This is a genomic window from Candidatus Pelagibacter sp. PS_44, assembly GCF_059417735.1.
In genome coordinates this window covers 456,888-513,389 of sequence record NZ_CM182063.1, presented here as the reverse complement: position 1 = coordinate 513,389, position 56,502 = coordinate 456,888, and the positions used below count along the sequence as shown (strand labels likewise).

64 protein-coding genes and 1 tRNA gene (2 of these 65 running past the window's edge) are annotated in these 56,502 nt (G+C 28.7%); 19 read left to right on the top strand and 46 right to left on the bottom strand.

Annotated features, from left to right (window positions below):
* Window positions 1-188: the 3' portion of a chorismate mutase gene (locus tag AC5SLO_RS02835; RefSeq protein ID WP_494573674.1), read on the top strand. 103 nt of this gene lie to the left of the window's left edge; the window shows 188 of its 291 coding nt (coding positions 104-291); its start codon lies beyond the left edge, outside the window; it ends in the stop codon at window positions 186-188.
* 1 nt (window position 189) lies between these two features.
* Here the strand turns inward: AC5SLO_RS02835 and AC5SLO_RS02830 are convergent, their stop codons facing one another.
* Genes AC5SLO_RS02830 through AC5SLO_RS02805 form a run of 6 tightly spaced genes read right to left on the bottom strand, consistent with a single transcriptional unit; the run spans window position 190 to window position 2,740 of the window.
* A complete protein-coding gene (locus AC5SLO_RS02830; RefSeq protein WP_006996892.1) occupies window positions 190-381 on the bottom strand; it encodes a 50S ribosomal protein L33 in 192 nt (63 codons plus the stop codon).
* Window position 382: 1 nt separating this feature from the next.
* Entirely contained in the window at window positions 383-760 is a 378-nt protein-coding gene (locus AC5SLO_RS02825) for a MerR family transcriptional regulator (RefSeq protein ID WP_494573673.1), read from the bottom strand.
* The gene (locus AC5SLO_RS02820; RefSeq protein WP_494573672.1) at window positions 750-1,052 is read right to left on the bottom strand and encodes an integration host factor subunit alpha; all 303 of its coding nucleotides are present in this window, start codon (window positions 1,050-1,052) and stop codon (window positions 750-752) included. Before AC5SLO_RS02820 ends, AC5SLO_RS02825 begins: the two co-directional genes overlap by 11 nt.
* A complete protein-coding gene (gene plsX / locus AC5SLO_RS02815; protein ID WP_494573671.1) occupies window positions 1,052-2,056 on the bottom strand; it encodes a phosphate acyltransferase PlsX in 1,005 nt (334 codons plus the stop codon). The genes AC5SLO_RS02820 and plsX overlap by 1 nt, the downstream gene beginning before the upstream one ends.
* A 26-nt stretch (window positions 2,057-2,082) precedes the next feature.
* Complete coding sequence (rpmF, locus tag AC5SLO_RS02810; protein WP_494573670.1) at window positions 2,083-2,265, bottom strand: 50S ribosomal protein L32; 183 nt, start codon at window positions 2,263-2,265, stop codon at window positions 2,083-2,085.
* 7 nt (window positions 2,266-2,272) lie between these two features.
* Entirely contained in the window at window positions 2,273-2,740 is a 468-nt protein-coding gene (locus AC5SLO_RS02805; protein WP_494573669.1) for a ubiquinol-cytochrome C chaperone family protein, read from the bottom strand.
* Between AC5SLO_RS02805 and AC5SLO_RS02800 the strand changes: the two genes are divergently transcribed.
* Entirely contained in the window at window positions 2,739-3,203 is a 465-nt protein-coding gene (locus AC5SLO_RS02800; protein ID WP_494573668.1) for a hypothetical protein, read from the top strand. The two genes, AC5SLO_RS02805 and AC5SLO_RS02800, sit on opposite strands and share 2 nt — an antisense overlap.
* Before the next feature lies 1 nt (window position 3,204).
* Here the strand turns inward: AC5SLO_RS02800 and AC5SLO_RS02795 are convergent, their stop codons facing one another.
* The 11 genes from AC5SLO_RS02795 to AC5SLO_RS02745 all read right to left on the bottom strand — a co-directional run bounded on the left by AC5SLO_RS02795 (window position 3,205) and on the right by AC5SLO_RS02745 (window position 12,696).
* Entirely contained in the window at window positions 3,205-5,310 is a 2,106-nt protein-coding gene (locus tag AC5SLO_RS02795; RefSeq protein ID WP_494573667.1) for a sodium-translocating pyrophosphatase, read from the bottom strand.
* A gap of 86 nt (window positions 5,311-5,396) precedes the next feature.
* Window positions 5,397-6,356, bottom strand: coding sequence for a thiamine-phosphate kinase (gene thiL / locus AC5SLO_RS02790; RefSeq protein WP_494573666.1), 960 nt, complete (start codon window positions 6,354-6,356; stop codon window positions 5,397-5,399).
* Window positions 6,349-6,753 (bottom strand): transcription antitermination factor NusB, encoded by a 405-nt coding sequence (locus AC5SLO_RS02785; protein ID WP_494573665.1) that lies wholly within the window; start codon window positions 6,751-6,753, stop codon window positions 6,349-6,351. Before AC5SLO_RS02785 ends, thiL begins: the two co-directional genes overlap by 8 nt.
* Window positions 6,754-6,755: 2 nt before the next feature.
* Complete coding sequence (gene ribH, locus AC5SLO_RS02780; RefSeq protein WP_494573664.1) at window positions 6,756-7,142, bottom strand: 6,7-dimethyl-8-ribityllumazine synthase; 387 nt, start codon at window positions 7,140-7,142, stop codon at window positions 6,756-6,758.
* Window positions 7,142-8,242 (bottom strand): 3,4-dihydroxy-2-butanone-4-phosphate synthase, encoded by a 1,101-nt coding sequence (ribB, locus tag AC5SLO_RS02775; protein ID WP_494573663.1) that lies wholly within the window; start codon window positions 8,240-8,242, stop codon window positions 7,142-7,144. Before ribB ends, ribH begins: the two co-directional genes overlap by 1 nt.
* Window positions 8,229-8,822 carry a riboflavin synthase gene (locus AC5SLO_RS02770; protein ID WP_494573662.1) on the bottom strand — a complete coding sequence of 198 codons (594 nt, stop codon included), beginning with the start codon at window positions 8,820-8,822 and terminating at the stop codon, window positions 8,229-8,231. The genes ribB and AC5SLO_RS02770 overlap by 14 nt, the downstream gene beginning before the upstream one ends.
* Before the next feature lie 4 nt (window positions 8,823-8,826).
* Window positions 8,827-9,927 (bottom strand): bifunctional diaminohydroxyphosphoribosylaminopyrimidine deaminase/5-amino-6-(5-phosphoribosylamino)uracil reductase RibD, encoded by a 1,101-nt coding sequence (gene ribD / locus AC5SLO_RS02765; protein WP_494573661.1) that lies wholly within the window; start codon window positions 9,925-9,927, stop codon window positions 8,827-8,829.
* A complete protein-coding gene (gene nrdR, locus AC5SLO_RS02760) occupies window positions 9,908-10,366 on the bottom strand; it encodes a transcriptional regulator NrdR (protein ID WP_494573660.1) in 459 nt (152 codons plus the stop codon). The genes ribD and nrdR overlap by 20 nt, the downstream gene beginning before the upstream one ends.
* The gene (gene glyA / locus AC5SLO_RS02755) at window positions 10,366-11,676 is read right to left on the bottom strand and encodes a serine hydroxymethyltransferase (RefSeq protein ID WP_494573659.1); all 1,311 of its coding nucleotides are present in this window, start codon (window positions 11,674-11,676) and stop codon (window positions 10,366-10,368) included. Before glyA ends, nrdR begins: the two co-directional genes overlap by 1 nt.
* A 2-nt stretch (window positions 11,677-11,678) precedes the next feature.
* The gene (gene rpiB / locus AC5SLO_RS02750) at window positions 11,679-12,104 is read right to left on the bottom strand and encodes a ribose 5-phosphate isomerase B (RefSeq protein WP_494573658.1); all 426 of its coding nucleotides are present in this window, start codon (window positions 12,102-12,104) and stop codon (window positions 11,679-11,681) included.
* Window position 12,105: 1 nt separating this feature from the next.
* A complete protein-coding gene (locus AC5SLO_RS02745; RefSeq protein WP_494573657.1) occupies window positions 12,106-12,696 on the bottom strand; it encodes an aspartyl/asparaginyl beta-hydroxylase domain-containing protein in 591 nt (196 codons plus the stop codon).
* Window positions 12,697-12,770: 74 nt separating this feature from the next.
* Between AC5SLO_RS02745 and hemB the strand changes: the two genes are divergently transcribed.
* The gene (gene hemB, locus AC5SLO_RS02740; protein WP_494573656.1) at window positions 12,771-13,760 is read left to right on the top strand and encodes a porphobilinogen synthase; all 990 of its coding nucleotides are present in this window, start codon (window positions 12,771-12,773) and stop codon (window positions 13,758-13,760) included.
* A 2-nt stretch (window positions 13,761-13,762) separates the two neighbouring features.
* On the opposite strand, the gene recO is transcribed toward hemB, so the two are convergent.
* From recO to dapA, 10 genes are read right to left on the bottom strand one after another with little or no spacing between them, the layout of a single operon-like run.
* Window positions 13,763-14,443 (bottom strand): DNA repair protein RecO, encoded by a 681-nt coding sequence (gene recO, locus AC5SLO_RS02735; RefSeq protein WP_494573655.1) that lies wholly within the window; start codon window positions 14,441-14,443, stop codon window positions 13,763-13,765.
* Window positions 14,440-15,108, bottom strand: a complete 669-nt coding sequence (gene rnc / locus AC5SLO_RS02730; protein ID WP_494573654.1) for a ribonuclease III — start codon at window positions 15,106-15,108, stop codon at window positions 14,440-14,442. The genes recO and rnc overlap by 4 nt, the downstream gene beginning before the upstream one ends.
* Window positions 15,108-15,842 (bottom strand): signal peptidase I, encoded by a 735-nt coding sequence (gene lepB / locus AC5SLO_RS02725; protein WP_494573653.1) that lies wholly within the window; start codon window positions 15,840-15,842, stop codon window positions 15,108-15,110. The genes rnc and lepB overlap by 1 nt, the downstream gene beginning before the upstream one ends.
* Entirely contained in the window at window positions 15,842-16,231 is a 390-nt protein-coding gene (gene acpS / locus AC5SLO_RS02720; RefSeq protein ID WP_494573652.1) for a holo-ACP synthase, read from the bottom strand. Before acpS ends, lepB begins: the two co-directional genes overlap by 1 nt.
* A 2-nt stretch (window positions 16,232-16,233) precedes the next feature.
* Window positions 16,234-16,953 (bottom strand): pyridoxine 5'-phosphate synthase, encoded by a 720-nt coding sequence (locus tag AC5SLO_RS02715; RefSeq protein ID WP_494573651.1) that lies wholly within the window; start codon window positions 16,951-16,953, stop codon window positions 16,234-16,236.
* Window positions 16,950-17,537 (bottom strand): orotate phosphoribosyltransferase, encoded by a 588-nt coding sequence (gene pyrE / locus AC5SLO_RS02710; RefSeq protein ID WP_494573650.1) that lies wholly within the window; start codon window positions 17,535-17,537, stop codon window positions 16,950-16,952. The genes AC5SLO_RS02715 and pyrE overlap by 4 nt, the downstream gene beginning before the upstream one ends.
* Window positions 17,494-19,239, bottom strand: coding sequence for a bifunctional (p)ppGpp synthetase/guanosine-3',5'-bis(diphosphate) 3'-pyrophosphohydrolase (locus tag AC5SLO_RS02705; RefSeq protein WP_494573649.1), 1,746 nt, complete (start codon window positions 19,237-19,239; stop codon window positions 17,494-17,496). The genes pyrE and AC5SLO_RS02705 overlap by 44 nt, the downstream gene beginning before the upstream one ends.
* Before the next feature lie 19 nt (window positions 19,240-19,258).
* Complete coding sequence (folK, locus tag AC5SLO_RS02700) at window positions 19,259-19,780, bottom strand: 2-amino-4-hydroxy-6-hydroxymethyldihydropteridine diphosphokinase (RefSeq protein ID WP_494573648.1); 522 nt, start codon at window positions 19,778-19,780, stop codon at window positions 19,259-19,261.
* Window positions 19,746-20,216 carry an SsrA-binding protein SmpB gene (smpB, locus tag AC5SLO_RS02695; protein ID WP_494573647.1) on the bottom strand — a complete coding sequence of 157 codons (471 nt, stop codon included), beginning with the start codon at window positions 20,214-20,216 and terminating at the stop codon, window positions 19,746-19,748. The genes folK and smpB overlap by 35 nt, the downstream gene beginning before the upstream one ends.
* Window positions 20,216-21,097, bottom strand: coding sequence for a 4-hydroxy-tetrahydrodipicolinate synthase (gene dapA / locus AC5SLO_RS02690; protein ID WP_494573646.1), 882 nt, complete (start codon window positions 21,095-21,097; stop codon window positions 20,216-20,218). Before dapA ends, smpB begins: the two co-directional genes overlap by 1 nt.
* Before the next feature lie 41 nt (window positions 21,098-21,138).
* Here dapA and AC5SLO_RS02685 point away from each other — a divergent pair, with 41 nt between their 5' ends.
* Together AC5SLO_RS02685 and AC5SLO_RS02680 are read left to right on the top strand one after the other, a co-directional pair.
* On the top strand, window positions 21,139-23,361 hold the full coding sequence (locus tag AC5SLO_RS02685) for a lytic transglycosylase domain-containing protein (RefSeq protein ID WP_494573645.1): 2,223 nt from the start codon (window positions 21,139-21,141) through the stop codon (window positions 23,359-23,361).
* A gap of 30 nt (window positions 23,362-23,391) precedes the next feature.
* Window positions 23,392-24,231, top strand: coding sequence for a DUF4422 domain-containing protein (locus tag AC5SLO_RS02680; protein ID WP_494573644.1), 840 nt, complete (start codon window positions 23,392-23,394; stop codon window positions 24,229-24,231).
* A gap of 362 nt (window positions 24,232-24,593) precedes the next feature.
* On the opposite strand, the gene AC5SLO_RS02675 is transcribed toward AC5SLO_RS02680, so the two are convergent.
* Window positions 24,594-24,685: transfer RNA gene (locus tag AC5SLO_RS02675), tRNA-Ser, on the bottom strand.
* 67 nt (window positions 24,686-24,752) lie between these two features.
* Between AC5SLO_RS02675 and AC5SLO_RS02670 the strand changes: the two genes are divergently transcribed.
* The 6 genes from AC5SLO_RS02670 to AC5SLO_RS02645 are packed head-to-tail and all read left to right on the top strand — an operon-like array spanning window position 24,753 to window position 31,434.
* A complete protein-coding gene (locus AC5SLO_RS02670; protein ID WP_494573643.1) occupies window positions 24,753-26,006 on the top strand; it encodes a sarcosine oxidase subunit beta family protein in 1,254 nt (417 codons plus the stop codon).
* Window positions 26,006-26,281 carry a sarcosine oxidase subunit delta gene (locus tag AC5SLO_RS02665; RefSeq protein ID WP_494573642.1) on the top strand — a complete coding sequence of 92 codons (276 nt, stop codon included), beginning with the start codon at window positions 26,006-26,008 and terminating at the stop codon, window positions 26,279-26,281. The genes AC5SLO_RS02670 and AC5SLO_RS02665 overlap by 1 nt, the downstream gene beginning before the upstream one ends.
* Window positions 26,282-26,287: 6 nt before the next feature.
* Window positions 26,288-29,296 (top strand): sarcosine oxidase subunit alpha family protein, encoded by a 3,009-nt coding sequence (locus AC5SLO_RS02660; RefSeq protein WP_494573641.1) that lies wholly within the window; start codon window positions 26,288-26,290, stop codon window positions 29,294-29,296.
* Window positions 29,289-29,852: a sarcosine oxidase subunit gamma gene (locus AC5SLO_RS02655; protein WP_494573640.1), complete on the top strand. Its 564-nt coding sequence runs from the start codon at window positions 29,289-29,291 to the stop codon at window positions 29,850-29,852. The genes AC5SLO_RS02660 and AC5SLO_RS02655 overlap by 8 nt, the downstream gene beginning before the upstream one ends.
* 35 nt (window positions 29,853-29,887) lie before the next feature.
* Entirely contained in the window at window positions 29,888-30,655 is a 768-nt protein-coding gene (locus AC5SLO_RS02650) for a transporter substrate-binding domain-containing protein (protein WP_494573639.1), read from the top strand.
* 38 nt (window positions 30,656-30,693) lie between these two features.
* Window positions 30,694-31,434, top strand: coding sequence for an amino acid ABC transporter permease (locus AC5SLO_RS02645; RefSeq protein ID WP_494573638.1), 741 nt, complete (start codon window positions 30,694-30,696; stop codon window positions 31,432-31,434).
* Window positions 31,435-31,468: 34 nt separating this feature from the next.
* Here the strand turns inward: AC5SLO_RS02645 and AC5SLO_RS02640 are convergent, their stop codons facing one another.
* The 8 genes from AC5SLO_RS02640 to gatC form a co-directional block, all read right to left on the bottom strand.
* Window positions 31,469-31,954 (bottom strand): thermonuclease family protein, encoded by a 486-nt coding sequence (locus tag AC5SLO_RS02640; RefSeq protein WP_494573637.1) that lies wholly within the window; start codon window positions 31,952-31,954, stop codon window positions 31,469-31,471.
* Window positions 31,917-33,287 carry an MATE family efflux transporter gene (locus AC5SLO_RS02635; RefSeq protein ID WP_494573636.1) on the bottom strand — a complete coding sequence of 457 codons (1,371 nt, stop codon included), beginning with the start codon at window positions 33,285-33,287 and terminating at the stop codon, window positions 31,917-31,919. The genes AC5SLO_RS02640 and AC5SLO_RS02635 overlap by 38 nt, the downstream gene beginning before the upstream one ends.
* A gap of 9 nt (window positions 33,288-33,296) precedes the next feature.
* The gene (gene trhO / locus AC5SLO_RS02630; protein WP_494573635.1) at window positions 33,297-34,202 is read right to left on the bottom strand and encodes an oxygen-dependent tRNA uridine(34) hydroxylase TrhO; all 906 of its coding nucleotides are present in this window, start codon (window positions 34,200-34,202) and stop codon (window positions 33,297-33,299) included.
* A complete protein-coding gene (locus AC5SLO_RS02625) occupies window positions 34,202-34,852 on the bottom strand; it encodes an O-methyltransferase (RefSeq protein ID WP_494573634.1) in 651 nt (216 codons plus the stop codon). Before AC5SLO_RS02625 ends, trhO begins: the two co-directional genes overlap by 1 nt.
* A 61-nt stretch (window positions 34,853-34,913) precedes the next feature.
* Entirely contained in the window at window positions 34,914-37,301 is a 2,388-nt protein-coding gene (locus tag AC5SLO_RS02620) for a spermine/spermidine synthase domain-containing protein (RefSeq protein WP_494573633.1), read from the bottom strand.
* Window positions 37,302-37,428: 127 nt separating this feature from the next.
* Window positions 37,429-38,904: an Asp-tRNA(Asn)/Glu-tRNA(Gln) amidotransferase subunit GatB gene (gene gatB, locus AC5SLO_RS02615; protein WP_494573632.1), complete on the bottom strand. Its 1,476-nt coding sequence runs from the start codon at window positions 38,902-38,904 to the stop codon at window positions 37,429-37,431.
* Entirely contained in the window at window positions 38,905-40,362 is a 1,458-nt protein-coding gene (gene gatA, locus AC5SLO_RS02610; RefSeq protein ID WP_494573631.1) for an Asp-tRNA(Asn)/Glu-tRNA(Gln) amidotransferase subunit GatA, read from the bottom strand.
* Window positions 40,362-40,649 carry an Asp-tRNA(Asn)/Glu-tRNA(Gln) amidotransferase subunit GatC gene (gatC, locus tag AC5SLO_RS02605; RefSeq protein WP_494573630.1) on the bottom strand — a complete coding sequence of 96 codons (288 nt, stop codon included), beginning with the start codon at window positions 40,647-40,649 and terminating at the stop codon, window positions 40,362-40,364. Before gatC ends, gatA begins: the two co-directional genes overlap by 1 nt.
* 51 nt (window positions 40,650-40,700) lie before the next feature.
* On the opposite strand from gatC, the gene ruvX reads away from it, so the two are divergent.
* Genes ruvX through AC5SLO_RS02575 form a run of 6 tightly spaced genes read left to right on the top strand, consistent with a single transcriptional unit; the run spans window position 40,701 to window position 47,101 of the window.
* On the top strand, window positions 40,701-41,156 hold the full coding sequence (gene ruvX / locus AC5SLO_RS02600; RefSeq protein ID WP_494573629.1) for a Holliday junction resolvase RuvX: 456 nt from the start codon (window positions 40,701-40,703) through the stop codon (window positions 41,154-41,156).
* 42 nt (window positions 41,157-41,198) lie between these two features.
* A complete protein-coding gene (locus AC5SLO_RS02595; RefSeq protein WP_494573628.1) occupies window positions 41,199-42,140 on the top strand; it encodes an aspartate carbamoyltransferase catalytic subunit in 942 nt (313 codons plus the stop codon).
* Complete coding sequence (pyrC, locus tag AC5SLO_RS02590) at window positions 42,141-43,427, top strand: dihydroorotase (protein ID WP_494573627.1); 1,287 nt, start codon at window positions 42,141-42,143, stop codon at window positions 43,425-43,427. It abuts the gene before it with no gap.
* Window positions 43,428-43,429: 2 nt separating this feature from the next.
* Window positions 43,430-44,005: a glycerol-3-phosphate 1-O-acyltransferase PlsY gene (gene plsY / locus AC5SLO_RS02585; RefSeq protein WP_494573626.1), complete on the top strand. Its 576-nt coding sequence runs from the start codon at window positions 43,430-43,432 to the stop codon at window positions 44,003-44,005.
* A 37-nt stretch (window positions 44,006-44,042) separates the two neighbouring features.
* Complete coding sequence (topA, locus tag AC5SLO_RS02580; RefSeq protein WP_494573625.1) at window positions 44,043-46,637, top strand: type I DNA topoisomerase; 2,595 nt, start codon at window positions 44,043-44,045, stop codon at window positions 46,635-46,637.
* Window positions 46,638-46,639: 2 nt separating this feature from the next.
* Complete coding sequence (locus AC5SLO_RS02575) at window positions 46,640-47,101, top strand: RidA family protein (RefSeq protein WP_494573624.1); 462 nt, start codon at window positions 46,640-46,642, stop codon at window positions 47,099-47,101.
* On the opposite strand, the gene AC5SLO_RS02570 is transcribed toward AC5SLO_RS02575, so the two are convergent.
* Window positions 47,098-48,396 (bottom strand): UDP-glucose dehydrogenase family protein, encoded by a 1,299-nt coding sequence (locus tag AC5SLO_RS02570; RefSeq protein ID WP_494573623.1) that lies wholly within the window; start codon window positions 48,394-48,396, stop codon window positions 47,098-47,100. The two genes, AC5SLO_RS02575 and AC5SLO_RS02570, sit on opposite strands and share 4 nt — an antisense overlap.
* Window positions 48,393-49,208 carry a sugar phosphate nucleotidyltransferase gene (locus AC5SLO_RS02565; RefSeq protein WP_494573622.1) on the bottom strand — a complete coding sequence of 272 codons (816 nt, stop codon included), beginning with the start codon at window positions 49,206-49,208 and terminating at the stop codon, window positions 48,393-48,395. The genes AC5SLO_RS02570 and AC5SLO_RS02565 overlap by 4 nt, the downstream gene beginning before the upstream one ends.
* A 4-nt stretch (window positions 49,209-49,212) precedes the next feature.
* Here AC5SLO_RS02565 and panC point away from each other — a divergent pair, with 4 nt between their 5' ends.
* Window positions 49,213-50,055 (top strand): pantoate--beta-alanine ligase, encoded by an 843-nt coding sequence (panC, locus tag AC5SLO_RS02560; RefSeq protein WP_494573621.1) that lies wholly within the window; start codon window positions 49,213-49,215, stop codon window positions 50,053-50,055.
* Here the strand turns inward: panC and mgtE are convergent.
* Window positions 50,052-51,425: a magnesium transporter gene (mgtE, locus tag AC5SLO_RS02555; RefSeq protein WP_494573620.1), complete on the bottom strand. Its 1,374-nt coding sequence runs from the start codon at window positions 51,423-51,425 to the stop codon at window positions 50,052-50,054. The two genes, panC and mgtE, sit on opposite strands and share 4 nt — an antisense overlap.
* A gap of 62 nt (window positions 51,426-51,487) precedes the next feature.
* Between mgtE and lipB the strand changes: the two genes are divergently transcribed.
* Entirely contained in the window at window positions 51,488-52,108 is a 621-nt protein-coding gene (lipB, locus tag AC5SLO_RS02550) for a lipoyl(octanoyl) transferase LipB (protein WP_494573619.1), read from the top strand.
* Here the strand turns inward: lipB and AC5SLO_RS02545 are convergent.
* The 7 genes in view from AC5SLO_RS02545 to secY are tightly spaced (at most 55 nt apart) and all read right to left on the bottom strand, a layout consistent with a single transcriptional unit that may run on beyond the window.
* A complete protein-coding gene (locus AC5SLO_RS02545; RefSeq protein ID WP_494573618.1) occupies window positions 52,089-53,003 on the bottom strand; it encodes an RluA family pseudouridine synthase in 915 nt (304 codons plus the stop codon). The genes lipB and AC5SLO_RS02545 overlap by 20 nt on opposite strands.
* Before the next feature lie 23 nt (window positions 53,004-53,026).
* Window positions 53,027-53,464, bottom strand: a complete 438-nt coding sequence (rplQ, locus tag AC5SLO_RS02540; RefSeq protein WP_494573617.1) for a 50S ribosomal protein L17 — start codon at window positions 53,462-53,464, stop codon at window positions 53,027-53,029.
* On the bottom strand, window positions 53,464-54,492 hold the full coding sequence (locus AC5SLO_RS02535) for a DNA-directed RNA polymerase subunit alpha (protein WP_494573616.1): 1,029 nt from the start codon (window positions 54,490-54,492) through the stop codon (window positions 53,464-53,466). Before AC5SLO_RS02535 ends, rplQ begins: the two co-directional genes overlap by 1 nt.
* A 3-nt stretch (window positions 54,493-54,495) precedes the next feature.
* Window positions 54,496-54,948, bottom strand: coding sequence for a 30S ribosomal protein S11 (gene rpsK / locus AC5SLO_RS02530; RefSeq protein WP_494573615.1), 453 nt, complete (start codon window positions 54,946-54,948; stop codon window positions 54,496-54,498).
* Between the two features lie 7 nt (window positions 54,949-54,955).
* A complete protein-coding gene (gene rpsM / locus AC5SLO_RS02525) occupies window positions 54,956-55,339 on the bottom strand; it encodes a 30S ribosomal protein S13 (protein WP_494573614.1) in 384 nt (127 codons plus the stop codon).
* Between the two features lie 55 nt (window positions 55,340-55,394).
* A complete protein-coding gene (locus tag AC5SLO_RS02520) occupies window positions 55,395-56,036 on the bottom strand; it encodes an adenylate kinase (RefSeq protein WP_494573613.1) in 642 nt (213 codons plus the stop codon).
* 5 nt (window positions 56,037-56,041) lie between these two features.
* A protein-coding gene (gene secY, locus AC5SLO_RS02515) for a preprotein translocase subunit SecY (protein WP_494573612.1) crosses the window boundary here: on the bottom strand, window positions 56,042-56,502 show its final stretch. 820 nt of this gene lie beyond the right edge of the window; only the last 461 of its 1,281 coding nucleotides appear in the window; its start codon lies beyond the right edge, outside the window — the gene reads right to left on this strand; its stop codon occupies window positions 56,042-56,044.

Genomic DNA, 56,502 nt, shown 5'->3' with positions numbered 1-56,502 from the left:
ATGAAGTTTTAAAAGTAAAAATTTATAAAAAAGAGATAATCGATAAAACAAGAATAAGCTATATACTTAAAAAAATTAAAAAAAAATCAATCAAGACAAAAATTGATCCAAAAATTACAAACAGAATTTGGAAAAATATGATTTGGTCTTTTATTGATTACGAGAAGAGAAACTTTAAAAAGAAATAAACTATTTACTGTGTGGTGGTAGTTTTTTCTCCACAAACATTTCATGTTTTCTAGTAGATGGATTGTATTTTTTAGCAGACAATTTTACTTTAGCTTTTTCTCCACCTGCTGGCTTTTTTACATAATAGAAAAAAGGACTATCAGGTTTAGCTTCAGGGACCAATCTTACTTTAACGTGTGTTTTTTTTGCCATACTATTTAAGCTTTTTAATTTGTTTTACTAAGTTAGAAATATTTTTTAATTTATTTCTGAAATTATAATTAGCACTTATAGAATTATTTGATAATTCGTCAAGGTTTAAAGATTTGTCAGAATTGAGAACTTTTTTAACTCCATTAATTGTCATTCCTTGTTCTTTAAGTAAAAATTTAACTTTTTTAAGAACTTCTATAGTCTGATTATTATAATATCTTCTATTACCATTGAGAATTTTTGGTTTGATCTGTTTAAATTCTTTTTCCCAAAACCTTATGGTATGAGTATTTAAAGTACCCTTTTTGGCATTTACTAAATCTAGAATTTTAGCAACCTCACCTATTGATTTGTAAGCATCTAAATTTTTATTGATCATTTTTAGAATTTACTAAATCTTTAAAGTCTTTAGAAGCTCTAAATAAAACAACATTTCTATCAGATATAGCCACTTCTTCTTTAGTTTTAGGATTTCTACCAACTCTACTTTTTTTTTGTCTTATAGAAAACGTGCCAAATTTCGAAAGTTTGAGTTTTTTTTCAATTTTTAAATTTTCTAAGATTGTAGAAAAAAAATCATCAATTAAATTTTCAGAAATATTTTTAGAAAAACCGATCTGCATATAAATTGAGTTGATTAGATCTTTTTTGATAAGGTTGGTTCTTGTCATTAATTAATATTATTATTTATTTTTTCAATCAAATTTCCAGTTACCGTTTTAGAACAAACACTTAAAGAATTTGAAAAACCTATATAATCTGTTCCACCATGACTTTTAATTACTGGGGAGTCTAAACCAATAAAAATTGCACCATTATATAATCTTGGATCAAGTCTTTTTTTAAATTTTTTTAAATTTGAAATATTAAGTAGTGAAGACATTTTTCCAATCAAATTACCAGTCATTGCTTTTTTTAATTCACTTGTGATAAAATTAGCAGTGCCTTCAGCAGTCTTTAATGCAACATTGCCAGTAAAACCATCTGCTACTATAACGTTAACATCACCGTTCATTAATTGATTCCCTTCAATATAACCTTTAAACTCAAAATCGTTATTAGTTCTTTTATTCAATTGTTGATAAGTTTCTTTTATAATTTCATTTCCTTTAAGTTCTTCAGAGCCAATATTTAATAGTGCGACTTTTGCTTCATCGTTCGGATATAATGAATTAAATAAAGAGGAACCCATTATCGAAAAATCAATTAAATTTTTTGGACTACATTCAATATTTGCACCTAAGTCTAAAACAACACTCATATTCTTTTTATTTGGCCATAAGGCTGAAAGTGCTGGTTTATCTATATTGTTTATCATTTTAAGATTTAACTTTGAAATAACTAATAATGCACCAGTATTCCCTGCTGAAATTACTACATCAGATTTTTTTTCTTTAACACTCTGTATCGCTAACCACATACTAGTTTTTTTTCCTCTTTTTGCACCTTCCAATGGACTATCGGTTCCTTTAACAACATCTTCTGTATGAACTATTTCAAAGTTTTCACTAGGCAATTCATCAGTAATAAACTTTTCAATTTGACCTTTATCACCAAAAATTTGATAAAAGGTATTTTTATTGTTTTTGAAATGATGATTAATACCTTCAATAATTTTTTTTGGTGAACCATCGCCACCCATTGCATCAATAGCAATTTTGATTTTTTTGCTCATTCTATTTCTTTAATTGAAAAAATAATTTACTCTTTAGGGTCCAAAACTTGTCTACCACGATACATACCAGTTTTAAGATCTAGATGATGAGGGAGTCTATACTCACCAGATTTCTTATCTTCAACTATATTTTTAGATGAGAATTTCATATTCTGAGCTCTTCTCATCCCAGTTCTTGACGGTGATTGTTTGCGTTTTGGTACAGCCATAATAAAATTAATGTTTAACTACACCTTTTATATGTGAATTTAAAGTGTTATTTATCAAAAATTCAATATATTTATCAAAATATTTTACCAAATAATCGCTATTTTGAGCATTATCTAAAAATATTGTTAATTGCTCTTTTTTTGACTCATTATTTAAATGATCCCAATTATGAATTTTATCAATCATTCCATAAAATAAATTGAGATAATCTTTCATTTTTTTATTTATCGATTGGTCTCCATAACCAATCTCTCGGACACTTAGCTCCAATTGCCTGAAGACATAATCATAAATTTCTTGGAGTATTTCTTTATTGTTATCTTTTTTGTAAATTTTTAAAAAAAAAGCAAAATGTAATAGAAAAAAGATCATTCTGTCTGAAAATGTGTCTTGATTTTTAAAGTCTTTATACAATTCTTTATTTCTAGTTAATTTAACTAAATTATTGTAAATATTAATATAGTTTTTATTCATGAAAAAAATTTTTAATCTAATTATTCTTTTTTTATTTATTTCAAGTTGTACATTAAATAAAGTTATAAAGCATCATGGTGTGCATTTTTTAGAAAAAAAAAGTGAAAAACTTGTAATTGGCAAAACTAATAAAAATGATATCTTTGAACTTTTGGGTCCTCCATCTACAAAGGGTTCTTTTGACGAGGAATTATGGATTTATATGGAAATTCAAACAAGCTCAACAAAAATATCAAGATTAGGGAAAAAAGAATTACTAAAAAATAACATCTTACTTCTAGATATCGACAACAAAGGTATTCTGTCAAAAAGTATTTTCTTTGATAAAGATAAAATGAATGAAATAAAATTCTCAGAAGATACAACTCAAATGAATTATTCTAAAAATAGTTTTATCTATGAATTCTTGTATTCTGTAAGACAAAAAATCAACGATCCACTCGGAAAAAGAAAAATAAAATAATCTAGCCCGCAATCACCGCTAACAATAATAAAGCAACAATATTTGTAATCTTTATCATCGGGTTTACAGCAGGACCAGCAGTATCTTTATATGGGTCACCAACAGTATCACCTGTAACAGCTGCTTTATGAGCTTCTGAACCTTTTCCACCATAATTACCATCTTCAATATATTTCTTAGCGTTATCCCAAGCACCACCACCAGCTGTCATTGAAACTGCAACAAATAATCCAGTGATTATGACACCTAATAACATTGCGCCGACAGCAGCTAAAGCAGCAACTTGCCCACCAATTTGAAATATCACAAAGTATAAAACAATCGGAGACAGAACTGGTAATAATGAAGGTAAAATCATTTCTCTAATTGCAGCTAATGTTAATAAATCAACAAGTTTAGCGTAATCAGGTTTTTGTTTACGTTTCATAATACCTGGGTATTTTTTAAATTGCCTTCTAACTTCTATAACAACAGCCCCACCTGCTCTTCCTACGGCTTGCATTCCCATTGATCCAAATAAATATGGAAGCATTCCACCTATTAATAATCCAACTACAACGTATGGATTAGATAAATCAAATGTTACAACTATTCCTTCTAACTTTGATCCAGCGACACCAGAAAAGTGTTTGATATCTTCAACATAAGCGGCAAATAAAACAAGTGCACCTAACCCTGCTGATCCAATAGCATAACCTTTAGTAACAGCTTTTGTAGTGTTACCAACTGCATCCAACGCATCAGTAGTTTTTCTTACACTTTTTGGTAAATTTGACATTTCTGCAATACCACCCGCATTATCTGTAACTGGACCATACGCATCAAGTGCGACGACCATTCCAGCCAAAGCTAGCATAGTTGTTACAGAAATAGCAATTCCATAAAGACCAGCAATAGAGTTGGTAGCAAGAATACCCGCAACAATTATTAGAGCAGGAATTGCAGTTGCCTCCATAGAAACAGCTAATCCTTGAATAACGTTTGTGCCATGTCCTGTTGTTGATGATTTTGCGATACTTCTTACAGGTCTATAATCTGTTCCAGTATAATATTCAGTAATCCAAATTAATAAACCGGTAATAACTAAGCCAATTACACCACAGTAATAAAGACTCATACCAGTAAAAGTTTTTCCATTTACAGAATACTCATTAGCAAAGCCAATAACATAATCAGTTACTGGATATAGAATTAATAATGATGAAACTGCAGAAACAACAAATCCCTTGTATAATGCATTCATTACATTTTTACTTTTTCCAAGTTTTACAAAAAAAGTTCCTAATATTGATGTTAAAATACAAGCACCACCAATGGTTAATGGGTATATCATCATATTAATATCACCATAAAAAAATATAGAAGAAAGAACCATTGTTGCAACAATTGTTACAGCATAAGTTTCGAATAAATCTGCAGCCATTCCAGCACAATCACCAACATTGTCTCCAACGTTGTCTGCAATTACAGCTGGGTTTCTAGGGTCATCTTCAGGAATACCTGCCTCAACTTTTCCAACTAAATCAGCACCAACATCAGCACCTTTGGTAAAAATTCCGCCACCTAATCTTGCAAAAATTGAAATTAAAGAAGCACCAAAACCTAGGGCAACAAGAGCGTTAACAATTTCCCTTTCATCAACTCCCGCTTTTAATAAAAAATAATAATAAACAGCTATTGCTAACAAAGCCAAACCAGCAACCAACATACCTGTTACAGCACCTGATTTAAATGCTACAGCTAAACCACTTGCTAAACCTTTTCTAGATGCTTCAGCAGTTCTAACGTTAGCCTGAACTGAAACTAACATTCCAACATAACCAGCTATACCAGATAAAGCAGCTCCTATAAAATAACCTAAACCAACAAGAGGACTAAATACAATGCATATAACAACCAAAACAACAACTCCAACCACAGCAATTGTTTTGTATTGTCTTGCTAAATAAGCTTTTGCACCAATTTGAATAGCAGATGCAATTTCTTGCATTTTAGCATTTCCAGTACTTGAGCTTAATATGTTTTTTCCAGTAAAGTATCCATATACAATTGAAAGAAATCCTGCAGCTATAGTATAAAGTAATATTGTTTCGACGATTGAGTTCATTTTGCCTTTTGGTTGTTTGGTTGTTAAATTAAACGTTTAAAGTCCGGACAATACAAAAAAAACCATAAAAGGCAATATTTAACTTTTTAAAAATGATGAAAATAACCCTTATTTTTAAGGCTAATTATTCCTCTTTTTTTATCAATTAATATGGGTTTATTATTTGAATTTTGAATTATTCCTATTTTTGAAATTTTAACTCTTAATTCATTTGAAATTTTTTTTATGATTCTTCTTTTATCTTTCGAGGCAGTAAATAGAACCTGATAATCATCACCTTTTGAAATAAAATGCTCTTTCAAGAAATTTTTTTTTGATATGAGTTTATTCAAGGAATTAGAAACCGGTATATCATCTAAACTTACTTTATAAGATAGTTTTTGACTATTAATCAATTTTTCAAGGTCTGTTAATAAACCGTCCGAAATATCAATTGAAGTATTTGCAAATTTATTTAAGTGTTTAGATAAATCAATTTGAATATTAGGTTTATAATATTGGTTAATAAAATAATCTTTATGAATTTTATTTATTTTAAATTTATTTTTTAAAACTAATAAACCTAAATAACTATCGCCTAAATTTCCTGTAACATAAATATCATCATTAATTTTAGCTTTATTTCTTTCAATAATTTTTTTTGAAAAACCAATGGAGGTTATTGTAAAACTTAATTTGTTAGAAAAAACTGTATCTCCACCACAAAGATAGATTTTATACTTTTTTTGTTCATCGTTAAGTGATTTAGATATTTTTTTTAAGTTATTTTTTGAAAAAGTTTTTTTATTACCTGAGCCTGAAACAAAATAGTATTTTGGACTTACGCCTTTACAAATTAAATCAGATATTGATGACCTTATGATCTTTTTTATTACTAAATCTGGTTTTTTAAAATCTATAAAATGATTTCCTTGAATATATGTGTCTATTGATACTACTAACTCATGTTTTTTATCAAAAAAAACATCATCATTAAGGTTCAAAGAACCAATTGTCTTTTTAGAAAGTTTTTGAAAATAATTTTTAATTAAATCAAATTCATGCATTAGTATTTCTTATTTTTTTAGCAATTTTATCTAATATTGCATTCAAATATTTAGTTTGGGAGTCCTCTAAAAAAAAATTTGAAGCATCTAAATATTCCTTGATTATAATTTTTTTAGAGATTTTAGGCTTATAAAGAAATTCAAATATAGCTGCCTTAACAATGACCTGAAAAACTTTATCCATATTTGACAATTCAAGATCTTCACTTAAATAATTTCTGACCTCTTCTTTAATTACATCATCTCTTTCAATTGTACCAAGCACCACATCTTTAATAGATTTTTTAAATCTGTGTTTTGAAAAAGTTATATCTTCATCATCATTAAAAAATTTACCATAGAGTTTTTGAATAATTATAACTCTAGGATTTTGATTTGGGTTATATGGAGTTCTCATCCTTATTGGGAAAGGACAGATGTTACAGCTAGAGCTGCTTCTCTTCCCTTTTTTTTCCTAGCTATAGCTTGACGCATATTGAGACAAGTAATAATTCCATTGCCAATGGGTTTTTTGTTTTCTACAGATAGTTTCATTATTGCATCAGTTGAAGAATGAGAAATAAAGTCAAAATGAGGAGTTTGTCCTTTAATCACACACCCAAGAGCTAAAAAAGCATCATACTTCTTAATATTCTTTGAAATGGTAACTGGTATTTCAAAGACACCTGGGACATTGATAACTTTTATTAAACTAGATTTGGGCAGTGCGTTCTTCGCACTACTTAATAAACCTTTTGATATATCTTTATAATAATCTGCATTAACTATTAAATATTTTTTTTTCATTAAATGATTTCCTGTTTAATAATTTTTATATCATAACCCTCTAAACCAATAACTTTTTTAAGAGATTTAGTTATTAATATCATATTTTTAATCTTTAAATCCTTAATTATTTGAGCTCCAATACCATAATTCCTTATAAGTTTATCATTTCCCTTTTTATAAAAATCTTTGTTCTTATAATCCTTGAGTGTTTGTGTAACAGATTTTAAATTTGTATCTTTTATAAAAACTAAAACACAGTTATTGAATTTCTTAAAATAATTTAACGTTTTATCAAATGAATTTGGCAATTGTTGATTGATTAAATAATTTTGAATTACGTTAGATGAAATTACTCTAACTCTTGGTATTATCCCTTTTTTAATATTACCTTTAATTAGAGCAAAGTGTTCAGATCCATCTAAAAGATTTTCATAAATTCTAATTTTATATTTTTGATTTTTAATTTTAATATCAGATTGTTTTTTAAGTTTAATTAGTTTTTCTTTTTTAAGACGATAAGCAATAAGGTCTTCAATTTTACCTATCTTTAAATTATGTTTTTTTGCAAAATCAAATAAATCTTGGCCTTTAGCCATTGTGCCATCTTCATTCATTATTTCACAAATAACTGCGGAGTTATTTTTTTTAGCAAGTTTTGATATATCAACAGAGGCTTCTGTATGACCAGCTCTTACTAGAACGCCCCCATCTTTAGCAATGATTGGAAAAATATGTCCTGGTGAAACAATGTCTTTCTTATTTGCATTTTTCTTTGAAGCAATTTTAATTGTCTTTGCTCTATCTTTTGCTGAGATTCCAGTTGTTATTCCATTTTTTGCTTCAATAGAAATTGTAAAGGCAGTTTTGTTCCTTGATTGATTTATTGGGGACATCAAAGATAAATTTAACCGTTTTGCTTGTATACTATCTAGTGCTAGACAAATTAATCCACGACCATATTTGGCCATAAAATTTATATTTTTAGCACTTGAGTCACTGGTTGATATTATTAAGTCTCCTTCATTTTCTCTTTTCTCATCATCAACTAAGATGAACATACCTCCCTTCTTAGCAATATTAATTATACTTTCAATGGATGCATAATTATTTTTTTTCATTAAAATAATTTCTAACGTATTTAGATAGGATATCTATCTCTATATTAACTAAGCTGCTCTTTTTTAATGAAGATAAATTGGTTAGTTTAAAGGTGTGTGGAATAACCCAAACTTGAAAACCTTTTTTGGTTACCTTGGAAATTGTTAAAGAAATTCCATTTATACATATAGAGGCTTTATCAATTAGATTTGCTCTTTCTTTTTTAACAATTTCAAAATCAAATAAATACGATTTATCAATTTTTTTAATACTCTGTATTTTACCTACTGCATCAATGTGGCCTTGGCAAATATGTCCTGATATTTTTTGACCAAATCTTAAAGGAATTTCAAGATTAATTTTATCGTTTATTTTTAAGAATTTAAATTTTGATCTTTGTATGGTTTCATCAGAAAGATAAAATTCCATTATTTTATTTTTAATATTAATTAATGTTAAGCAAACACCATCACAAGCAACTGATACACCTAGATCTTTACGTGTTAGCTTTAAATCAGCTTTTACAAAAATATTAATACCTTTTGATCTTTTTTCAAATCTAGTAATTATACCTTGATTAAAAATTATTCCATTAAACATAATATTATTTGTAAAGTGTAATTACATCTTTGCCTAATTTTTTTTTAATTTTCAATTTATTTTTATAATTTTTCTTTAATTCATTAAGAAAACTAAGCTCTTTATGGTTAACTAACTTTGATAAAGTTTTAGCACATTTGTATAAATAAAATTCATTAAATAATTTTTTTTTAATAATGTGCTTAGAAAGATCATTTCCCCCTTCAACTAATAAATTTCTGCAGCCAAGGACATAGAGTTTCATTAAAATTGATTTAATATCAAAGTTATCTTTATCCAATTTACTTTTGATTAAAGTTATGCCTCTTTTTTTTAACATTAATTTCATCTCAGATTTCGCGTTATGATAAAAAATTATAGTATTTTTTTTATTAGCTGTTTTAAAAATGTATGAATTTTTTTTAATTTCTAAATTTTTATCTAAAATTATTCTTTTAGGTGAAAATTTATTCAAACCTTCTAGTCTGCAATTAAGTTTTGGGTTATCTTTATTTAAAGTTTTGGACGAAATCATTAACGAATCATTTTTATATCTAAGATAATGTGTAAATTTATCAGTATGAATATCTGAAATTCTTTTTGTATCTTTGCTATATATCAAATTATTTCTAGAAATTGCAATTTTACCAGTAACATAAGGAAGGTTTTTTTTTCTATTAAAGAAATAAGGTATATAAAATTTATTAATTTCTTTTTTGAGTAAATTTTTTTTTACTAAAACATTTTTTGACTTAAGAATTTTTAAAGTTTTACCTTTAACTTTTTTATCAATATCTTCAACTCCATACACAACTTCTTTAATTTTATTTTTAATTATAATATTTGTGCACGGAGGAGTTTTTCCATAATGACTACAAGGTTCAAGGGTCACATACATTTTTGAGCCTTCCAAATTTTCATGTGAATTTTTAATGGCATTAAATTCGGCGTGAGGTGTACCTTTAAAACCTGTTTGACCAATTGAAAGTATTTCATTATTTTTAACGATTACACAACCTACAGAAGGATTGATTCCACTTAGTCCATGACGAGCTTTTGCCAATCTCAAGGCCAACTCCATAAAAATTTTATCTTTGATTGAAAATTTATCTTTTTTTGTAGACATCTAATTTGTCCACGAATTGCACAAAGTCTTTTTCTTCTCTAAAATTTCTATAAACAGAAGCAAATCTTACGTAAGCAACAGGGTCGAGCTCTTTTAAACCTTCCATAACCATAGTTCCAATAGTAGTAGATGAAATTTCACTTTGACCAAGCTCCTCTAGTGATCGAGAAATTTTACTTATAAATTTTTCTGCTGTTTCAGTATCAATAGGTCTTTTTTTAAGAGCAATAAAAATAGATTTTGATAATTTATCTCTATCAAATGAAGATTTTCTTCCATTTTTTTTAACAACCATAATTTCTCTAAATTGCACTCTTTCAAAAGTTGTAAATCTAGCTCCACACACACAAAGCCTTCTTCTTCTTATGGCTGTGCCATCTTCAGTTGGTCTTGAGTCTACTACTGAGGTTTCACCTTTTTTACAAATTGAACAAATCATTATTTTAAATTTTTATATATTGGAAAGTTAGATGTAAGTTCTATTACTTCATTTCTAACTTCTTCTTCAATTTTGCTATTATCGTCTGGGTTTTCAGATAAACCTTTTACAACTTTAGTTATTAGTTCACCTACTTTTTCAAACTCTTTTAATCCAAAACCTCTAGTTGTTGCGGCTTGAGTACCTAGTCTTATTCCAGAGGTAATCATTGGCTTTTCTGAATCGAAAGGTATTCCATTTTTGTTACAGGTAATATTAGCATTTGAAAGGCTTTCAGCAGCAGCATTACCTTTTACATTGAAAGGTCTTAGATCAACTAACATTAAGTGTGTATCTGTTCCGCCAGAATAAATCTTAAAACCATTATTCTTAAGTGTCTCTGATAAAATTTTGGCATTAGCTAAAACTGATTTGATATAATCTTTGAAATCTGGTCTTAATGCTTCTAAAAAACCAGCAGCCTTTGCAGCAATGACATGCATCAATGGTCCGCCTTGATAACCAGGGAATACTGCTGTGTTAAATTTTTTTGCTAGGTCTTCATGATTAGTTAAAATAATTCCACCTCTAGCACTTCTGAAAACTTTATGAGTTGTTGAAGTTACTACATGCGCGTGTTCACATGGGTTAGGGTATCCTTTGCCGGCAACTAAACCTGAAAAATGAGCCATATCCACCATCAAATATGCTCCTACTTTGTCAGCAATCGCTCTAAATCTTTTAAAATCGATTACTCTAGAGTAAGCGCTACCACCACAAATTATAAGTTTTGGTTTATGTTCTAATGCAAGTTTTTCAACATTATCATAATCAATAAGTTCAGACTCTTTATCAACATCATACCCTATTGGATTAAACCATTTACCTGACATTGAAATTTTTAACCCATGAGTAATGTGTCCACCAGAATTTAAACTCATTCCCATAAACGTATCACCAGGATTTAATAAAGCTAAAAATACAGCTCCATTTGCTTGAGCCCCAGAATGTGGTTGGGCATTTGCAAATTTACAATCAAAAAGTTTCTTTAATCTTTCTATGGCTAAATTTTCTGCAACATCAACATGCTCACATCCATTGTAGTATCTTTTTCCAGGATACCCTTCTGCATATTTGTTTGTTAATACAGAGCCTTGCGCCTCTAAAACAGCTTGAGAAACTATATTTTCAGAAGCAATTAGTTCTATATGTTGTTGTTGTCTTTTTAACTCATCACTTATGGCTTTATGTAATTCTGGATCAGTTTCAGATAAACTGTCTTCAAAAAAGCTTTTATAATTTTTATTTAAATAGTTTTTTTCACTAGACATAATTAAATCTTTTTAATTCTTTTTGCGTGTCTTCCACCTTCAAACTTTGTATTTAAAAAAATGCTAACGCAATTTAAAGCATTTTTTTTAGTAAGAAGTCTTGATCCTAATGTAATGATATTTGCATTATTATGCAATCTTGATAATTTTGTAGATTTTGAATTATAGCACTGTGCAGCACGAATATTTTTATGTCTATTAGCAGCAATATTCATTCCCATACCAGACCCACAAACTAAAATACCTACATGTTTGTTACTAATTTTAACTTTTTTAGCGACCTTATGAGCAAAATCAGGATAATCTACCCTACCACCGGTAAATGGACCTAAATCAACTATCTTTATATTTTTTTTATCTAAGTAATTTTTGATTAATTCTTTTAATTTAAACCCAGCATGATCAGATGATATGAATATTTTTTTCAAACTAATTAAATTTATGATCTAAAACACAAGCAACTAAATGGATACGATCTTCTTCACCACCATTAAATGCATTATGATATTTTGTATTATTTGTAATCCAAACAGAACCATCAGCTGGTAAATGCATGGCAACATTATCAATAACCATTATTGATCCTGGGTTAGTAATAATTGGTATATGCAATCTAGGCTCAGGGTCTCTATGCCAACTTAATGTTGATCTTGGTTGTTTTAACAATACTCTTACTCTTCCAAGCTTATACTTAGATGAAAGCACATCAAAAACTTCCTTAAAATAAGTATCTTTAAATTCATCGATAAATTCTGAATATGCAGACTCGTCGATAGTTACATCTCTAACAACTTCCTTGCCTGTTGCATCCGGTTTAGTCCAAAAAACACCTCTGGCTTTATGACCTTTAATAGAGTCTGGATCACCAGGAATTTGAGTTAGAGATATTGCTCCAAAGTTACTAATCTCTTCAGGACCATCAAATTTTTTTATTTTTAAAATTTCACTATATGCCTTTTGAAGTTCAGTAATATCAAATTTAATTTCCTGTTTTTGAAAATCATTAAAATTTAATGTCATAATATTTATTAGTTACTCTTTTTAAAATATATTTGTATAATACATTTGTCGCATTTTATAAATATAATAAAAACATGATAACAGGAAGCTATCCAAACCTAAGGCTTAGACGTAGTAGAAAGAATGATTGGTCTAGAAGACTTATTCAGGAAAACAGCCTATCTTCAAGTGACTTTATTTTACCAATATTTCTTATTGATGGAAAAAATAAGAAACAATCCATAAAAACTATGCCTGGAGTTTTTAGGTATTCTATAGATAAAATTGGTCATATTGTTGATAAAGCCATTAAGAATAAAATACCTATGGTTGCGTTATTTCCATACACAAATTCAAAGTTAAAAAATGAAATTGGTACCGAAGCGTTAAATGAGGACAATTTAGTTTGTAGAGCTATCCAATATATTAAAAAAAGATACAGAAATGAAATTGGTATTATGTGTGATGTAGCTTTAGATCCCTACACTTCCCATGGTCATGATGGTCTTATAAAATCTGGCTATATATTAAATGATGAAACAAATGAAATTTTAATTAATCAATCCTTATTACAATCCGAAATGGGATGTGATGTGCTAGCACCTTCAGACATGATGGATGGTAGGATTGGAAAAATAAGAAAAGCATTGGATAAAAATGGTTATCAGTTAGTTCAAATTCTCTCATATGCAGTAAAATATGCATCAAGTTTTTATGGACCTTTCAGAGATGCGGTTGGATCAAGAGGACTTCTAAAAGGAGATAAAAAGACCTATCAAATGGATTTTCGAAACAGTAATGAAGCCTTAAGAGAGGTTGCCCTAGATATAAAGGAAGGAGCAGATATGGTAATGGTGAAACCAGGAATGCCCTACCTTGATATTATAAAATCAGTAAAAGACAATTTCAAAATTCCAGTTTTAGCTTATCAAGTTTCAGGAGAATATAGCTTACTCACAAATAGTATTAATAAACGTTTAATAGATAAAAACTCAATATTAGAAAGCTTGATATCATTTAAGAGAGCTGGCGCAAATGCAATAGTCAGTTATTATGCTGATAGAATAAATGAAATAATACTTTAAGGCTATTTTAATAAATTTATAAAATGACTTCTTGAAACGGGTAAATTTAAATTATTTGGTTTCAATATACTTTTTTCAAGATAATCACTAAGAAGCTTAAAACCTTTTAATAAATTTTTTAAATCAATATTTTTTGTATTTTGATCTATCAAAAAGTTTGGAATAAATTTTTTTTCTGAAGATGATTTTACAAAATAATTAATTTCTCCTTCTATAACTTCTTTTTCGACCATTTTTTTAAGTTCAAGATCATAACCAAGTAATTTTAATAACTTTAATTCCCAAAAAATATATTCTTCAATCCAATTATCATGAGTTAATAAATCAAAAAATTCATCTATTAAAATGTAAATGTCATTATTTGATTGAGCTTCAGCTGTTAAAAGTTTTACAAGATGCATAGCAGAAGTTATGCAGCAAAGTTTTATACTATTATCAAAATAAATTGGTGTAGTAGCTTTAACAATTTCTATTTTAAAATAACCAATTCTATTTAAACTTTTGGAATTATAATTAACATGAATCTTATTGCCAATCTGTAAATAATTTTTAATTCTTTTTGAAGTACCACCAAAAATAATACCAGAAATTTTTCCATAATTTTCAGTAAATACCTCTGCTATAATGGAATTTTCATTGTATCGATTTTTAGATAACAAATATCCTTTATCATCCCAATTCATTTTTTAAAAATACTCTCAAAACATATGGTTGCAGCATTCTGTTCAGCATCTTTTTTAGATGAACCATCTGCTGTAAAAATTCTAGTATTCTTTAATTTCACAGAGACTTTAAATAGTGGCTTATGACGAGGCCCTGTATTTGATATTAATCTATAAATAGGTAAAGTTTTAAACATCTTTAAAGAATATTCTTGAAGTTTAGTTTTGGCATCAATTTCAGTTATCACACTTGCATTAATATGCTCATTCCACAAATTTAGAATAAATTTTTCAACTAAATTAATACCTTTGTCTAAATAAATCGCACCTATTAAAGCTTCTAAGCAATCAGCTATAACTTTGTCTTCAATTACAATTTTTTTATTTTTTGGATTAAATACCAAAATATATTTTTGTAATTCAATTTTTTTTGCAATTTCTAAGCATTTTCTTTTATTAACTAGAGATGCAAATTTTTTATCCAATATTCCCTCACGTTCATCTGGATAAATTTCTAATAATTTTTTTGCAATAACCAACCCTAAAACTCTATCACCTAAAAATTCAATTTTTTCATTATTATTCAAAGAGTCATAGCTTTTATGAGTAAGACTTTTTATTAAAATTTTAGGATCAGAAAATTTTAACTTTAATTTCTTTTCTAAGATTGATGAAGATATTTTCATTAATTAATAGTTTTAAAAAAACGATCGAACCTAATAGTTTTGTGCCATTTCCAAAAAGAAAAGATACTTGCAATTCTAAAATCTGATGAAAAAAAGATAAATTGTGCCTTACCAACTAGATTATCTTCATGGACATATCCAACGCTTGTTAAATATCTACTATCTTTAGAACAATCTCGATTGTCTCCAAGGAAAAAGTAATGTTTTGGTGGAACTATAAATACATCAGAATTTTGAAAACTATAATTTTTTAAATAAACGGTATTATGTATTGCACCATTTGGTAATTTTTCTTCAAACTTAATAACATCTATAGTTTGATTGCCACAATAAATTATATCATTCTTTGGAATCCTTGATTTAAAAATTTGATTATTATTAAGAAATAAATCACCATTTATGAATTGAATATTATCTCCAGGTAATCCTATTAATCTTTTGATATAATCTGTTCTATTGTCAGCAGGTGTTTTAAAAACAATAACATCTCCTACTTCAGGTTTTTGTGAAAATATTCTGCTATTGAGTATCGGTGGACTAAATGGAAAAGAATGTTTGCTATAACCATAAGAATATTTGGTAACAAATAATCTATCCCCAACCAATAATGTAGGTTCCATAGAAGATGAGGGTATATAAAAAGGTTGTATGAAAAAAGATCTAATAATAATCGCAATGATTAAGGCATAAAAAATTGTTTTAACATTTTCAATTATAAAGTTTTTACTTATCATTATTTATTTTTTTGTAAAATTACGTAAGCTATAGAATATTTTTTTTCATCTGAAATTGATAGAAAGAAATTAAATGAAGAGATTTTAAATTGATCTTTAACAATATTTTTTATTTTATTTGTAATTACAAAAGAAGGTTTACCTAATTTATCATTAATAATTGATATATCTTTAAAGTTAAGATTGTCTCTAAAGCCAGTGCCAATTGATTTGGCTAAAGCTTCTTTAGCAGCAAATCTTTTTGCATAATAGGCTTTTTTATTTTTAATTTTTTTAGCAATAAGTATTTCTGAGTTAGAAAATATTCTTTTAATAAAATCTTTATTTTTTATTAATTTATTAAATCTTGTGATATCAACTATATCAACACCTATACCAAGTATTTTCATGGTTATTTACTTATTATTTTTCTAAAAGATTTAATCGTTTTTTTTAAACCATGAGTGACAGATTCACCAATTATAAAATGTCCAATATTAAATTCTGTAATTTCTTTAATTTTTGTTAATATTGCAGTTGTTTTATAGTCAAGACCGTGACCCGCATGGATTTCAAGACCAAAATTCTTACCAAGTTTAGAACATTTTTGAATTTTTATTAGTTCTTTTTTATAGTCTTTATTTTTTTTAATTAAATCTGAAATTTTTCCAGTATGTATTTCAACACAATCAGTATTTAATTCTTTTGCACTTTGAATATCTTTTAAATTTGGATCTATAAATAGACTAGTTCTAATATTTGCTTTATTAAATAATGAAATTATTTTTTTAATCTTAGTTCTATTTTTATTTAAATTTAAACCACCTTCTGTAGTTATCTCTTTTCTTTTCTCTGGAACAATGCAAATATAATTGGGTTTATTTTTTAATGCTATTTTTACTATTTCATCATTTAAAGAAATTTCCAGGTTGGTAATTATTTTTTTATCTTTACAAATTTGTAAGACATCTTGATCATTTATGTGCCTTCTATCTTCTCTTAAATGTATTGTAACAGAATCTGCACCACATTTGCTAACATGTTTTGCTATTAATAATGGATTTGGATGATTTGAGCCCCTTGCATTTCTAATTGTTGCAACATGATCAATGTTTACACCCAATTTTTTCATTTTATAAATCTACTTCCTGGCATTGTTATGGGTGTATTTTTAAGAAAATCAGGAAGTTTATTTTTTTTAAAAGTTGGAACATCGATTTTCATATGGGAAATAATTTCTTTTTTTATCTTTAAAGATTTTTTTGTTGATCTATCAATAATGGTAGCAAAGCCAACAAGTTTTGCTCCTGGTCTGGTAATTAGATTTACACACTCTAAACTGGATTTTCCTGTTGTTATAACGTCTTCAATAATTAATACTTTAGAACCTTTTTTAATATTAAAACCTCTTCTCAAAGTAAATTTACCGTTAACTCTCTCACAAAATATAGTTTCTTTTTTTAAAATTTTACCTATTTCATAACCAATAATTACCCCACCCATCGCTGGAGCTAAAATTAAATCTATATATTTAAATTTTTTTTTGATCTTTTGGGCCAATGATTTACAAATAGAATTAGCTAAATTTGGAAAACTTAACAGTTTCGCACATTGAATATATTTAGATGAATGCAGTCCAGAAGAAAGTACGAAATGTCCTTCAAGTAAAGCGTTAGTTTTTTTTAAAATATTTAAAGATTTTTTGTGTGAAAGCATTTCTTTTTTCCTCATGTCTTATGATTTTAAACTTAATATTCTTTTGTTTTAGTTCGCTAATAAAATTTGTAAAGTTTTTCAGGTCTCTAATTATCAAATGGAACTTAAAGTTAATATAATATTGTGTTTTTTCATGCATCTCAACATTAGATATGTTTAATCTGTGATAACCTAGTAATGTTGTAATTTCACCTAGTTTGCCTGGTTGATCTGGTAAAGATATCCATAATGTAGTGTTATATTTCTTTATTCTTTCTTCTTTTTGTTCACCTTTCGAATGCCAATATCTTCTTATTGCTGCCCTAGCCTTTCCTGTTTTGGTAACTGGTATCCAGTGAAGTGAAGGTGATTTATTTTTTGAAGTTATTATATTAACTACATCTCCATTATGAAGAATGCTTTGTAGTTCACTATCATTTCCATTTATTTGACAGCTAATAGCATTATCACCAATTTTTGTGTGAACCGCATAAGCAAAATCAATTGGAGTTGCACCCTTTGGCAATTTTATTACTGAACCTTTGGGTGTGAAGCAAAAAACATTTTCCTGAAACATTTGAAGTTTAGTATACTCATAGAAATGTTCAGGATTTTCATTTTTATCAATAATTTCTACTAAATCTGCTAACCAATCATATTCTTTCCAAGTAAGTGAGTTAAATTTTTCAGAAGATTTATATTTCCAGTGAGATGCAATACCTCTTTCAGCAAATTCATGCATTTCCATAGTTCTAATTTGAATTTCTATAGGTCTTTTATTTGGTCCAATTACAGCTGTGTGTAATGATTTATAGTGATTAATTTTTGGTGAAGAAATATAATCTTTAAATTTTCCAGGTATACAGTTCCAATGTTGGTGAAATATTCCAAGTGCTTGATAACAATCATGCTCACTAGGCAATATAACCCTAAAACCTATTATATCTGTAATTTGCTCAAGGGATATTCTTTTTTTTTGTACTTTTCTCCAAATTGAAAAAGGAGTTTTTTCTCTTCCAAAAATCTTAGCTTTAATGTCATGGTCATTTAAAAGTTCTGTAATTTGTATAGAAATTGATTTAAAGTTATTTACTTTATCTTCACGAATTTCATCTAATCTTTTTTTGATAAGTTCTCTTGCTTTATTATTTAAAACTTTAAAAGATAAATCTTCCAATTCATCTCTTATTCTGTGCATTCCCATTCTATCAGCTAATGGTCCATAGATCTCCATAGTTTCCTTAGCAATTCTTTCTTTTTTTTCAATTTTGCTAATAGCATCAATCGTTCTCATATTATGTAAACGATCTGCAAGTTTTACTAATAAAACTCTAATGTCTTTAGAGGTAGCTAAAATTAATTTTCTAAAATTCTCAGCTTTTGAACTAGAGTTTGCTTGATTTTCAAAAACAGAAATTTTGGTTACACCCTCAACTAAATCCGCAATTTCTTGTCCAAACTCTTTCTTGATATTTTCATATGTAGCATGTGTGTCTTCAATTGTGTCATGAAGTAATCCAGTAACAATTGTAGCGCTATCTAATTCTAAATCGCTAAGTATAGAAGCAACAGCTATTGGATGGTTTGAATAGGGATCGCCTGATGCACGTTTTTGATTTTCATGCGCTTTAACAGCGTATTGGTATGCTTTATTTAATTTTTCAGGATTTAAAAACTTATTATAATTTTTGACTTTATTTATAAGTTCTTCAGAATTAAGCATGGGTTATTATAACACTAATTTATATTTGTTTAATAGATCTAAGGTTTTTTACTGACAAACTATAGACTAAATTAACAATATTTTTACCAGATTTTGGATCTTTCCACTTTTTATCTATTTCAAATAAAGGCAATAAAACAAAACTTCTCATTTTCATTCTAGGGTGTGGAATAAAAAGGTTTTCTTCAATAAAATTTAATACTTTTTTGTCATAATCAATAATGTCAATATCACATGTTCTCGGAGCATTCTTTTTGGTTTTTGATCTACCTAATTTTTTTTCTATTAATTTACAATATTTCAATAATTCAAGAGGGTTTAGTGTAGTTTTAACCTTAATGACTACATTTATATATTTTGGCAACAGTGGATCTGGCCATGAGTTAGATAGATAATATGATGAGGTTTTAACTATTTTTATTCTATTTTTTTCTAATTCAAATTTAGCTAAATTAATATTGTTAATTTTGTTACCTAGATTTGATCCGATTGCCAAATATGAATGTTTAACTCGATTTTCTAATATGTCTGGCTTTTTCACGATTCCAATCTCTGTTTTTTTTAGTAGCTCTTTTGTCAAATTGCTTTTTACCTTTTGCAACAGCTATCTCAATTTTAGCTCTGCCCTTTTTAAAATACATTTTTGTTGGAACAAGAGTTAGTCCATCTCTTTGCATTTTACCAATTAGTTTATTAATTTCTTTTCTATTTAATAATAATTTTCTTTCATCTGTGGGATTATGATTAGAATAACTTGCTTGCTTAAATGCTGAGATGTGTGAATTAATCAAAACAATTTCTCCACTTTTTTCAACAGCATAAGAGTCTGCTATATTTATTTTACCTTCTCTAATTGATTTTATTTCAGAGCCTTTGAGAACAATTCCAGCTTCAATTAATTCCTCGAAAAAATAATTAAAACTTGCTTTTCTATTTAAGCAAATAATTTTTAAACCAGAATTGGTTTTCTTATTCATTAGAGTAATTTTGCAGATACTAGAGCTTTTTTTACAATATTTTTGGTTGTGTCAGTAACTTTAACCAATGGCAATCTTACATCGTCCTCACATAAGCCTAAAAGTTTAGCTGCATGCTTAACTGGACTTGGATTGCTTTCAACAAACATTGAGCTATGAACAGGTTGTAAAATTTTATCTAATTTAACAGCTTCAAGTTTACTTTCTGCATTATCTAACTTTGATGCCTTCTGAAAATCTGAGCATAACTTAGGTGCAATATTTGCAGTTACACTTATTGAACCAATACCACCTCTGTTATTAAACTCTAAAGCATTATCATCATTACCTGTAAGTTGAATAAAATCATTTCCCATCTTATCTTTTTGTTGGTTAACTCTTTCTAAATCACCTGTAGCATCTTTAACGCCAACAATATTTTTCAATTCAAACAATCTAGCCATTGTATCAACAGACATATCGATTACAGATCTTCCGGGAATATTATAAATTATAATTGGTATTCCACATTTATCATTTATCGCTTTATAGTGTTGAAATAGTCCCTCTTGCGTAGGTTTATTGTAATAAGGTGTAACCACCAATGCCGCATCAGCACCTGCTTTTTCTGCATGCGTTGTAAGTGAAATTGCTTCTTCTGTAGAATTAGAACCGGTTCCAGCTATTACTATAGTTTTACCATTGCTCTCTTTAACGCATAAATCGATTACTTTTTGATGCTCATTATGACTTAAAGTTGGAGATTCACCCGTTGTACCTGCTGGTACCAATCCATTTGTGCCATTAGAAATTTGAAAATGTATAAGCTTAATATAAGCATCTATATCTAGCTCATTATTTTTAAACGGGGTGATTAAAGCAACATTTGATCCTTTGAACATAAATACTTATAACATAGTTTAAAGATTCATTTACTAAATTTATGGTTAAAAATACTTTATTTTTTATAAAATTATTTTTATTATTATTGTCAATAATAAGCAATTCTTATGCTGCAGAAGTTACAATATTACCCTTAAAAAAACCTATATTAGATGAAAAAACAAAAAATGAAAAAATTTCCCAGAGTATAATAAAGCCAAAATCTAAACCTACAAAAATTCAATTAAATAAAGATAAAGATAAAGATAAAGTTGCAAAAGTTGTTGATAAAAAGATTAATTATTTAATTCCAAAGAGCAAACCTTTAATAGTAAAAAAGATAAAACCCTCTGTTAAAAATACTTCTAAATATTATAGTCAAAAAGATTTCGCCATAGCAAAAAAATCTATTCAGGCAATGGAAAAAAGTCAGTGGTCATCAGCTTTGTCAATTTCTAAAAAAGCAAGAGACAAATCTATATATAATTTTGTTCAATGGAGACATTTATTAACTTCAGGAAATCAAGCAACTTTTTATGATTATTTAGTTTTTTTAAAGAATAATGATGACTATCCTCGAATAAACAGAATTAGATATTTAGCAGAAAAAAAACTTACTACAGAAAAAATTTCACCAAAGAAAATCATTGATTGGTTTAATTCGAAGGAACCATTAAGCGGTTATGGTGAACTAATATTAGGAGAAAGTTATATTCAAACTGGAAATATTGAAAAAGGAGTTTCATTGATAAAAAAAGGTTGGATAACAGCTGAACTTTCAAGATCTCAAATGAAAAAATTGAACAAAAAATATAAAAAATATCTTAATTCAACAGACTATGTAAAAAGGGCTGATTATTTAGCCTGGGAAAATAAATATTGGGATTTAAAAAGAATGCTTCCTTATCTGCCAAAAGATTATCAATTACTTTATACAGCTAGACAAATTTTAATGAGCAAATCTTACGGTGTAGACAATGCAATTAAAAATGTTCCACAAAAATTTAAAAATGATGCTGGTTTAAATCATGATCGACTTAAATGGAGAAGAAAAAGAGGAAGAATTGATAGCTCTCTAGAGATTATATTTTCAATTAAAAATGATAAAGATTATCTTGTGAGACCTGACAAATGGTGGGTTGAAAGAGCTATAATGACAAGAGCTCTAATTTATAAAGATAAATATGAAACGGCATACAAAGTTGCAAGTCAACATTCTCTTGATCCAGGTCCTGAATTTGCTGAAGCTGAATGGATAAGTGGATGGATTGCATTAAGTTTTTTAGATGATCCAATTTTAGCAATTGATCACTTCAATAATTTTTACCAAAATGTAAGTTATCCTATAAGTCTATCTAGAGGTGCATATTGGCTTGGTAGAGCTTATGAGAAAATTGCTGATAAAAAACAATCAGAAGATTGGTATAAGGAGGCAACTAAATATCTAACCACATACTACGGTCAATTAGCTTTTTTAAAAATTAGTCCCAATAAGAAATTTGAACTTGAAGAACAACAGATTGTTGAGGATGAATATAGAAAATATTTTAAAAAAAAAGAACTTGTTAAAATTAGTTATCTTTTAGATGAATTAGATAAAGATAAATATACTAAGAATATCTTAAGACATCTAGCAAATGATAATATTAAGAATGGAAGTGAGGTTTTGGCTGCAGAACTTGCAACAAATATTTCAAGATATGATTTTGCTATACAAATTTCAAAGATAGCCTCATATGAGAAGAGATTTCATAATACTTACAACTATCCAATAATAAGTGTGCCTCAATACGTGAATGGAAGAAAAATTCCTGAACCTGCTTTTATACTATCACTTATAAGACAAGAAAGTGAATTTGATATGAGGGCTAATAGTCATGTTGGTGCTCAAGGGTTGATGCAGCTAATGCCTTATACTGCAAAACTAGTTGCAAAACAAGCAAAGCTCCCCTACTCAAAGTCTTGGTTAACCTCTGACCCAGAATATAATATCAATCTAGGATCTCATTATATCGCAGGGTTAATACTTGATTATGATGGAGCTTACCCGTTTGCAACAGCAGCTTACAATGCTGGACCTAAAAGAGTTAAACACTGGAAAAAAATTAATAAAAATCCACAAAAGAAACAGATTGATTTTGTTGATTGGGTTGAATTAATTCCATTCAAGGAAACTAGGAATTATGTTCAGCGTGTAATGGAAAACTATAATGTTTACAGATACATTTTAGAAAAAAAATCAATAGAAATGAAGGATTTTTTTAAAGATCAGCCTTTATTTTAATAGTTTCTAATATATTCTAAAAAAAAAATAATGAAAATCTATTGCATAACTCATAAACCTATAAATGGAATTCAGTCTCTCAATCTAATACCATTTGGTGTTGGTAAGGCAAAATTTCCCAACGATTACATAATTGAAAATAGTGGTGATAATATAGCTCATAAAAACTATAATTATTCAGAAACATCTTTTCATTATTGGTATTGGAAAAATATTTTGAACCAAAAAAAAAATAACGATTGGTTTGGAATGTGTCAATACAGAAGGTATTTTGTCAAAATTGAATATAAGGATTTAATTAAAAATGTAGACGGAAGACAAGGTTACTACCCTAATATTAATAATTTTGAAGATTTAGAAAAAATGCTACAGAAAGAGCCTTCACCAGAATGGAAAGGCTATGATGTAATTCTTTGTGAGCCATGGAGTGTAGCTGTGGGAAGTAAGATGAAGTTAATTAAAAGAGGATTTAAATCTATAGTTAATGACCCTTTGATACTTTTAGACAAGAAGAAGCAAAATATTAAATTACATTTTGAAATGTTTCACGGGTTTGACAACCTACACAAGGCTATTAATGTGATGCCACTAAAAGATAAAGAGGATTTTGTAAATTATATTTCCAAAAATAATATGTTAAGTGGACATTGTATTTTTTTATCCAACAATAATAAGTTAATTGATAATTTTTATACAGACCTATTCGAATGGCTTTTTAAATGTGAAGCGATTTTTGGATTTGATTTAAAAGGCTATGATAATCAGAGAATATATTCTTTTTTAACAGAGAGATACACACCTTTTTGGTTTAATAAATATGCAAAAGTTAAATATTGGCCTTGGGTTTATTGTGATATTGCTAAATTTTAATTTATTGATGAGAATTAATTAATTCTTTAATTATTCTCTTTGTATTAAATTTTTGTTTCCATTTAGGATGGTCTTTTTTAAATTTGCTATTTTGAATATATACCAAATATGATCTCCTATTCTATTTTTCTTTATTATCTTTTTTTGAATTTTTATATTAGAATTTTTTTATTATTCATTAAAAGATTTTTTCTTATATTTAATATTGATCCAGCTTTTCCAAAAATAAATTCTTAAGTTCTTGTCAATTCCCACAAAATCAAATCCTTTTTTACAAAAAAACTTACTGCTTCTGATCCTACAAGTCCTGAAGATCCTGTTATTATTACAACCAACATAAATTTATTCCAATTAATTTTTTTTGGCGGAAGAGGAGGGATTCGAACCCTCGGTACAAGTTTCCCCGCACGGTCATTTAGCAAACGACTGGTTTCAGCCTCTCACCCACTCTTCCACAGATTAAGGATATAACTGATTGTATTGAATATTCAATATTTATAAAGTAATTATTATTTATTATTATGAAAAAAAACTATTCAATATTTTCTTTAGTTAAAAATGCTTTTTCCTACCATGAAAATTGGCAAAAGGCATGGAAAGATCCTACACCAAAAAAAGAGTATGATGTAATAATTATTGGAGGTGGTGGTCATGGTCTTGCAACAGCATATTATTTAGCAAAAAAACATAATATGAAAAATATTGCAGTTGTTGAAAAAGGATGGATTGGTGGTGGAAACACAGGAAGAAACACAACTATTATAAGATCAAATTATTTATGGGATGCAAGTGCTGGCCTTTATGATCATGCTTTAAAACTATGGGAAGGTCTTTCACAAGAAATAAATTATAACGTAATGTTTAGTCAAAGAGGTGTGATGAATCTGGCTCACAATCTTCAAGATATTAGAGATTTAAAAAGAAGAACTCATGCAAATAGATTAAATGGAATTGATGCTGTTTATTTAAGTACTGAAGAAGTTAAAAAATTTTGTCCAATCATAAACACTTCTCCTGACATACGTTATCCTGTATTAGGTGGAACGTTACAAAGAAGAGCTGGGACAGCTAGACACGATGCTGTTGCGTGGGGTTATGCGCGTGGTGCAGATGAAATGGGTGTCGATATAATTCAAAATTGTGAAGTAAAAGGTATTAAAAGAAATGGTGATGAAGTTGAAGGTATAGAAACTTCAAAAGGATTTATTAAAGCTAAAAAAATTGGTGTAGTTGCTGCAGGTCACTCGAGCGTACTTGCAAATATGGCTGGTTTACGTTTGCCCTTAGAGAGCAAACCTCTTCAAGCTTTAGTGTCTGAGCCTGTTAAACCAATCATTGATACAGTTGTGATGTCAAATGCTGTACATGCTTATGTTAGCCAATCTGACAAGGGTGAACTTGTAATTGGTGCAGGTACAGACGATTATGTTTCGTATTCACAAAAAGGAAGTCATGATATTGTTGAAGGAACTTTAAACGCTATTTTAGAACTTTATCCCATTTTTAGTAGAATGCGTATGCTTAGACAATGGGGTGGTATTGTTGATATTTGTCCAGATGCAAGTCCTATAATAAGTAAGACTACTATAAAAGGTCTTTATTTTAACTGTGGTTGGGGCACTGGTGGATTTAAAGCAACACCTGGGTCAGGTGATCTATTTGCTCATACGATAGCTAATGATGAGCCTCATAAATTAAATGCTGCATTTAATCTAAACAGATTTGTTAGTGGGGATCTTGTAGATGAGCATGGTGCAGCGGCGGTAGCTCATTAATGTTTTTAATTACTTGTCCCTTTTGTGGAGAAAGAGAGCAAAGCGAGTTTAAAGCTGGTGGAGAAGCTCATATTGAAAGACCAAAACAACCTACAGAATTAAGTGATGATGAGTGGGCAGAATATCTCTTCATGAGAAAAAATATTAAAGGTGTGCAATTTGAAAGATGGAACCATGCCCACGGATGTCGAAAATGGTTTAACATGGTACGTGACACTTCCAATGATGAAATAAAAGCTGTTTATAAAATGGGTGAAAAACCACCGTCAATTTAATTTTATATGCAAAAAAAGTTAAGAGTAAAAACTAGTAATTTTATTGATGAAACAACAAAGATTGCTTTTAAGTTCAATAATAAAACTTACTATGGATTTAAAGGAGACACATTAGCTTCAGCCCTCCTTTCAAATGATGTTCACTTAGTTGGAAGAAGTTTTAAATACCACAGACCAAGAGGAATAATGACGGCAGGCTCTGAAGAGCCTAGCGCAATTGTTCAGGTTAATAATAATACAGCAATTACAGAACCAAATGTTAGAGCTACTGAAATTGAAATCTATGATGGTTTAGAGGCTACAAGTCAAAATTGTTGGCCGAGTGTCAACTTTGATATAGGAGGTATAAATAATTTTATATCTCCCCTTTTGCCTGCAGGATTTTATTATAAGACGTTTATGTGGCCAGCTAATTTTTGGGAAAAATATGAATTTTTAATAAGACATTCAGCAGGATTGGGGAAGTCACCAACTGAACCTGATCCAGATATATATGAGCATAAATATGTTCATTGTGATGTTCTTGTAATAGGCGCTGGTGTTGCAGGAATTTTAGCTGCAAAAACTGCTGCAAAAAATGAGTTAAAAACATTATTGATTGATGAAAAAAATGAACTTGGTGGTACTACAATCTACCAAGATACAGATCATATTAAGATAAATAATCAAAATTCATCAATCTGGTTAGAAAATGAAATTAATGATTTAAAAAAAATTGATAATTTAGAAATTAAAACAAGAACTAGTGTGGCAGCTTATCATGGATATAATTATTTATTAGCAAGAGAAAATTTAACAGATCATCTTCCTCTTTCAGATAAAAGAAATAAAGTAAGACAAAGATTATTAAAGATAAGAGCTAAAAAAGTTATTGTTGCAACAGGAGCATTAGAAAGACCATTAATATTTAATAACAATGATAGACCTGGCATTATGCTTGCTTCGGCTGTTAAAAAATATGCTGATTATTATGGTGTAGCAACTGGTCAAAAAAATATCTTCTTTACTAATAATGACACAGCCTATGAGGCTGCAATTTCTTTGATAAAAAAAGGAATTAATGTAGATGCAATAATCGATATTAGAGAAAAATTTAATACAGAATTTACAAAAGAAGCTCAAAATCTAGGAGTTAAAATATATAACTCTTATGCAGTAGTGGATACAGGGGGTTACAAAAGAATAAATAAAATTACAATTATGAAACTATCTAAAGATGGACAATCATTTAGTGGTTCTGACAAAATTATATTGAATTGTGATTGTTTATCTATTGCGGGAGGATGGACACCAGCGGTACATCTTTTTACTCAATCAGGTGGTAAATTAAAATTTAGAGATGAAGATCAGGTTTTTATACCAAATAAATACTCTTCCGATCAAATAAGTATCGGATCTTGTAATGGTGATTTTGAAATTGATGATGTAATAACCAGCTCTGTAAAATCTATAAAAGAATTTTTAAATATAAACGAAACTGAATATGACAATTTAGAAATAAAATGTCCTAAAGATAAGGATTTTAGAAATATTTGGTTGCTTCCTTCTGATAAGATTTTAGGAAAGACCAAACCCTTTGTTGATTATCAAAATGATGCAACAGCAAAAGATATTAAACTTGCTCTAAGAGAGGGTTTCAGATCAATTGAGCATGTAAAAAGATATACAACAACAGGGATGGGTACCGATCAAGGCAAACTTGGTAATATGCATGCACTTGGTATTATTGCAGAAACTGCAGGTGTAAAAATGGGTGAACTTGGAACTACAACTTTTAGGCCTCCCTACACCCCTTTAACATTTGGAACAATTGTTGGACGAAATGTTGGTGAATTTTTTGATACATTTAGAAGAACGCCTATGAACGATTGGCATATAGAAAATAAGGCTGAATTTGAAAACGTAGGTCAGTGGAAAAGAGCTTGGTACTATCCAAAAAATAATGAAACCATGCATGAAGCCGTACAAAGAGAAAGTAAAGCAGCAAGAGAGAGTGCAGGCATATTAGACGCTTCAACGCTTGGTAAAATTGATATTCAAGGAACAGACGCTTCTGAATTTTTAAATAGAGTTTACACAAATGCATGGTCAAAACTTACTATTGGAAAATGTCGTTATGGTTTAATGCTCAATGAAGATGGTATGGTTTATGATGATGGTGTTACAACTAGACTAGATGAAAATCATTATATAATGACAACCACAACCGGGGGCGCAGCGAATGTACTTGGAAAATTAGAAGATTATCTTCAAACCGAATGGCCTGAACTAGATGTTTACCTATCATCGGTAACTGATCATTATGCAACAGCTAGTATTTGTGGACCAAATAGTAAAAAGATTTTAAAAAAATTAGCACCAGACATTGATCTTTCTGATGAAAATTTTCCTCATATGTCGTTCAAAAATGTCAAAATAGATAATATTAAATGTAGAATTATGCGTATTAGTTTTACGGGTGAACATAGTTATGAAATCAATATTCAGGCAAATTATGGTGAAGCTTTATGGAAAAAATGTATGGAGGCCGGTGAAGAGTTCAACATTACACCTTATGGCACTGAGACGATGCACTTATTAAGAGCAGAAAAAGGATTTATTATTGTTGGTCAAGATACTGATGCAACGATGACGCCTATAGACCTGCAAATGGACTGGATTGTTAGTAAGAAAAAATATGACTTTATTGGAAAAAGGTCTTTGTATAGATCAGACACTATGAGAGAGGACCGTAAACAACTGGTTGGTCTATTAACAGATAATCCATCAGAGGTATTGGAAGAAGGTGCTCAAATAATAGCTAATATAAATCAAAAACCAGTTGAAATGTTAGGTCATGTTACTTCGAGTTATTATAGTCCCAATCTAAATAAATCAATTGCACTAGCTGTAGTTAGGGGTGGAAAAAATATGCTTGGTCAAAAATTATTTATTCCAATGGAAAACAAAAATATTAACGTCACAATTGTTAACCCTGTTTTTTTTGACAAAGAAAATGAAAGGTTAAATGCTTAACTATAAAACATCTATTAAAGGTGATATCGCTTATTCTGATTTAGAAATAAAAGAAATTAAACCTATAATGAAACTAATCATAAGAGGCAAAACAAAAGAATTTATGACGGCAATTGGAAAAAATCTCAATATGCTTTTACCGACAGAAGCTAATACTTCTACTTCAACTGAAAAGTTAACTGCTTTTTGGTTAAGCCCTGATGAATGGATGTTAATATCAAATGAAACTGTAAGTGAAGACAATAATACATATGAAGTTGAAGATGAGTTAATTAGAAATATATCAAAAGTTAAATTGGGTGCAGTGACTGATGTAAGTGATCAGTTTGTAATGCTAAATATTAAGGGTAGTAAGGTTTTTGATTTACTAGCAACAGGCTCGCCTTTTAACTTTAATAATTTTAAAACGAAAAAAGGTTTGGTTGTTCAAACGATTCTAGCTCATATTGATGTTGTTATTCACCATAAAGAGATAAATAATGTGGATTTGTTTATTAGGCGCTCTTTTTCCCAACATTTACACTCCTGGATGAGTGATAGTGCGTCAAGGTTATAACCTTACACACATTAATTTTTATGTATATTTAGATTATGAAAAAAATACTCTTTGTGGTGCTATTAGCACTTTTACCCTTCTCACTTAACGCAGAATCTAAACTTGATCAGATTTTATCTTCTGGTGAATTAAAAGTTGGAACTACAGGTGACTGGGATCCAATGACTCTGAAAGATCCTGCTACAAATAAGTATAAAGGCTTTGATATTGATGTAATGAGCGAACTAGCTAAAGATATGGGTGTTAAAATTAAATTTGTACCTACAGAATGGAAAACTATAGTTTCTGGAATTACTGCAGGAAGATATGATATTTCTACAAGTGTTACGAAAACACCAAAAAGAGCAGAAGTAGCTGGATTTACTGACACATATTATAAATATGGAACTGTACCATTGGTGCTTAAAAAGAATTTAAAAAAATATTCGACATGGGATTCATTGAACAACAGTAATGTTACTATTGCAACAACACTAGGAACTTCACAAGAAGAAAAAGCAAAGGAGTTTTTTCCAAAATCAAACCTAAGATCTGTTGAAGCGCCAGCAAGAGATTTTCAAGAAGTTTTAGCTGGAAGAGCAGATGGAAATATTACAAGCTCTACTGAGGCAAATAAATTAGTTATTACATATCCTGAGCTAGCTATTGTTCCTGATGGAGAAAAAAATCCTGCTTTTTTAGCTATGATGGTTAATAAAAATGATAAAGTTTGGAATGATTATGTAAATAAGTGGATTAAAGATAAAAAATCCTCTGGTTTCTTTGATAAACTTTTAGCAAAATATAATTTAAAAAGCTTATAAAGATTAGATAATATTCTTTAATCAATTATAATTTAAAAGTGAAAAATTTAATTTTTTTACTTTTATTTATAACCCTTACTTCTTGTAGTGGCCAAGAATTAGGCTGGTTTATTCTTTCACCCAATAATGTTGAAGGGTTAACAAATCTTAAATTTTTATTAAGTGGTTTAACTACAACAATTTATATTTCAGTAGTATCTATAATCATATCAGCAATATTAGGGTTTATTGTTGCAATTCCATCTTTAGCTAAAAATAGATTTTTAACATACATAAATGTTTGCTATGTAGAAATTGTAAGAGCTATACCCCTGCTTGTTTTAATTTTATGGATTTATTATGGACTTCCAATAATGACTGGAATAAGTTTTAGTCCCTTTGTATCTGGAATAATTGCACTTGCGATAAGTGAGAGTGCTTTTCAAGCAGAAATATTTAGAGCTGGTATAAACTCAATAAAAAAATCTCAGTGGGAAGCAGGGTCAACACTTGGATTAACTTTTTATCAAAGGTTAAGATTAGTCATCCTTCCTCAGGCAATTAAAAATATCTTACCTGCATTAGGCAATCAATTTGTATATGTATTAAAGATGTCCTCACTAGTTTCAATTATTGGTATTGGTGATTTAACAAGAAAGGCTAATGAATTAGTTGTGTCTACTTATAGACCATTAGAAATTTATACCTTCTTAATTTTAGAATATTTAGTTTTGATCTTAATTGTCTCATTTTTTGTAAGAAAGTTTGAAAATCGCCTCAAAAGAGATGGTAATAATTAAGAATTAAGACTGTTAAAAAAAGTAATCTTTAGGTTTAATTTTTTTTAGATTTTCTATAATCCCAAGGATAATCAAACTCCATCGACCACATGCCAATTTTATTCATTCTTGCATAGTCTTCATCTGCTATAAATTTTTTTGAATACTTTATATAAGCAAAAGCATAACCTTTTCTTACAAGATAACTAGATAGACTTTCTTTGTTTACAAAGCATTCAGCCAAGCTTCTTTTGTATTGATCTTGTCCCTCTACAATACACTCAACAGTATTATTTCCTATTTTATCAATAAGTATCTGCCTTGCGGTAATTCCACAGGGGTCACTAACACCAGCTTTCACACATGTTTGTTTTAATTCTGGAGTATCAATACCAGTAAATCTGATCTTTTCTCCATTAAGATGAATTGTATCTCCATCAACTATTCTAATAATTTGAGACTTAACTTGATTGTATGTTAAAAAAAATATTATTAAACTTATGCTAATAAGTAAAATGGCTTTTCTTTTGTTTAAAAACATTATTTAAAAAATATCCAATAAATATAATTACTGCAATACCCATAAACCAGTTTGTTGCCATGATTGTATAAAAAATGTCTGCATAGTCACCACCTCTAATATTAATTACATACCATAAAGATAAAAACGGAAAAGCTGTTAATCTCAAAATACTAAGATAGAGACTAAAAATTGGTTTTTTAAGAGCCTGAAATACTGCTGTGGTAATAAAAAATACAGGATAAATTGGTGCAATTAAAGCAGCAATTTTTAGATAAATGGCTCCATGATAAATGGCTTCTTGGTTTTCTGTGAATAAAGAAACAAAGAATTCTGCTCCAAAAAACAAAATTACACCTGCAGCAGCCATAAAAGAACATCCAAAGGTTAAAGCTTTGGTATAAAGTTCACGAATACGATTGTACTTTTTTGCACCAAAGTTTTGTCCACCAATTGAAAGGACGGCTGTATTTAATCCAATTACAGGAAGTAAAAAAACTTGTTCTACTCTTAAAGCCGCACCATAACCAGCAGTTGCAAGATCTCCAAACTGTCCAATAAAATACAATATATTAAAGATACCCACACCAATAAAAAGCATACTAATCATAATTGGAGTAGCTTGCATGAACAATTCTCTTAGGAGAATAAACTTAGGTATAAAACAATTTATTGATAAATATTTTTTTAATTTACAAGAATTGATTTTGTAAGCTAAATAAATAGTTCCAATTGTTTGAGATATGACAGTTGCAATAGCAAGTCCCCCTATTCCAAATGCAGGGATAATTCCATATCCCCAAATAAACAAAGGGTTTAAAAAAATGTTTAAAAAGAAACTAAAAATAAGTACATTTCTGTAACTCTTGGTATCACCCTGCGCATTCAAAGCTCCATTTAAAGAGATTTGAATCATCACAATAAACGTTCCATAAAAAATGATATCTAAATACTCTCTAGTTAAAGCAATACCTGTTACATCAGATCCCATAACGCTCAAAAGAAAATCAGCAGCGTTTAGTCCAAATAAAGTTACAACGATTGAAGTAACTAATGCAAAAATTATTGATTGAGCAATAAATAATGAAGCTTTATTTATTTTTTTTTGACCTAAAAGATTACCAATACATGAATTTGTTGCAGCCCCAATACCAACACCAACGGCAATAATTACAAAATATATTGGAAATGATTTAGCTATAGCACTTATAGCTTCAGCAGAAATTCTTCCTGCAAACCATGTATCAACTAAATTATAGAAAGTTTGAAATAAAGAACCTACACTAGCAGGTATCGTTACTTTTTGAAGTAGTGACCAAATTGGATCTTTTGTTAAGTTAATAGCTTTAGACAAATGATTTTCCTATTTAAATTCTTTTTGGAATTTATGCTTTGAACCAGCCTTTTTAGCAAGGTTTATTTGACTTTGTCTCATTCTAAATCTTTCTTTCTGAACAATTGTCAAACTATCATGACAATTTGGGCAAGAAACACCTTCTTCATACTTTTTAGACTTTTTATCTTTTGGAGAGACAGGTTTTCTACATCCACTACACATTGAATAACTGCCAACCTTTAATCCATGTTTAACACTAATTCGGTTATCAAAAACAAAGCATTCACCATTCCATAGACTTTCTTTTTTTTTAATATTTTTTAAATAATTTAAAATTCCACCTTTCAATTGATAAACATTTTTAAAACCTTTTTTTTCTAAAAATACTGAAGCTTTCTCACATCTAATTCCACCAGTACAAAACATCGCTATTGGCTTTGTTTTTTTTAACTTATTTAGGTATTTTGGAAATTCTCTAAAATTAGCAACATCAGGATTAACTGATCTTTTAAAGGTACCTACATTATATTCAAATGGTTTTCTTGAATCTAAAACTAATGTGTTTTTATCATAAATTAACTTATTCCATTTTTTAGGATCTACATGATTATCTTTCTTATTTTTAGATGACAAAGAAAGACCCATGGGAACTACTTCTTTTTTAATTTTCACTTTTGGCTTATGAAAAGGTTGAAATTTACTTTTTGAAATATTTTCACTGTCAAACTTTTTAAAATTTAAAATCTTTTTAATCTTGGTTATAGTTGACTTTAGATCGTTAGCTTTTCCTGAGATTGTTGCATTTACACCTTCACTCGCTATAATTATTGTTCCTCTGATATTTTTTTTTATTAAATAATTCTGAAGTAAGACCTTATTTTTTTTTAATGAGGTAAGTTTTTTAAATTTGTAAAATCCAAATACATCAAACATTACAACACTCTGCAAACAGTCATTCCGTCACCTAAAGGTACAATAATTTGTTCCACTCTATTATCGTTTGTAACATAATCATTAAAGTTTCTTATATTTACAGTGAATTTATCTAAATTATTCTCATCTGCAACTTCACCGTGCCACAAAACATTATCTACAATAACCAATCCACCTTTATTCACTAGTTTTAAAGATCTTTCGTAATATTCTTTATAATTCATTTTATCAGCATCAATAAAAACCATGTCGAATTTATTATTCTTTAATTCTTCCAAACTATCTAATGCAGGCTTAACAATTGTTTGAATTTTATTATTAAGATTAGCTTTTTTAAAAAAACTTACTGCAATCTTGTTGGTCTCTTTATTTTTATCAAGAGCTATTAGTTTACCATTCTCTGGTAATGCTAAAGCAATTGAAAGCGCACTTAACCCCGTAAAAGTACCAATCTCAAGAACATTTCTAATGTTAGAGGTTTTTATAATTAAATGAAGAAAATGACATTGAGATGTTGCTACTTGCATTCTCTTAACGTCTCCAAGTGTATTATTATAATCGATGATTTCTTGCTGGATGGGATTTAACTTTAAACTAAAATTATTTATATATTCTTCAAGTTTTTCAGTAATTTTTAAGTTCTTGTTCATGATTTTTCATATCAAGTACGCATAAAATTTTATAACAAAAAAAATATTATATGCACTTTTTTCAAGATCTTTTTGAAGCAAAAAATGCAAACAAATAAAAAATAATAGCCAATAAATACAAAAATTTAAAACCAAAGTACATTGAATTGTATTCTAATAAACCTCCAACTATAGCACCAAGTACATTACAAGATAAGGCGTTTGCTGTAGATCCATAAGCTAATAGTTCTTTAGAAAAAGCTAAGCCAGAAAAAAACACAGGAAATGTTAATAGAATTGGAACAACAAACTTTAGTAATAAAGTTGGATAATTATAAAAATCAATAAAAGTAGCTAAATAACTTATAAAAAGAGATGCTATTAATAAAAAATAGATCTTATTAACGCTTATTTTGATCTTTTTAATAATTAATAAATTAGCTAAATATGCCATCAGCAATATTGTGGTTATTACAACGCTAACAACTATCCAGGTACTGCCATAAATTTTTGCGAGTTCTGTTATTCCCTTTGTTTCCATCAGCATAAACCCAACACCTAAAAAAAAGCTTGTAAATGAAAATTTTTTGTAACTCATTTTAGTGTGTTTCTTTAAAAAAACTAAAGAAATAATGAATATCACTGTAATTAAAATTGTGTAAGAAAGTGGATAGATTCTATAAGACATGTAAAAAAATGGCCAATCATCTGTTGAAATATCCACATCATCATAAAATTTTTTATCCTTAAATAAATTGGTTGTAAAATAAGAAGTGTTAGACAAATCTAAATTTACTTTTTTATTTGAAACTAAAAATGCATAAATGCCTTCTTTAAAAACATCTTTTTTAGCAGAATTACTATTTGTCAAAATAATAGGATCTAAGTCAAAATTCAATTTTAACATCTTATAAATTTTATTTCCCATTTCTTCCGTTGATATAGCAAAGCTTAAAAACAACATTCCATCTTCATTAATTTTCTTTTTTGCTTCAAAAAAAGACTCAACAGTATAAACATAACTATCTAAACGAACACCACCTTTTGAAGATAAACTAGCATGAGAATCAAGAAGACTATAGACTATTAAATCATATTGCTTGTTTGTTTCCTTAATAAAATTTCTAGCATCATTGATTGTTAAAGTTACTCTTTTGTTGGAGTATGGTTGCTCAGGATGAAATTTAATTCCTAAATCAGCTACTAATGGATCTATCTCTACAGCATCAATTATTGCATTTGTGTCTCTTAAAGCTGTAGCAACATCGTTTCCCGTACCACTCCCTACTATTAAAATTTTTTTAAAATTCTTTCCTGTTGTATTGTAAGGGATAGTATAAAGATTGTGCCACGTTATATTTTTATCTTGATAAAATTTATTTGATAAATTTATTGGTGTTTGTAACCAAAGATTATTAGATTGTACTATGACTGGTGTGGCTTCATTTTGAGTAAATGAAACTGAAACGTTTTGGTACGGTGAATGAAGATCCATTTTACTGGGATTGCTAAATATATTAAAACACAAAACCAATAATATTAGAAATAAAGAATTAAATTTTATGTTAAAATTTAGATTGTGCTGGAAATAAATCAAAAATGTAAAAGCTATTATTAACCACACAATTGGTCCAGTCCATGTGAAAGAAAGTGCTGTAAATAAAACTATACCAAAAATTGCCCCTAACAAATCATAACTATAGGCTTTTAAAGTGTCACAATTATACATTAATTTAGCTACTAGATGTCCCAATGGTACAAAAGCTACAGCATTTAATAAAAATATTACTGAAATAAAAAAATAAATTAAAATTATATGAAGAAAACCGATAGCAGGAGCCTGCCCCATATTCCAAATTTCAGAAATAGGATTTTGAAAAAATTGGGTTACTGGAGTGTCTTTAAGTAAGTACATGAAAGATATTTGAAGAATTATGATTGGAAAAGTCCAATTTAACGAATAAAATTTTATTTTAGAAAACGAATATCCAATACCTAAGCCAAGAAAACATGATAATAGACTTAGATTTTTAAAATAAGCAAATAATTGAAAATATGATGAATGAATTCTAATAATTGAAAGCTCTATAAATAAGCCAAGTCCAGCAGCAACAGCAATTAAATAATAAATATTAGTTTTTATTTTTTTAGAATCAAACTCTTGAGTTTTAAAAGTGTTATAAAAATTATTGGAAAAAATGATTTTTTTTGAATTCAATAAAAGAAAACACATGATAACAAAAAGTAAAAAACCAGTCATCACTTTAAAGAAATTTTCATCTAATTGTACGATTAAATCTTGAATACGATCTGGTGTTTCTGATTTTATGATATTTAGTAAAACACTGTCTAATCCATTTTCATAAAGACTAAGAAAAGGAGATCCATTAAAAAAAAAATAAAAGGACGTTATTAAAGAAAAAAAAGTAAAAAAAAATATGATAGAAATTTTTTTAAAATGAAACATCATTAAGCTGATTACTTATATTTAATAATAATAAAAACAACTATAAAATATTAATTATTCTTAATAAACGGCAAAAAAATGAGTTAAAAGATAGTTTTGTTATATCTAGTCAAATATATTGTGAACAATATTAGAGTTTTCTTTTTAATATTTCATTAACTAATTGAGGGTTAGCCTTACCACCAGAAACCTTCATTGCTTGGCCAACAAAGAAACCAAATAGTTTTTCTTTACCCTGTTTATATTCAATAGCTTTTTCTCTATTGGTATCAATTATTTTATCTATTAATGCTTCTAAAGCTTTTGGATCACTTTCTTGTCTTAAACCTTTTTCCTCAACAATAATTTGAGGGTCTTTATCATTATCTATCATTAATTCAAAAATTGACTTGGCTATTTTTCCAGAAATAGTTCCATTTTTAATTAAGTTGATAAGTTTAGCTAAATTTTTTGCACTTACTGGACTTTCTGAAATTTCCAAGTTTCTATTATTTAAAACTGCAAATAACTCACCAGTAATCCAATTAACGGCTAGCTTCATATCTTTGTTCTTGCCCATTTTGGCAACAACTTCCTCAAAATATTTTGCTATATCAATGTCAGAAACTAATATTGTCGCTTCATAGGAAGAAATCTTAAATTCATCAATAAATCTTTTTTTCTTATCATCAGGAAGTTCTGGAATATTACTTTTAAGTTTTTCAATAAATTCATCTGATACTTCAAGTGGTAATAAATCTGGGTCTGGAAAATATCTATAATCATGAGCGTCTTCTTTTGATCTCATTGATCTAGTCTCATTCTTTTTAGTGTCAAACAATCTTGTTTCTTGATCAATTGATTTTCCTTCTTCAATTAAATCAACCTGTCTATTTGCTTCATAATTTATTGCCATTTGCATAAATTTAATTGAATTGACATTTTTAATTTCACAACGTGTCCCTAGTTCTTTAGAATCTTTTAATCGTACAGAAACATTTACATCCGCCCTTAAAGAACCTTCTTGCATGTTTCCATCACAAGTACCTAAGTACCTCATAATTGATCTTAGCTTTTTAATATAAGTACTCACCTCATCGGGTGATCTTAAATCAGGTTTGCTCACAATTTCCATTAATGCTACTCCTGATCTATTTAAATCTACTAATGTATTTTGTGGATCCATATCATGTATACTTTTTCCAGCGTCTTGCTCTAAATGAAGTCTTTCTATACCAACTTCTTTTTGACCATCTGGCATATCAAGTATTACAGTGCCCTCACCTACTATGGGATATTTAAACTGAGAAATTTGATACCCTTGTGGAAGATCTGCATAAAAATAATTTTTTCGATCAAAAACTGATCTTTTATTAATTTGAGCTTTTAATCCAATGCCAGTTTTAATTGCTTGTTGAACACAAAATTCATTAATAACCGGTAACATTCCAGGAAAAGCAGCATCAACTAAACTTACTTGTGTATTGGGTTCAGCTCCAAAAGTTGTTGATGATGATGAAAATAATTTAGAATTTGAGGTTACTTGCGCATGGACTTCAAGACCAATGACTACCTCATAGATGTTGTCTCCTCTTTCAACTAGATATTCTGATTTATCTTTTGACATTTACTTAATCCACCAATCAGTAATATTATTTTTAAATTGAATTTTTTCTTCCATTGCATAAGCAATGTTTAATATTTTTTGCTCATCAAAGGCTTTTCCAATAATTTGAAGTCCTAACGGGTAACCCTTAGCATCCAAACCTGCTGGTATGGAAATTGCAGGTAAACCAGCTAGATTAACTGGTACTGTAAATATATCGTTTAAATACATCGAAATTGGATCGTTAGTTTTTTCCCCAATCTTAAAAGCAGCACTGGGTGTTGAGGGGGTTAAAATTGCATCAACCTTTTTATACGCATCATCAAAATCGTTTTTAATTAATTTTCTAACTTTTTGCGCTTTTAAATAATATGCATCGTAGTAACCTGATGACAAGACATAAGTTCCAATCATTATTCTTCTTTGAACCTCACTACCAAATCCTTCCGATCTAGTTCTCTCATACATATCAATAAGATTTTCACCCTTAGACCTAAAACCATATTTTACACCATCGTATCTTGCTAAGTTTGAAGACGCTTCTGCCGGAGCTACAATATAATAAGTTGGTAAAGCATAGTTTGTATGTGGCAGTGTAATTTCTATAATTTCTGCACCACAATCTTTTATATATTCAATCCCTTTAGACCATAAATCTTCAATTTCTTTAGGCATGCCATCAACTCTATATTCTTTAGGAATTCCAATTTTCATACCTTTAATATTGCTTGTTAACTCCTTGCTGTACTCATTTCTTTTAAAGTTTATTGATGTTGAGTCTTTTTCATCGTAGGTACTAATAACTTCTTGAAGCAAAGCACAATCTTTTACATTTTTAGACATTGGACCTGCTTGATCTAAAGAAGATGCAAAAGCAACTATCCCATATCTTGAGCAGCTTCCATAAGTTGGTTTTAACCCTACAGTTCCTGTAAATGATGCGGGCTGTCTAATAGAACCTCCTGTATCAGTACCAATTGTAATTGGAGTTAAATTAGCAGCTAAAGCTGATGCTGAACCACCAGATGAACCACCAGGGACAAGATCTTTATCTATTGGACTTTGAACATTTCCAAAAAAACTTGTTTCATTAGAAGATCCCATTGCAAATTCATCACAATTTAACTTACCAAGTAAGATGGCACCTTCGTTCCAAATATTCTGAGTGACTGTTGACTCGTATGTTGGAATGAAATTGCTTAACATCTTACTTCCCGCAGTTGTTTTTACTCCATTAGTACAAAATAAATCTTTAACTGCAATGGGGACCCCAGGTAGTTTTAAACTAAAATTTGGTTTTTGGTCAAAAATTTTTGACTTTTTAAGAGCATTAGAAAAATCTTCAGTGATATATGTATTTAAATCTTGAGATTTTTCTCCTCTTTCTATGTAAGCTTTTGTAGTTTCTTCTGAGGATAGTTTTTTATCTTTAATATTTTTTACTAATTCAGACAATGTTAATGAAGTAATATTGGTCATTATTCAACAACTCTTGGTACGACAAAAAAATCTTCATTTTCATCAGGTGAATTTTTCAATATTTGCTCTCTAATATTTTCATTTTTAACTTCATCAGATCTTAATTTTAAAGTTATTTCAGCAACAGAGGTTAAAGGTTCAATATTTTCAGTGTCAAGTTCATTTAATTTTTCTATAAAATCAAATATCGAATTCAGGTCTCCAGCCAATTTTTTAGCTTTACTATCTTCTACAGAAATCCTTGATAATTTTGATATGTGCTTTATTGTTTTAAGATCAATAGTCATGTGATAATTAAATATCTCGGCAAACTATCACTTAAGTTTAAAATATACAATATGATCACAATTGAAGAATTCAAATTAAAACAAGCAAATAAAGTCAGATTTATTGGTTTAGATTTGGGTTCTAAAAGAATTGGTGTATCCATATGCGATGAGAAGCAATCAATTGCAACACCATTTAAAACTATCAATAAAACAAACACCAATGAACTAATCGACCAACTTAAAATTATTATCAAAGAAAACAATATTGGAGGGATAATTATTGGGAACCCTGTCAATATGGACGGTAGCATGGGCAGATCATCTCAATCTGTTAATGATGTAGCTTTAAATATATCTAAATCAATTAATCTGCCAGTGATACTATGGGATGAAAGACTTTCAACGGTTGGGGCATTTAATCTTTCTAGTTTATTGGATGTTAATGTATCTAAAAGAGTAAAAACTATAGATCAAAATGCTGCTGCCTTTATTTTACAAGGGGCAATAGATTATTTGAATAATTAATACTTGCCATAGTGCCTATTAATAGTTATAGAGTTAATTTTAATGGCAAGTAAAACAAATAAAGCTATTAAAATCTCTCAAAAACACCTCCTAGGTATTCAAGATTTATCCATCAATGATGTCAATCTAATTCTAGATGAAGCAAAATCATTTATTAAATTAAATCAAAGTAAAAGCAAAAAAACAAATATTTTAAATGGTAAGACACAAATCAATTTATTTTTTGAACCATCTACGAGAACACAAAGTTCGTTTGAACTAGCTGGTAAAAGACTTGGTGCAGATGTCATGTCTATGAATATGGCAAATTCTGCAATTAAAAAAGGTGAAACACTTATAGACACAGCAATGACCTTGAATGCAATGCATCCTGATATTATTGTTATTAGACATCAAGACTCTGGAGCATGTAATCTTTTGTCTCAAAAAGTAAATTGTGCTGTACTTAATGCTGGTGATGGAAGTCGTGAACACCCTACTCAAGCTTTATTAGATGCTTTAACGATTATAAATAGAAAAGAAAAAATTGAAGGTTTAAGGATAGCAATTTGTGGTGACATAAAACATTCACGTGTTGCAAGATCAAATATTTATCTGCTCAATATGTTAGGAGCAGAAGTTAATATTATTGCACCATCTAATTTAATGCCAAAAGAGATAGAAAAATTTGGAGTAAATACTTTTACAGACATGAAAAAAGGATTAAAGGACTGTGACATTGTGATGATGTTAAGATTACAAAATGAAAGAATGACTAGCTCATTTTTATCTTCAAATAGAGAATACTATGAATATTATGGTTTAACTCCTGACAAACTATTACATGCAAAAGATGATGCATTAATAATGCATCCAGGGCCAATGAATAGAGGTATTGAAATAGATACAAAGTTAGCTGACGATATCAACAGGAGTGTAATTAAAGAACAAGTTGAGCTTGGGGTGGCTGTAAGAATGGCTTGTTTAAAAATATTTTGTGAATAAATGAAAAAACAATACTTTATAAATGCTAATATAATTGATCCTCATAATTCAATTAAAGAAAATGGTGGAATGATTATTGCTGAAGATGGTTCTATTGAAGCTATTGGCAAAAAAGTAAACACGAACAATATACCTTCAAGAGAAAAGATTATTGATTTAAAGGGAAAATATATATTTCCAGGATTAGTAGATATGCGAGTTTTTGCAGGTGAGCCAGGTTATGAATACAAGGAAAATTTTAGAACCTTAAGTAATGCAGCTCTTGCTGGTGGTGTAACTTCAGTTGTCACTATGCCAAACACAGATCCTATTATAGATAATGTTTCAATTGTAGATTTTTTAAAAAGACGTGGAAGAGATAAATCTAAAATTAACGTGTTTCCTAGTGCAGCCCTTACAAAAAACATTGAAGGAATTACAATGACAGAATTTGGTCTACTTCAAAGCAGAGGTATAATTGGATTTACAGATGGTATAAAAACTATTCAAAATACTAGATTAATGTCTCGTATAATGAATTCTGCTAAAGATCTTGGAACTCTAATTATGCAGCATGCTGAAGACTATGAGTTATCTAAAAATGGAATGATCAATTCAGGAATTATTGCAACAAAACTAGGACTATCAGGAATATCTTCAGTGGCTGAAAGAATAATTATAGAGAGAGATCTAACGTTACTAGAAAATATAAAGTGTAGATATCATATATCACAAGTATCTGCTGCAAAATCAATTGAAATAATTAAAGAAAGAAAAGAAAAAGTTAAATTTACAACTGGTGTTTCTATAAACAATCTATCATTAAATGAAAATGATATTGGGGATTTCAGAACCTTCTTAAAATTATCACCACCATTAAGAACAGAAGAAGATAGAATTGGGCTCGTACAAGGGTTAAAGGATGGTACTATTGATGTAATTGTTTCAGATCATAAGCCTGAAGATGAAGAGCAAAAAAGATTAACATTTGCTCAAGCAGCTACCGGTGCATCAGGTATTGAAACACTACTTTCATTAAGCTTAGAATTATATCATAACGGATCAGTAAAATTAGAAACTATAATTAAAGCACTTACATCAAACCCAGCTAAAATATTAAAGATAAACAAAGGTAATCTTTCAGTCGGAAATGAAGCTGATTTTTGTATAGTTGATATTGATAAACCGTGGATTGTAAAAAAAGAAAAACTGATATCAAAATCTAAAAATACTTCGATAGAAGATAAAAAACTCCAAGGTAAAGTAACAAATACATTTGTAAAAGGTGAAGAACTATTTAAATTATAATAATGGAATATTTATTAATTGCATTAGTATCATATGTTCTTGGTTCTATACCTTTTGGTTTTATACTCACAAAAATATTTTTAAAAAAAGATATTAGAAATATTGGCTCAGGGAATATTGGTGCAACGAATGCCCTAAGAACTGGTAATAAGGCTTTAGGATATACGACATTAGCCCTAGATATAGCAAAAGCAGTTATTCCAGTTTTATTTGTAAAATTTAACTATCCAGAATATGTTTTTATAGCTTCTTTATGTGCATTTTTGGGTCATGTATTTCCTGTATGGCTAAAATTTAAAGGTGGAAAAGGTGTTGCAACTTATGTTGGTATACTTTTCTCTATAAATATTATTCTAGGTTTTGTTTTTGTTGTTAGTTGGGGAATTATATTTGTCATTTCAAAATTTTCATCTTTATCATCAATAATTGCAAGTTTGGTTATTCCACTTTATTTATTCATTTTTGGAAATCATAATTCAATTTTTTTTATGATAATGTTTATTTTAATACTCTATACTCACAGAGAAAACGTTAAACGCCTGAAAAATAAAGAAGAAACAAAGACAAAAATTTATTGATTTGACTATCAAAAGCTTTTGAGTAGTTTGTTTTATAATGAATCTAGTCATCGTAGAAAGTCCCGCTAAAGCTAAAACTATTAATAAGTATTTAGGTGATAACTATATTGTTTTAGCAAGCTATGGACATATTAGAGATCTTCCATCAAAAAATGGATCTGTTGATCCAGAAAATAATTTTAAAATGGAATGGGAAGTTGATAGTTTTTCTAAAAAATATCTTAAGGAAATTACTGATGCTGCTAAAATTTCTTCAAAAATAATTTTGGCAACAGACCCTGATCGTGAAGGTGAAGCAATAGCATGGCATGTAAAAGAATATTTGAATGAAAAAAAATTAATAAAAGATAAATATGTTGAAAGAGTTGTTTTTAATGAAATAACCAAAAAAGCAGTAGTTCACGGCATTGAAAATCCTAGGCAAATTGAACCTTTACTTGTTGATGCTTATATGGCTAGAAGAGCTCTAGACTACTTAGTTGGCTTTAACATATCACCTATACTGTGGACAAAATTGCCAGGATCAAAATCTGCAGGTCGAGTTCAATCAGTAGCCTTAAAACTTATTACTGAAAGAGAGCATGAAATTGAGTTATTTAATCCAGAAGAATTTTGGACACTAAGTATTAAATTTAATGATAATAATAAAAATAGTATTCTCGCTAGCATCACTCAACTAGAGAATAAAAAAATTGAAAAATTTTCATTCAAAAATAAAGATGAAATCGAAAAAGCAATAAATACCGTTCAATCTAAAAAATTTCAAATAAGTGATATTTCTAGCAAAGTTGTAAATAGAAATCCTTCTGGTCCATTCACAACTTCTACTCTTCAACAAGTTGCTTCAGGTAGATTGGGGTTTGGAGCATCACGTACAATGCAAATCGCTCAAAAATTGTATCAAGGAATAGAAATTGAGGGAGAAACTATTGGCTTAATTACCTATATGAGAACAGACGGTACAAATCTATCTAAAGATGCTGTAGATACTTTCAGAAAATATATCAAGGATCAATTTGGAAGTGAATATTTGCCTGATCAGGCAGCTAGTTATTCTGGCAAAAAAGCAAAAAATGCTCAAGAAGCACATGAAGCAATCCGTCCAACAGATATTATGCGTGCACCTGGGTCTGTTAAAAAATATTTAAGTCCTGATCAGCATAAATTATATGATTTAATTTGGAGTAGAGCCCTTTCTTCTCAAATGCAGCCTGCTCAATTTGACAGAAATACTATTACAATAACTTCAGATGATAATGGAACCATTTGTAAAGCTAGTGGTTCGGTGATTAAATTTGATGGATTCTTAAAAGTTATGAACGATAATAAGAAAGAAGAAGATGAAGATATTCTTCCAGAAATGAACAAAGGGCCAATAAATATTGAAGCCTTATTAGACGAACAACACTTTACACAACCTCCTCCAAGATATTCTGAGGCAAGCTTAGTAAAAAAGCTAGAAGAATTAGGAATTGGAAGACCATCAACATATGCAAGTATAATATCAGTCATATCAACTAGAGGTTATGCCGAAACTATAAATAAAAGATTTCATCCTACTGACCGAGGAAAATTAATATCTGCATTTCTTGAAAAATTATTTTCTAAATACGTCGATTATAATTTTACTGCTGGATTAGAAAATCAATTAGATGACATAACTACAGGCAAAGAAGGATGGATTAGAGTTCTTGAAATGTTTTGGAAAGATTTCAATCAAAATGTGTCTGATGTTAAAGAAAAAAGAACTAGAGAAGTTTTAGACCTTTTAAATGACAGTCTTGGTAGTTTAATTTTTGAAAGAGATAAAGAAGGTAATATAAATAGACAATGTAAACTTTGTGATACGGGATCATTAAGTTTAAAAAATAGCTTTAGAGGTGGTGCTTTTATAGGTTGTTCAAATTATCCAGAGTGTAAATTTACTAGACCATTATCTAAAGCTAAAGCAGCTGCTCAATCCCAACTGGCAGAACCAAAGTTTATAGGAAAACATGAAAATGGTAATGACATGTATCTTAAAAATGGAAGATTTGGTCCCTACTTACAATATGAAAAAATTGAGGAATTAAAAGATGAAGCTATTGTTGAAACAAAAAAGAAAAAGAAAACAAAAAAAAAGAAAATAGAAAAAGAAGATAATAATTTAAGAAATGTCTCTATACCTAAAGGAATTACATTAGATAGTATAGATCTTGATAGAGCTAAATTCTTATGTTCATTACCTAAAAGTTTAGGCATCAATCCTGAAAATCAAAAAGATATTATATTAAATTCTGGTAGATTTGGCCCTTATTTAAAATGTGAAAATAAATCTGCAAGAATTGAGAATGTAGAAGAAATTTTTTCTATAGGCTTAAATAGAGCAATAACATTAATAGCAGAAGCTAAACCTGGAAGAATGTCAGCATCTATAATTAAAGATCTAGGAGAACATCCTGAGGACAAAAAACCAGTTAGAGTAATGAAAGGTCAATATGGACCTTACATTAAGTATAAATCTTTAAATGCAACTATTCCTGAAGAAAAAGACCCATTGGAGTTAAATATGGAAGAAGCTTTAATATTAATTGAGAAAAGAAAAGAATACGATAGAAATAAAAAAAATAAAAAAAAGAAAAAAGGTAAATAAAAATGAATTATGATGAAAAAATTAACGAATTAAAATTAAAATTACCAGAAGCAAGAGATCCTGTAGGCTCATATGTGGCATCAAAAATAATTGGCAAAATGCTTTTTATATCAGGACAAATTTCTACTAATGTAGATGGTGAGCTAATTAAAGGTAAAATTGGCAAAGAATTAAGCACTGAAGATGGGTATGAAGCGGCTAAAAGATGTGGCCTAAATATTATCTCTCAAGTAAAAAAAGCATGCAATGATGACCTCTCTAAAGTTAAATCATGTGTGAAGTTAACCGGATTTGTAAATTCTACAGAAGATTTTACTGAACAACCAAAAGTAATTAATGGTGCCTCTGACTTAATTGTATCAGTTTTTGGTGAAGCTGGAATGCATACCAGAGCAGCAGTTAGTACTAATAGTTTACCTCTAGGCGTGTCAGTAGAAGTTGATGCAATATTTGAATTAAACTAGGATCCAATAGCAAAATATTTAATTTTCTGCTCGGTCATTTTTTTTGCTGAATAAATGTTTCGCATGTCAAAGATTTTAAAATTTTTGTTTTTAACAAGTTTGTTAAAATTTATTGATTTAAAGTCATTCCATTCAGTGTGAATAATAATTAGATCTGAGTTAGAAATTGCAGATTTAATATCATTAGAAAATGTTACATTTTTTAATTTCTTAAAATCATTTTTCTCACCAGTAGGATCAAAGTAATTAATTTTTGCACCTTTTTTATGTAACGAAGGAATCATAGATAAACTGGACGAATCTCTCATATCATCTGTATTTGCTTTAAATGTTACACCTAGAAAACATATTTTCTTATTTTTTATCTTGTTGTTTAAAATTTCAAAAGTTCTTTTAAGTAATAAAGATGATCTATTGTCATTAGATTTAATTACACTTTTGATTACTGATAAATTTGTTTTAAATTTGTCACCAGTTGAAACAATGGCTTTCGTGTCTTTTGGAAAGCATGATCCACCATAAGCCGGACCAGCTCTTAAAAAACGACTACCAATTCTTTTATCAAGACCCATTCCAATAGAAATATCCTCAATATTCACATTTATTTTTTCACATAGATTAGAAAGTTCATTAATAAAGGTTATCTTTGTGGCTAAAAAAGCATTAGACGCATACTTGATTAACTCTGCTGCTCTTCTTGAGGTATTAATATATTTTGCACCTTTAGATATAAGTGGAGAATAGAGATTTTTTAAAATTTTATTTGATCTTTTATTTGATGTACCTATTACAACTCTGTCAGGGTAAATGAAGTCTCTTATAGCCTCACCTTCCCTTAAAAATTCTGGATTTGAAACAACAGAAAATAACTTTTTTGATATTTTTTTTGATACTATTTTTTCAATTTCATCTCCCGTAGTAACAGGGACAGTCGATTTAGTAATAATAATCTTAAATTTAGAAATAGATCTGCTAATTTCTTTAGCTACATCATAAACCTGTGTTAAATCAGCAGCACTGCTATTTTTTTTGGTAGGTGTTCCAACACATATAAAAATAATATCAGATTTTAAAACAGCTTCTTTTAAATTAGTTGTAAATTTTAATCTGTTGTTTTTAAAATTCTTTAAAACTAACTCTTCTAAACCAGGCTCATAAATAGGAATAATGCCCTGCTTAAGATTGTTAATCTTATTTGAATCTTTATCAACACAAATGACGTCGTTACCTAAATCAGAAAAGCAAACACCGCTTACTAAACCTACATAGCCAGTGCCTATCATACATAGTTTCATATCTTCGCAATTTCTAAAGTAGAGTTAATATAACCGTTCATTGTTCCACAGTCTAAATATTTGCCATTAAAGTTATGTCCAATAAATCTATAATTTTCATCTATCAAAGATTGAATAGCATCAGTGATATGAATTTCTTTACCACTACCAGGTCTTAACTTTGATAACTTTTTAAAAATTGTTTTAGGCAAAATATACCTACCAATAACAGCATTTTTTGATGGAGCAGATTTAATTGAAGGCTTTTCTACAACATTTTTGATTATAAAATTATTTTTATCAATATTCTTTTTTATATTGTAAATACCCCATCTAGAAACATCTTTCTTATTAACCTTCATGCTCGCCATAACAGAAGAGTTATATTTTTTATGAATAGAAATCATAGACTTTGAGCAATTACTTTTCATTATTAGATCATCAGGTAATAACATTAAAAAATATTTATCTTTAATAAATTTTTTTGTTTTTAAAACAGCATCACCTGTTCCTAGTGGTTTTTCTTGGAATACAAATTTAATCATTTTTTTGTATTTTAATATTTTTTTATACTCTTTAATGATCCTTTGGTCTTTTTTCTTTTTAATAATATCTTTATAAAATTTATCGTTATAAAAATAATTCTTTATCATTAATTTTTTTTTTGAGATAATAAAAATTACTTCTTTTATACCAGCATTAATACATTCATCTAAAATATATTCTATTCCTGGTTTACCGTTAATTGGTAAAAGTTCTTTAGCAAAAACACTTGTGAGAGGTAGCAGTCTTGTTCCAAGTCCTGCAAGGGGAATAATTGCTTGTTTAATCATATAAATGTTTTACTTATTAATACTATTATTACAAATGAAATTAATACGAAAGATAGTTGATTTAAATAAGGCACTAGCCCAAGAGAAAGGACTGGGATTTGTTCCTACAATGGGTGGTTTACATAAAGGCCATGTTTCACTTATAAATATTTCCAAAAAAAGATGTGAAAAAACTCTAGTAAGTATTTTTGTAAACCCCTCGCAGTTTAACAGCAAAAAAGATTATAAAACATATCCTAGAAACCTTAATAAAGACATTAAGCTTCTTAAGAAATTAAAGATTGACTATCTTTTTATTCCTTCAGTAGATCAGATTTATGGTAAAAAAAAACTGAACAAAATTTTATTAAAAAAATCACAAAAAATATTATGTGCTAAATTTAGAAAAGGTCATTTTGAAGGAGTTATTGATGTTTTAGACCGTTTAATAAACATAATAAGACCAAAAATTATTTGGATGGGTGAAAAAGATTATCAACAATTCTTTTTAGTACGTAATTTTATTGAGAAAAAATATAAAACTAAAGTTAATGTTTGTAAAACTATCAGAGACTCTAATAAAGCAGCTTTATCTACGAGAAATTTTTTATTAAATGCTCATAATCTAAAAATAGCTGGAACAATTGCTGGTGAATTATTCAAATTAAAGAAATTGATCAAAAAAAATATTAAAGATAAAAACTTAATAAAAAAAGCCTCTCATAATCTTGTAAAAAAATTTAATATAAAGATTGAATATTTAGAATGTAGAAATCTTATAAATTTGAGTAAAAAAATTAAAAAACATAATTTCAAATTATTTGTTGCTTATTATTTAAATGGTATTCGACTTATAGATAACTTTTAAAGAAAATACGCACTTACTCCTAGAAAAGATACAAAACCAATAACATCTGTAATTGTTGTAACAAATACACTTGAAGCAATTGCTGGGTCTATGCTCATCTTTTTTAAAGTAATGGGTACAACAATTCCAAATAAACCTGCTACCATCATTGTAATAATCATGGACATAGAAATAATCAATGAAAGTAAATTATCCTGAAACCATAATTGAACTATTAATGCACTAATTACTGCAAAAATAATTCCATTTAAAATACCTATATTAAATTCTTTGAGAATATTTTGTGTAAAATTATTTTTAGTTAAATCGTTAGTTGCTAAAGTTCTAACTGTTACAGCTAAAGTTTGCATTCCTGCATTACCACCCATTGAAGCAACAATTGGCATTAAAAATGCCAGCACAACCATTTGTTCTATAGTAGCACCAAATAAACTAATAACCCATGTTGCTAAAAAAGCAGTAAATAAATTTAATAATAGCCAATTAAATCTACGTCTTGTCTTTTTAAAAACACCATCTGTAATTTCCTCATCTCCTACCCCAGCCAATCTTAAAGCATCTTCTTCTGCTTCTTCTTTAAGGACTGTCAAAATATCATCATACATAATCATTCCAACTAACTTATTAGTTTTGTCTACAACTGCAGCTGAATTTAAATTATAATTTTCAAAAACATGGCCCACTTCTTCTTTGTCCATATCAACGGGAATTAATAATTGAGATTCTGACATAATAGACAACATTTTTGTTTCTCGTGAAGTGGTTAAAACTTTAGAAGAAGGAACGGTTCCTATTGGTTTAAAATCCTCATCAATTATGAAAATTTCTAAAAATTCTTCAGGTAAATCTTTATTATCTCTTAAATAATCTATCGTTTGACCTACAGACCAATTGCTTGGAATTGCTGTAAATTCTCGTTGCATAATTCTCGCTGCTGTATCTTCTGGATAACTTAAACTTTCCAATAATGCGAAACGATCTTTAGGTGGTAAAGAGCTTAATATAGAATTTTTATCTTTTTCTTCTACATTTTCTAATATTGTGATGGCATCGTCAGACTCAAGATTTTTTAAAAGTCTAACAATGCTTTCAGGTGATAGATAGGCTATAATTTCAGATTGTATTGCTTCATTTAATTCAATAAAAACTTGAGGATCGATATTAAATTTATTAAGTTTGATTAAACTTTCTCTATCACTTTGATTTAAGTGTTCAATAATATCAGCAGCATCAGCTGGATGCATTTCATTAAAAGAATTTGTAATAAATTCAGCATCATTATTGCTAATCTTTGAAGTAACTACTTTTATATACTCTTTGTTAAATTCAAAATTAACTTTTTTATCTTTTATTTTTTTTATTAAAGACATAAATTTACCTATAAATCAATTTTTGCACTAATAGTGTATAATAAGAATAATACAATTTATAAATGAAGATAGAGATAAAAAAGTCAACAAAACCAGTAAAATACCAAGATGCTATAAATTTCTTAGAAAATAGACTGATTGAAATAAATAGTGGTAAAAGTAATGAACTAATTTGGATTCTTGAACATGAAGAAGTATTTACCGCTGGTACCAGCTATAAATCAGAGGAAGTTCTCAATAATGAAATAAATCTAGTTAAAACAAATCGTGGTGGCAAAATTACTTATCATGGGCCAGGACAACTAATTTGCTACTTTGTTATCGATTTAAAAAAGAGAGAAAAAGATATTAGAAAATTTATTACATTAATTGAAAAAACAATTATTCAAAGTTTATTAGAATTTAATATCAAAACTTTTGGAGATCCTAAAAATATAGGAATTTGGATTAAGCATAATGATGAAATTAGTAAAGTCGCAGCAATTGGAGTTAGAGTGAGTAAGTGGATTGCTTATCATGGTTTTGCAATCAATATTGATAATGATCTTAATAATTATAAAAAAATAATACCTTGTGGTATTTCAGATAAAGGTGTGACTAATCTTAAAATGATCAATAACCAAAATTATGAGAATTTAAAAGATATCGTTATTGATAAATTTTCTAAGAATTTGGAAGTCTAAGTCTTTTAGTTTTTAAAAGTTTTTTAAAATAATCAGGTAACAAAGCTGTGTAGGTATACTTCTTATCCTTTATCATAAATTTAATTTGATATGAATGTAGCATTAAATTCTTATTAATTGCCTTGTCAGTATTACTAAATTTATATTTTTGGTCTCCATAAATAGGGCATCCGACAGCATAAAGTTGTTTTCTTAATTGGTGTTTTCGTCCCGTAATAGGTTTCATTTCAATTAAGCTACATATAGAATTTTTATCTAAAACCTTATAAAGAGTTCTGGCTTTTTCAACTATTTGTTTATCATTATCATACCTTGTTAAATCATTATTCCATTCACCAGAGTCTTTATCTAGTTCACCATGACAAATGGCAAGATAAGTTTTGTGAACTTTTCTTAGTCTAAAGAGAGATGTTAATAGTTGGGCTGACTCTCTATGTTTGGCCATAATAAAAACACCTGAGGTATCTTTATCTAATCTATGAACTGAAAAAGGTTTAGTATTTTGAAAAATCTCACTTCGAGCAAAAATATCTACTAGATTTTTTTTAGACTTAGTTCCTCCTTGAACTGAAATACCTGCACTCTTATTTAAAACAATAAAATCTTCGTTGTTATCAATAATCAAATCCTCATTTTCCTTAATAACCTCTTCTGTAGGAACAAATTTAATTGTTTTTTGAACTATAGTTTCTTTAAAATCAAAATTAAAAATATTAATCACATCACCAGATTTAACTTTATGTGAGCTTTTTACTTTTTTAGTGTTTATTTTTATTTTTCCACTTTTTAAACTTTTTTCAATTAAGCTTTGTGGATAATTGCCAAGATTATTACGAATCCATCTATCGATACGCATATCGTTAAACGTTGAATCAACGTTGAATGACTTTTTCATGATGTTATATTATTATATAAAAATTAAGCAGTAGCTAATTTTTTCTCTTCAGTTTTATCTTTTGAAACGTCTTTTTTCTTTCTATCAACTCTTTTAGCTTCTACATCTCTATCAACAAATTCAATTACTGCCATTGGTGCATTGTCACCATATCTAAAACCTGCCTTAACTATTCGAGTATAACCACCATTTCTAGAAGCATATCTTTTAGATAAAGTTTTTTTAACCTTATTTGCTGATGAAATATCTTGTAGTTTTGACATTAACATTTTTGTAGTTTGTAAAGTTTCTTTTTTTCCAAGTGTTATAATCTTGTCTGCTTGAGGTTTTAGGAATTTAGCCTTTGGGAGTGTCGTTGTAATCTGTTCATATTTTATTAAAGAATTTAGCATATTCTTCAATAAAGCTTTTCTATGTTCAGAAGTTCTGTTTAACTTCTTATTGGCCATTCCATGTCTCATTAGATCTGTTCCTCTAACTTCTTAGACATTTCAGCAATATTATCTGGTGGCCAGTTAGGTATTTCCATACCAAGATATAAAGACATGCCAGTTAATACTTCTTTAATCTCATTCAATGACTTTCTACCAAAATTAGGTGTTCTAAGCATTTCACCTTCAGATTTTTGAACTAAATCACCAATGTAAATTATGTTATCATTCTTTAAGCAATTCATAGAACGTACTGATAATTCAAGTTCATCAACTTTTCTTAATAAGTTCTTATTAAATTCTGGTTCAGTTGACACTTCTTTTATAGGAGCTTCAACTGGTTCATCAAAATTAACAAACATATTTAGTTGATCTTGAAAAATTCTAGCAGAATAAGCAACTGCATCTTCAGCTGAAATTGAACCATTTGTTTCAACTTCCATAGTTAACTTATCGTAATCAAGAGCTTTTCCTTCTCTAGCTGTGCTAACAGAAAAAGAAACTTTTTTAACTGGGCTATATAAAGAGTCTATTGCTATTAAACCTAATGGTGGTTCCTCAGGTTTATTCATTACAGCAGGAACATAACCTTTACCTGTGCCAACATTCATTTCCATGTGAAAATGTGTATTTTCATCAAGGTTACAGATAACTAAATCTGGATTTAAAATTTCAATATCAGTAACTGGTGTTATATCAGAGGCTTTAATTTCACCAGGACCTTTAGCGTCTAAAATAAGTTTTTTAGTACTTTCAGATGAGCTTTTTAATGCTAAAGATTTAACGTTAAGAACTATATCTGTTACATCTTCTCTAACACCTTTTATAGATGTAAATTCATGTAGCACACCATCAATTTGAATAGAAGTTACAGCGGCTCCTCTTATAGATGAAAGTAAAATTCTTCTTAGTGAATTTCCTAATGTTAATCCATAACCTTTTTCCAAAGGTTCTGCTATAATTTTTGCATGTGATTTATCATCATTAATTTTTACATCTAATTGGGCTGGTTTAATTAATGCTTTCCAATTTTTTGCATTTACATTTAAACTTTCCATTTATTAAACTCTCCTTTTTTTTGGTGGTCTTACGCCGTTATGTGGCATTGGTGTAGTATCTTTAATTGAAAGAATTTTAAAACCTCTTGCTTGTAAAGCTCTCAAAGCAGTTTCTCTTCCTGAACCAGGTCCTTTAACCTCAACTGATAAAGTTTTCATTCCGTACTCTAAAGCTTTAGATGCGGCAGAGTCTGCAGCAATTTGTGCAGCATATGGAGTTGATTTTCTTGAACCTTTGAATCCTTTTTGTCCTGCCGAAGCCCATGAAATAACGTTACCATTAGTATCTGCGATGGATATTATTGTATTATTAAATGTTGATTGCACATAAGCAATACCATTAAGAATATTTTTCTTTATCTTCTTTTTTTTAGAATATGAGCTTTTTTTAGATTTTTTATCAGCTTTTTTTTCTACAACAGCATCCTTATTTTCAACTTTGTCAACTTTAGCCATAAATAAATTATTTTTTAAGTGGTGTTAATTTTTTTCCTGCAATCGCGATCGCCTTACCTTTTCTTGTTCTTGCATTACATCTTGTTCTTTGCCCTCTAACAGGAAGTTTTTTTCTGTGACGAGACCCTCTGTAACAAGCAAGATCGATTAATCTTTTTATGGTTAAAGAATAATCTCTTCTTAAGTCACCCTCTACTTTAAAGTTTGAGTCAATATATTCTCTAATTTTTAGAATATCTTCGTCAGTAAGTTCATTAATTCTTTTTTCTCTGGGAATTTCAAGTGATGTACAAATCTGATTAGAAAACTTATCACCAATACCATAGATATAGGTAAGTCCTATGTGAACAAGTTTGTTTTGCGGAATATTTACACCTGCTATACGAGCCATATTTTTGAGAATAAATTTAGCCTTTTATATAAGAAGATGTTCCAAAGTCAACGTCTTAAACCTTAAGAATATCATTAATTTTATTGGTAATTTGACCAATTTCATCTGCTCCATCAATTTCTGTGAAATTTGAATTTTTAATATAAAAATCTAATACAGGTTTTGTAGCCGTCATATAAGTATCGTATCTTGCGATGACCACTTCTAAATTATCATCTTTTCTTTTTTTTAAATGTTCAGCACCACAGGGATGTAATTCAATTTCTTTTTTGTTAAAATAAGCGTTTAAAGTCATACTGCATATATCACAGGTCATTCTTCCCATAATACGTTTTTCAATAATATCTCTTGAAACATTTAAGAATATTGTATGACCTATAGATTGATTAAATTCATTCAATATAATTTCTAAATTAATTGCTTGCTCGACATTTCTTGGATAGCCATCAAATATAATTCTATCTCTAAATTTTAAATTAGTAATTGATTGTTTCAGCAATTTATTCACTATTTCATCTGAAACAAATTTTCCGTTTGAAATAAGTTCTTCAATTTTACTTCCAAGTTCAGTATTTAGCTTAACTTCATTTCTTAATAAATTACCCGTTGATAATTGAAAATAATTATGCTTCTTTACAATGAACTGTGCTTGAGTCCCCTTTCCAGCACCTGGGGGTCCAAATAAAATTATATTCACGATTTTTACTTACCGAATTTTGTTTTTTTTATTAATTGCTCGTATTGAGAGCTCATTAATCTAGTTTGTATTTGAGTTACGGTATCAATTGCTACAACAACAACAATTAGGATTGATGTTCCACCCAAGTAAAAAGGTATTGGATAATTTGCAATTAAAAACTCAGGCATTAAACAGACTAATGTTAAATAAAGAGCGCCAATTGTTGTAAGTTTTGTTATAATTTTTTCAATATATAATGCTGTATTTTCACCAGGTCTAATTCCAGGAACAAACCCTCCATATTTTCTTAAATTATCTGCAGTCTCAGTCGGATTAAAAGTAATTGATGTATAAAAAAAAGTAAAAAATATTATTCCTGAAGCATATAAGATCATATAAAGAGGCTGACCTTGCGTAAAATAAGAACTTATATTTAAAAATGTATCATTGTCAGAAAAGCTAAATCCTGAAAAAGTCACTGGTA

What these genes read in the sequence shown, in the direction of transcription:
- AC5SLO_RS02830 (WP_006996892.1), bottom strand. Translation starts at nt 381, where the DNA reads ATGGCAAAAAAAACACACGTTAAAGTAAGATTGGTCCCTGAAGCTAAA.
- AC5SLO_RS02825 (WP_494573673.1), bottom strand. Translation starts at nt 760, where the DNA reads ATGATCAATAAAAATTTAGATGCTTACAAATCAATAGGTGAGGTTGCT.
- AC5SLO_RS02820 (WP_494573672.1), bottom strand. Translation starts at nt 1,052, where the DNA reads ATGACAAGAACCAACCTTATCAAAAAAGATCTAATCAACTCAATTTAT.
- plsX (WP_494573671.1), bottom strand. Translation starts at nt 2,056, where the DNA reads ATGAGCAAAAAAATCAAAATTGCTATTGATGCAATGGGTGGCGATGGT.
- rpmF (WP_494573670.1), bottom strand. Translation starts at nt 2,265, where the DNA reads ATGGCTGTACCAAAACGCAAACAATCACCGTCAAGAACTGGGATGAGA.
- AC5SLO_RS02800 (WP_494573668.1), top strand. Translation starts at nt 2,739, where the DNA reads ATGAAAAAAATTTTTAATCTAATTATTCTTTTTTTATTTATTTCAAGT.
- AC5SLO_RS02805 (WP_494573669.1), bottom strand. Translation starts at nt 2,740, where the DNA reads ATGAATAAAAACTATATTAATATTTACAATAATTTAGTTAAATTAACT.
- AC5SLO_RS02795 (WP_494573667.1), bottom strand. Translation starts at nt 5,310, where the DNA reads ATGAACTCAATCGTCGAAACAATATTACTTTATACTATAGCTGCAGGA.
- thiL (WP_494573666.1), bottom strand. Translation starts at nt 6,356, where the DNA reads ATGCATGAATTTGATTTAATTAAAAATTATTTTCAAAAACTTTCTAAA.
- AC5SLO_RS02785 (WP_494573665.1), bottom strand. Translation starts at nt 6,753, where the DNA reads ATGAGAACTCCATATAACCCAAATCAAAATCCTAGAGTTATAATTATT.
- ribH (WP_494573664.1), bottom strand. Translation starts at nt 7,142, where the DNA reads ATGAAAAAAAAATATTTAATAGTTAATGCAGATTATTATAAAGATATA.
- ribB (WP_494573663.1), bottom strand. Translation starts at nt 8,242, where the DNA reads ATGAAAAAAAATAATTATGCATCCATTGAAAGTATAATTAATATTGCT.
- AC5SLO_RS02770 (WP_494573662.1), bottom strand. Translation starts at nt 8,822, where the DNA reads ATGTTTAATGGAATAATTTTTAATCAAGGTATAATTACTAGATTTGAA.
- ribD (WP_494573661.1), bottom strand. Translation starts at nt 9,927, where the DNA reads ATGTCTACAAAAAAAGATAAATTTTCAATCAAAGATAAAATTTTTATG.
- nrdR (WP_494573660.1), bottom strand. Translation starts at nt 10,366, where the DNA reads ATGATTTGTTCAATTTGTAAAAAAGGTGAAACCTCAGTAGTAGACTCA.
- glyA (WP_494573659.1), bottom strand. Translation starts at nt 11,676, where the DNA reads ATGTCTAGTGAAAAAAACTATTTAAATAAAAATTATAAAAGCTTTTTT.
- AC5SLO_RS02745 (WP_494573657.1), bottom strand. Translation starts at nt 12,696, where the DNA reads ATGACATTAAATTTTAATGATTTTCAAAAACAGGAAATTAAATTTGAT.
- hemB (WP_494573656.1), top strand. Translation starts at nt 12,771, where the DNA reads ATGATAACAGGAAGCTATCCAAACCTAAGGCTTAGACGTAGTAGAAAG.
- recO (WP_494573655.1), bottom strand. Translation starts at nt 14,443, where the DNA reads ATGAATTGGGATGATAAAGGATATTTGTTATCTAAAAATCGATACAAT.
- rnc (WP_494573654.1), bottom strand. Translation starts at nt 15,108, where the DNA reads ATGAAAATATCTTCATCAATCTTAGAAAAGAAATTAAAGTTAAAATTT.
- lepB (WP_494573653.1), bottom strand. Translation starts at nt 15,842, where the DNA reads ATGATAAGTAAAAACTTTATAATTGAAAATGTTAAAACAATTTTTTAT.
- acpS (WP_494573652.1), bottom strand. Translation starts at nt 16,231, where the DNA reads ATGAAAATACTTGGTATAGGTGTTGATATAGTTGATATCACAAGATTT.
- AC5SLO_RS02715 (WP_494573651.1), bottom strand. Translation starts at nt 16,953, where the DNA reads ATGAAAAAATTGGGTGTAAACATTGATCATGTTGCAACAATTAGAAAT.
- pyrE (WP_494573650.1), bottom strand. Translation starts at nt 17,537, where the DNA reads ATGCTTTCACACAAAAAATCTTTAAATATTTTAAAAAAAACTAACGCT.
- AC5SLO_RS02705 (WP_494573649.1), bottom strand. Translation starts at nt 19,239, where the DNA reads ATGCTTAATTCTGAAGAACTTATAAATAAAGTCAAAAATTATAATAAG.
- smpB (WP_494573647.1), bottom strand. Translation starts at nt 20,216, where the DNA reads ATGAATAAGAAAACCAATTCTGGTTTAAAAATTATTTGCTTAAATAGA.
- dapA (WP_494573646.1), bottom strand. Translation starts at nt 21,097, where the DNA reads ATGTTCAAAGGATCAAATGTTGCTTTAATCACCCCGTTTAAAAATAAT.
- AC5SLO_RS02685 (WP_494573645.1), top strand. Translation starts at nt 21,139, where the DNA reads ATGGTTAAAAATACTTTATTTTTTATAAAATTATTTTTATTATTATTG.
- AC5SLO_RS02680 (WP_494573644.1), top strand. Translation starts at nt 23,392, where the DNA reads ATGAAAATCTATTGCATAACTCATAAACCTATAAATGGAATTCAGTCT.
- AC5SLO_RS02670 (WP_494573643.1), top strand. Translation starts at nt 24,753, where the DNA reads ATGAAAAAAAACTATTCAATATTTTCTTTAGTTAAAAATGCTTTTTCC.
- AC5SLO_RS02665 (WP_494573642.1), top strand. Translation starts at nt 26,006, where the DNA reads ATGTTTTTAATTACTTGTCCCTTTTGTGGAGAAAGAGAGCAAAGCGAG.
- AC5SLO_RS02660 (WP_494573641.1), top strand. Translation starts at nt 26,288, where the DNA reads ATGCAAAAAAAGTTAAGAGTAAAAACTAGTAATTTTATTGATGAAACA.
- AC5SLO_RS02655 (WP_494573640.1), top strand. Translation starts at nt 29,289, where the DNA reads ATGCTTAACTATAAAACATCTATTAAAGGTGATATCGCTTATTCTGAT.
- AC5SLO_RS02650 (WP_494573639.1), top strand. Translation starts at nt 29,888, where the DNA reads ATGAAAAAAATACTCTTTGTGGTGCTATTAGCACTTTTACCCTTCTCA.
- AC5SLO_RS02640 (WP_494573637.1), bottom strand. Translation starts at nt 31,954, where the DNA reads ATGTTTTTAAACAAAAGAAAAGCCATTTTACTTATTAGCATAAGTTTA.
- trhO (WP_494573635.1), bottom strand. Translation starts at nt 34,202, where the DNA reads ATGTTTGATGTATTTGGATTTTACAAATTTAAAAAACTTACCTCATTA.
- AC5SLO_RS02625 (WP_494573634.1), bottom strand. Translation starts at nt 34,852, where the DNA reads ATGAACAAGAACTTAAAAATTACTGAAAAACTTGAAGAATATATAAAT.
- AC5SLO_RS02620 (WP_494573633.1), bottom strand. Translation starts at nt 37,301, where the DNA reads ATGATGTTTCATTTTAAAAAAATTTCTATCATATTTTTTTTTACTTTT.
- gatB (WP_494573632.1), bottom strand. Translation starts at nt 38,904, where the DNA reads ATGTCAAAAGATAAATCAGAATATCTAGTTGAAAGAGGAGACAACATC.
- gatA (WP_494573631.1), bottom strand. Translation starts at nt 40,362, where the DNA reads ATGACCAATATTACTTCATTAACATTGTCTGAATTAGTAAAAAATATT.
- gatC (WP_494573630.1), bottom strand. Translation starts at nt 40,649, where the DNA reads ATGACTATTGATCTTAAAACAATAAAGCACATATCAAAATTATCAAGG.
- ruvX (WP_494573629.1), top strand. Translation starts at nt 40,701, where the DNA reads ATGATCACAATTGAAGAATTCAAATTAAAACAAGCAAATAAAGTCAGA.
- AC5SLO_RS02595 (WP_494573628.1), top strand. Translation starts at nt 41,199, where the DNA reads ATGGCAAGTAAAACAAATAAAGCTATTAAAATCTCTCAAAAACACCTC.
- pyrC (WP_494573627.1), top strand. Translation starts at nt 42,141, where the DNA reads ATGAAAAAACAATACTTTATAAATGCTAATATAATTGATCCTCATAAT.
- plsY (WP_494573626.1), top strand. Translation starts at nt 43,430, where the DNA reads ATGGAATATTTATTAATTGCATTAGTATCATATGTTCTTGGTTCTATA.
- topA (WP_494573625.1), top strand. Translation starts at nt 44,043, where the DNA reads ATGAATCTAGTCATCGTAGAAAGTCCCGCTAAAGCTAAAACTATTAAT.
- AC5SLO_RS02575 (WP_494573624.1), top strand. Translation starts at nt 46,640, where the DNA reads ATGAATTATGATGAAAAAATTAACGAATTAAAATTAAAATTACCAGAA.
- AC5SLO_RS02570 (WP_494573623.1), bottom strand. Translation starts at nt 48,396, where the DNA reads ATGAAACTATGTATGATAGGCACTGGCTATGTAGGTTTAGTAAGCGGT.
- AC5SLO_RS02565 (WP_494573622.1), bottom strand. Translation starts at nt 49,208, where the DNA reads ATGATTAAACAAGCAATTATTCCCCTTGCAGGACTTGGAACAAGACTG.
- panC (WP_494573621.1), top strand. Translation starts at nt 49,213, where the DNA reads ATGTTTTACTTATTAATACTATTATTACAAATGAAATTAATACGAAAG.
- mgtE (WP_494573620.1), bottom strand. Translation starts at nt 51,425, where the DNA reads ATGTCTTTAATAAAAAAAATAAAAGATAAAAAAGTTAATTTTGAATTT.
- lipB (WP_494573619.1), top strand. Translation starts at nt 51,488, where the DNA reads ATGAAGATAGAGATAAAAAAGTCAACAAAACCAGTAAAATACCAAGAT.
- AC5SLO_RS02545 (WP_494573618.1), bottom strand. Translation starts at nt 53,003, where the DNA reads ATGAAAAAGTCATTCAACGTTGATTCAACGTTTAACGATATGCGTATC.
- rplQ (WP_494573617.1), bottom strand. Translation starts at nt 53,464, where the DNA reads ATGAGACATGGAATGGCCAATAAGAAGTTAAACAGAACTTCTGAACAT.
- AC5SLO_RS02535 (WP_494573616.1), bottom strand. Translation starts at nt 54,492, where the DNA reads ATGGAAAGTTTAAATGTAAATGCAAAAAATTGGAAAGCATTAATTAAA.
- rpsK (WP_494573615.1), bottom strand. Translation starts at nt 54,948, where the DNA reads ATGGCTAAAGTTGACAAAGTTGAAAATAAGGATGCTGTTGTAGAAAAA.
- rpsM (WP_494573614.1), bottom strand. Translation starts at nt 55,339, where the DNA reads ATGGCTCGTATAGCAGGTGTAAATATTCCGCAAAACAAACTTGTTCAC.